Annotated in this window: 38 protein-coding genes and 1 riboswitch; of the genes, 15 read left to right on the forward strand and 23 right to left on the reverse strand. The window is 70.0% G+C overall.

The genetic code is table 11. The annotated features are described in order from the left end of the window. Positions 1-144: 144 nt before the first annotated feature. Entirely contained in the window at positions 145-1,002 is an 858-nt protein-coding gene (locus ABZS61_RS33270; protein ID WP_356429753.1) for a LysM peptidoglycan-binding domain-containing protein, read from the reverse strand. Between the two features lie 4 nt (positions 1,003-1,006). Next, positions 1,007-1,191, reverse strand: a riboswitch (cyclic di-AMP (ydaO/yuaA leader). Between the two features lie 355 nt (positions 1,192-1,546). Here ABZS61_RS33270 and ABZS61_RS33275 point away from each other — a divergent pair. Next, positions 1,547-1,783 (forward strand): hypothetical protein, encoded by a 237-nt coding sequence (locus ABZS61_RS33275; protein ID WP_356429756.1) that lies wholly within the window; start codon positions 1,547-1,549, stop codon positions 1,781-1,783. A 220-nt stretch (positions 1,784-2,003) separates the two neighbouring features. Here ABZS61_RS33275 and ABZS61_RS33280 read toward each other — a convergent pair whose 3' ends face one another. Next, positions 2,004-2,456: an NAD(P)H-dependent oxidoreductase gene (locus ABZS61_RS33280; RefSeq protein WP_356429759.1), complete on the reverse strand. Its 453-nt coding sequence runs from the start codon at positions 2,454-2,456 to the stop codon at positions 2,004-2,006. A gap of 184 nt (positions 2,457-2,640) precedes the next feature. Then, positions 2,641-3,372: a TetR/AcrR family transcriptional regulator gene (locus ABZS61_RS33285; protein ID WP_356429762.1), complete on the reverse strand. Its 732-nt coding sequence runs from the start codon at positions 3,370-3,372 to the stop codon at positions 2,641-2,643. Positions 3,373-3,556: 184 nt separating this feature from the next. Here ABZS61_RS33285 and ABZS61_RS33290 point away from each other — a divergent pair, with 184 nt between their 5' ends. Together ABZS61_RS33290 and ABZS61_RS33295 are read left to right on the forward strand one after the other, a co-directional pair. Beyond that, complete coding sequence (locus ABZS61_RS33290) at positions 3,557-5,029, forward strand: MFS transporter (RefSeq protein WP_356429765.1); 1,473 nt, start codon at positions 3,557-3,559, stop codon at positions 5,027-5,029. 99 nt (positions 5,030-5,128) lie between these two features. Next, on the forward strand, positions 5,129-5,878 hold the full coding sequence (locus ABZS61_RS33295) for an alpha/beta fold hydrolase (RefSeq protein ID WP_356429768.1): 750 nt from the start codon (positions 5,129-5,131) through the stop codon (positions 5,876-5,878). A 179-nt stretch (positions 5,879-6,057) separates the two neighbouring features. On the opposite strand, the gene ABZS61_RS33300 is transcribed toward ABZS61_RS33295, so the two are convergent. Beyond that, entirely contained in the window at positions 6,058-6,720 is a 663-nt protein-coding gene (locus ABZS61_RS33300; RefSeq protein WP_356429771.1) for a TetR/AcrR family transcriptional regulator, read from the reverse strand. A 294-nt stretch (positions 6,721-7,014) separates the two neighbouring features. On the opposite strand from ABZS61_RS33300, the gene ABZS61_RS33305 reads away from it, so the two are divergent. Next, entirely contained in the window at positions 7,015-8,907 is a 1,893-nt protein-coding gene (locus ABZS61_RS33305; RefSeq protein WP_356429774.1) for an RICIN domain-containing protein, read from the forward strand. 65 nt (positions 8,908-8,972) lie between these two features. Here ABZS61_RS33305 and ABZS61_RS33310 read toward each other — a convergent pair whose 3' ends face one another. After that, positions 8,973-10,448: a hypothetical protein gene (locus tag ABZS61_RS33310; RefSeq protein WP_356429777.1), complete on the reverse strand. Its 1,476-nt coding sequence runs from the start codon at positions 10,446-10,448 to the stop codon at positions 8,973-8,975. 286 nt (positions 10,449-10,734) lie between these two features. Here ABZS61_RS33310 and ABZS61_RS33315 point away from each other — a divergent pair, with 286 nt between their 5' ends. Further along, entirely contained in the window at positions 10,735-11,550 is an 816-nt protein-coding gene (locus ABZS61_RS33315) for an SAM-dependent methyltransferase (RefSeq protein ID WP_356429780.1), read from the forward strand. Between the two features lie 280 nt (positions 11,551-11,830). Here the strand turns inward: ABZS61_RS33315 and ABZS61_RS33320 are convergent, their stop codons facing one another. The 8 genes from ABZS61_RS33320 to ABZS61_RS33355 all read right to left on the reverse strand — a co-directional run bounded on the left by ABZS61_RS33320 (position 11,831) and on the right by ABZS61_RS33355 (position 23,757). Next, positions 11,831-13,312: an aminotransferase class V-fold PLP-dependent enzyme gene (locus ABZS61_RS33320; protein WP_356429783.1), complete on the reverse strand. Its 1,482-nt coding sequence runs from the start codon at positions 13,310-13,312 to the stop codon at positions 11,831-11,833. Then, on the reverse strand, positions 13,302-14,789 hold the full coding sequence (locus ABZS61_RS33325; RefSeq protein ID WP_356429786.1) for an MFS transporter: 1,488 nt from the start codon (positions 14,787-14,789) through the stop codon (positions 13,302-13,304). The genes ABZS61_RS33320 and ABZS61_RS33325 overlap by 11 nt, the downstream gene beginning before the upstream one ends. 129 nt (positions 14,790-14,918) lie before the next feature. Next, entirely contained in the window at positions 14,919-17,345 is a 2,427-nt protein-coding gene (locus ABZS61_RS33330; protein WP_356429789.1) for a SpoIIE family protein phosphatase, read from the reverse strand. Between the two features lie 620 nt (positions 17,346-17,965). Continuing rightward, positions 17,966-18,382, reverse strand: coding sequence for a nuclear transport factor 2 family protein (locus tag ABZS61_RS33335; RefSeq protein WP_356429792.1), 417 nt, complete (start codon positions 18,380-18,382; stop codon positions 17,966-17,968). A 262-nt stretch (positions 18,383-18,644) separates the two neighbouring features. Further along, on the reverse strand, positions 18,645-20,501 hold the full coding sequence (locus tag ABZS61_RS33340) for a hypothetical protein (RefSeq protein WP_356429795.1): 1,857 nt from the start codon (positions 20,499-20,501) through the stop codon (positions 18,645-18,647). Continuing rightward, positions 20,498-21,559: a MoxR family ATPase gene (locus ABZS61_RS33345; protein WP_356429797.1), complete on the reverse strand. Its 1,062-nt coding sequence runs from the start codon at positions 21,557-21,559 to the stop codon at positions 20,498-20,500. Before ABZS61_RS33345 ends, ABZS61_RS33340 begins: the two co-directional genes overlap by 4 nt. 272 nt (positions 21,560-21,831) lie before the next feature. Beyond that, complete coding sequence (locus ABZS61_RS33350) at positions 21,832-22,899, reverse strand: glycoside hydrolase family 43 protein (RefSeq protein ID WP_356429800.1); 1,068 nt, start codon at positions 22,897-22,899, stop codon at positions 21,832-21,834. 207 nt (positions 22,900-23,106) lie between these two features. Beyond that, complete coding sequence (locus tag ABZS61_RS33355) at positions 23,107-23,757, reverse strand: TetR/AcrR family transcriptional regulator (RefSeq protein ID WP_356429803.1); 651 nt, start codon at positions 23,755-23,757, stop codon at positions 23,107-23,109. A 103-nt stretch (positions 23,758-23,860) separates the two neighbouring features. Between ABZS61_RS33355 and ABZS61_RS33360 the strand changes: the two genes are divergently transcribed. After that, complete coding sequence (locus ABZS61_RS33360) at positions 23,861-24,922, forward strand: oxygenase MpaB family protein (RefSeq protein WP_356429806.1); 1,062 nt, start codon at positions 23,861-23,863, stop codon at positions 24,920-24,922. A gap of 91 nt (positions 24,923-25,013) precedes the next feature. On the opposite strand, the gene ABZS61_RS33365 is transcribed toward ABZS61_RS33360, so the two are convergent. The 5 genes from ABZS61_RS33365 to ABZS61_RS33385 all read right to left on the reverse strand — a co-directional run bounded on the left by ABZS61_RS33365 (position 25,014) and on the right by ABZS61_RS33385 (position 28,854). After that, positions 25,014-25,367, reverse strand: a complete 354-nt coding sequence (locus ABZS61_RS33365; protein WP_356429809.1) for an STAS domain-containing protein — start codon at positions 25,365-25,367, stop codon at positions 25,014-25,016. Further along, the gene (locus ABZS61_RS33370) at positions 25,364-26,632 is read right to left on the reverse strand and encodes a SpoIIE family protein phosphatase (protein ID WP_356429812.1); all 1,269 of its coding nucleotides are present in this window, start codon (positions 26,630-26,632) and stop codon (positions 25,364-25,366) included. Before ABZS61_RS33370 ends, ABZS61_RS33365 begins: the two co-directional genes overlap by 4 nt. Then, positions 26,632-27,435, reverse strand: coding sequence for an alpha/beta hydrolase (locus ABZS61_RS33375; protein ID WP_356429857.1), 804 nt, complete (start codon positions 27,433-27,435; stop codon positions 26,632-26,634). Before ABZS61_RS33375 ends, ABZS61_RS33370 begins: the two co-directional genes overlap by 1 nt. 369 nt (positions 27,436-27,804) lie before the next feature. Beyond that, the gene (locus tag ABZS61_RS33380; RefSeq protein WP_356429816.1) at positions 27,805-28,008 is read right to left on the reverse strand and encodes a cold-shock protein; all 204 of its coding nucleotides are present in this window, start codon (positions 28,006-28,008) and stop codon (positions 27,805-27,807) included. Positions 28,009-28,533: 525 nt separating this feature from the next. After that, a complete protein-coding gene (locus ABZS61_RS33385) occupies positions 28,534-28,854 on the reverse strand; it encodes a MerR family transcriptional regulator (protein ID WP_356429819.1) in 321 nt (106 codons plus the stop codon). A 1,050-nt stretch (positions 28,855-29,904) separates the two neighbouring features. On the opposite strand from ABZS61_RS33385, the gene ABZS61_RS33390 reads away from it, so the two are divergent. After that, positions 29,905-30,294 (forward strand): hypothetical protein, encoded by a 390-nt coding sequence (locus tag ABZS61_RS33390; RefSeq protein WP_356429822.1) that lies wholly within the window; start codon positions 29,905-29,907, stop codon positions 30,292-30,294. Positions 30,295-30,367: 73 nt separating this feature from the next. Here the strand turns inward: ABZS61_RS33390 and ABZS61_RS33395 are convergent, their stop codons facing one another. Further along, positions 30,368-31,366, reverse strand: coding sequence for a DMT family transporter (locus ABZS61_RS33395; protein ID WP_356429825.1), 999 nt, complete (start codon positions 31,364-31,366; stop codon positions 30,368-30,370). Further along, positions 31,363-32,181 (reverse strand): SDR family oxidoreductase, encoded by an 819-nt coding sequence (locus ABZS61_RS33400; protein ID WP_356429828.1) that lies wholly within the window; start codon positions 32,179-32,181, stop codon positions 31,363-31,365. The genes ABZS61_RS33395 and ABZS61_RS33400 overlap by 4 nt, the downstream gene beginning before the upstream one ends. Before the next feature lie 139 nt (positions 32,182-32,320). On the opposite strand from ABZS61_RS33400, the gene ABZS61_RS33405 reads away from it, so the two are divergent. After that, positions 32,321-32,893: a helix-turn-helix domain-containing protein gene (locus ABZS61_RS33405; RefSeq protein WP_356429831.1), complete on the forward strand. Its 573-nt coding sequence runs from the start codon at positions 32,321-32,323 to the stop codon at positions 32,891-32,893. Between the two features lie 262 nt (positions 32,894-33,155). Continuing rightward, complete coding sequence (locus tag ABZS61_RS33410; RefSeq protein ID WP_356429834.1) at positions 33,156-33,596, forward strand: hypothetical protein; 441 nt, start codon at positions 33,156-33,158, stop codon at positions 33,594-33,596. A 337-nt stretch (positions 33,597-33,933) separates the two neighbouring features. On the opposite strand, the gene ABZS61_RS33415 is transcribed toward ABZS61_RS33410, so the two are convergent. After that, on the reverse strand, positions 33,934-36,978 hold the full coding sequence (locus ABZS61_RS33415) for a BTAD domain-containing putative transcriptional regulator (protein WP_356429836.1): 3,045 nt from the start codon (positions 36,976-36,978) through the stop codon (positions 33,934-33,936). A 269-nt stretch (positions 36,979-37,247) separates the two neighbouring features. Between ABZS61_RS33415 and ABZS61_RS33420 the strand changes: the two genes are divergently transcribed. From ABZS61_RS33420 to ABZS61_RS33435, 4 genes are all read left to right on the forward strand, one after another. Continuing rightward, positions 37,248-37,796, forward strand: coding sequence for a hypothetical protein (locus ABZS61_RS33420; protein ID WP_356429839.1), 549 nt, complete (start codon positions 37,248-37,250; stop codon positions 37,794-37,796). Positions 37,797-37,979: 183 nt separating this feature from the next. Further along, positions 37,980-39,527 (forward strand): PQQ-binding-like beta-propeller repeat protein, encoded by a 1,548-nt coding sequence (locus tag ABZS61_RS33425; protein WP_356429842.1) that lies wholly within the window; start codon positions 37,980-37,982, stop codon positions 39,525-39,527. Between the two features lie 298 nt (positions 39,528-39,825). After that, entirely contained in the window at positions 39,826-43,563 is a 3,738-nt protein-coding gene (locus ABZS61_RS33430; protein WP_356429845.1) for a S8 family serine peptidase, read from the forward strand. 373 nt (positions 43,564-43,936) lie between these two features. Continuing rightward, positions 43,937-44,737 carry a hypothetical protein gene (locus ABZS61_RS33435; protein ID WP_356429848.1) on the forward strand — a complete coding sequence of 267 codons (801 nt, stop codon included), beginning with the start codon at positions 43,937-43,939 and terminating at the stop codon, positions 44,735-44,737. Between the two features lie 288 nt (positions 44,738-45,025). Here the strand turns inward: ABZS61_RS33435 and ABZS61_RS33440 are convergent, their stop codons facing one another. Both ABZS61_RS33440 and ABZS61_RS33445 read right to left on the reverse strand, forming a co-directional pair. Further along, positions 45,026-46,369 carry a TRAM domain-containing protein gene (locus ABZS61_RS33440; protein WP_356429850.1) on the reverse strand — a complete coding sequence of 448 codons (1,344 nt, stop codon included), beginning with the start codon at positions 46,367-46,369 and terminating at the stop codon, positions 45,026-45,028. Positions 46,370-46,469: 100 nt separating this feature from the next. After that, positions 46,470-48,518: an APC family permease gene (locus ABZS61_RS33445; protein ID WP_356429852.1), complete on the reverse strand. Its 2,049-nt coding sequence runs from the start codon at positions 48,516-48,518 to the stop codon at positions 46,470-46,472. 390 nt (positions 48,519-48,908) lie between these two features. On the opposite strand from ABZS61_RS33445, the gene ABZS61_RS33450 reads away from it, so the two are divergent. Beyond that, complete coding sequence (locus ABZS61_RS33450) at positions 48,909-49,577, forward strand: TrkA family potassium uptake protein (RefSeq protein ID WP_329206645.1); 669 nt, start codon at positions 48,909-48,911, stop codon at positions 49,575-49,577. Beyond that, positions 49,577-50,254 (forward strand): TrkA family potassium uptake protein, encoded by a 678-nt coding sequence (locus ABZS61_RS33455; RefSeq protein ID WP_329206646.1) that lies wholly within the window; start codon positions 49,577-49,579, stop codon positions 50,252-50,254. Before ABZS61_RS33450 ends, ABZS61_RS33455 begins: the two co-directional genes overlap by 1 nt. The last annotated feature ends 135 nt before the right edge of the window (positions 50,255-50,389 follow it).

The raw sequence follows: 50,389 nt of genomic DNA on the forward strand, positions 1-50,389 counted from the left end.
CGGGCGGCCAAGTCGGGCCGCAACCCCTCGGCCCAAATATTTAAATAATGGGGGGGGGGGGGGGGGCGCGGCCCCGGGGGGGGGGGGGGCCCCCCCCCCCCCCCACCACCCGTCGATCCTGCTCAGCTGTCACACAGCCGTATGTCAGTAGGCCCCGAAGACGTTGTCGATCGAGCCGTACCGGTCTGCGGCGTAGTTGCACGCGGCGGTGATGTTGGCGACCGGGTCGTAGCTGTCGGTCGACGTACCGGGCACGTGGTAGGCCTCGAAGGTCGGGTCGATGACCTGCAGGAGGCCCTTGGACGGGATGCCCGCCGCGGCGTTCGAGTCCCAGTTGTTGATGGCGAGCGGGTTGCCCGAGGACTCACGCATGACGTTGCGGTGGATGCCGTCGTAGCTGCCGGGGATGCCGTGCTCGGCCATGACCGCCAGCGACTCCTTGATCCAGCCGTCGAGGTCGTTCGTGTACGCGGCCGGCTGGGCCGCGGGAGCGGCGGCAGGCGCGCCCTGTGCGGCGAGCTTCGTGCTCGTGCGCTCCGAACGGTCGGCACGGTCGGCGCTCTTCTCGGCGCGGTCCGAGGCTCCGGAGGCCTTGGATTCGGCCTTACCCGCCTTCGCGGCCTTGTTCTCGGCCTTGGCGCCGATGGTCAGCTTCAGACCGGGGCGAATCAGATCGGGGTTGTCTCCGACAGCCGCGCGATTGTCCTTGTACAGCTCCTGCCAGCCACCGCTCACGGAATGTCCGCGGGCGATCTTGGCGAGGGAGTCACCCAAGATCACGGAATAGGTGACGGGCGCGGACTTCTTGGCCGCAATTCCCTTTACGGACGCGGCAGTCGACGTCGACGCCTTTTCGATGGCGACCGGCTGGGCCGGTGCTGCGAAGGCGCCTGTCGCACCGATCACGGGGAGGGCCAGAGCGGCTCCACCCGTGCTCACGGCGATGATGCCGCGGGTCAGCGAACTGGTCCTGGAACGACGGTGCTTACCCTTTGCGGGCATGGTGAATTCCTCTCCGTCGCCTACGAAGTGAGCTGTCGGGTTCGGGCTGGAGATGCCCGGTCGCACGCGAATGCGACTTCACCCCGAGCCGATCCGGTTACCGGATCGGCGCTTACCTGGGTCCCCCGCTCCTGCCGTACGTGAGTGGTCGGGTTACCGGACGGCGGCAGGATTCGGCGTTCCATCCGGAGTGAGGGTGACCGTAAGCGAGAAATACCGAAAGGAACAAGCCCTGAATTGGTGATCACAATTCATTGACAAGATCGATTGACGGAAATTCATGTAATCGACCCCACACCGCGAAGCCAACTTTGTTGGCGCACAAGGGAACCGGCCGACGGCTCACGACGTCGTCGGCGCGACAGGTGACGCTGGTCACGGAGTCCGATAAGGGCGATTTGCTCTGTGGTGAAAGATCACAGGCCGCACGATATGAGCCTTATGAATGACGGGATTAATCCCGAAAAACGACCAAATCAGGCATACAGCTCATTAGTGGTGCTCCTGGGCATACTGCGGCCGTCCGTGTGGAACCGATCCACGCATGACCGAAAGCGCGAGCCCTCGCCCCTCGAACCCGCCGATCACTGTCCTGGCCGTCCAGCCGGGAGATCCGCCGTTCCGCATCGTGGAGATCAACGGAGAGATCGTCGGCAGAGCCACGGCGATGACGGACGTGCTCTTCATCGCCACTGCGGCCGGCATCACCGTCCATGACCTCGACGACCCCGCCACGGTGCGCTGGGTGGGCGGCGACAAGCTCACCTGGCGGCCGCGCTGAGCAGCGGACCACCATCGCTCGCGCTCGGGACGCGGAGTTGCCCACGCGCGTGGAGCAGGCGCCCAGCGTCGATGGGGCCGGACCCCTGTCCCGTCCGCGCGCCATGGGCGCCGGCCTCTGCTGCGACGCACGGCGCGCAGACCCGATGACCGAGTCCGGGACTGCCGCCGCACGGAGTTCATCACCGAGCTGAGCGGCATCCGGGAGGAGCGCGCCGCCCTCAGCCCATCAGCCCGGCGGCAACGGTCGCTCCCAGTTCCCAGCACGCCTCGATGTCGGCTTTGCCCGGCTCACCCGTCACCGTCACGACGTCGGCCGTACGGCGCCAGCCCAGGCCCGTCGTGATCGACTCCATGGCCCGCAGGGCGCCGGTGACGTCGCTGCCGCCGTGCACGTAGTAGCCGAAGGGCCGGCCGCGCGTCGAATCCAGGCACGGGTAGTAGACCTGGTCGAAGAAGTGCTTGAGGGCGCCGGACATGTAGCCGAGGTTGGCCGGGGTGCCGAGCAGGTAGCCATCGGCGGCGAGCACGTCGGACGCGGTGGCGGAGAGCGCCGCGCGCCGTTCGACCCTGACCCCTTCGATCTCCTCCGTCGTCGCACCGGAGACGACGGCTTCGAGCAGCGCCTGGCAGTTCGGCGAGGGTGTGTGATGCACGATCAGCAGAGTGGCCACACCCAGGAACCCTGCCGCCCCGGCCCGCCGACCGCAAGCGAGGCACGCGCCGACGGTCCGCACCCCTGGGGGAGAGGGTTCCCGGAGAGTGCGATGGCGCGGCGGGCGCGCGGAGGGCGCTGTGCAGTTCGGCCGTGTCGCTGACCGGGCGGGTCCAGCGGAAGGCACCGGCAGGACCTGAGCGTCAGGCGGTCGCCGGTTTCCCCTCCGGCGACGCGAGCCCCAGCGTGCGGATCAGGTCGCGCATGTCCGTCTCGTACAGCTTCGCGGGATCCACGACCTGGTGGCGCAGGTGTCCGTAGACCTCCAGCGCGAGGAGCCCGTGCATCCGGCTCCACACGCGCAGGCAGAGCGCGACCGCCGCGGGCGGCAGGTCCGGGAAGGATTCGCGGGCCATGGCGACCAGGCTCGGCCGGAAGTCGGACCACTCGTAGTCGCAGCCTGCCCGGGTCGCTGCCGCCTGGGGCCATGCGGCGGCGACCAGGCCGAGAAGCACCGCGCAGAGCCGGTGCTCCGCTTCCTGGGCGGCACCGGCCTCCGGGGGCGTGTGGCCGGGCACCGGGTCCCCGTAGACGAGTCGGAACTCCTCGGGGTGGGCGATGGCCCACCTCCGGTAGGCGTGTGCGTGGGCGAGCACCTTCTCGGTGGCGTCGCCCGACGGCACCGCCGCGTGCGCCGCCTCGAGCACGTTCGCCAGTGAGTCGTAGACATCGGCCGTGAGGGCGGTGATGAGGTCGTCACGGCTGGCGAAGTAGCTGTAGACAGCACCTGCCGTCATGCCCATCTCGCGGGCGATGGCCCGCAATGCGATGGAGGCCGGACCGCCGGCCGCCATGTGCCTGAGCGCGATCGTCTTGATCTCGGACGTGGTCTCCGCCCTCAGTCGGGCTCGCCGGCTCTGCGTCGCTTCTCCCATGTGTCAGAGCCTAACAATGTTGAGCTACAGCACGCCGTGCAAATATTGAACGCCGTGTAGTAACGTCGAAGCGTTCAGAGAGCTTCATGAGCTCGGATCAGCGGGGGGCGAGCGCGGCCTTCCGAATGCCCCGGGCTGCCCACCCAGCCGTACCCGGTCACCCAAGTGGTTAGGAAGCCAAGTCGTGGTTGATACCGTCCCCCGGACCCAGCAGCGGACCGGGCCCGTGCTCGCCCTGCTGGCGTTCGCCCAGTTCATCGTCGCCGTCGACTACAACATCGTGTTCGTTGCGCTTCCGGAGATCGGCAGCGCACTCGGCTTCACCTCCCAGTCCCTGCAGTGGGTCGTCAGCGCCTACGCAGTTGCCTTCGGTGGATTACTGCTCTTCGGCGGCAGGGTGGTCGACCGCCTCGGCGCCCGCCGCATGTTCATCCTCGGTCTCGTGATCTTCGGTCTCTCCTGCCTCCTCGGAGGCTTCGCGGAGAGCCCCGAACTCCTGGTCACCGCGCGTGCGATCCAGGGCTTCGGCGCGGCACTGCTCACGCCGGCAACCCTCACCCTGATCAACACCCGCTTCGCCGAAGGCCCCGAGCGCAACAAGGCTCTCGCCGTCTGGGGCGCGTGCGGCAGTGGTGGTCTGGCTGCCGGCGCACTGCTCGGCGGCGTGCTCACCGAGGCATGGGGCTGGGAGTGGGTCCTGTTCGCCCTCGTCCCGCTCGCCCTCGTCGCGGCCGCAGCGGCACCTGGCACCCTCGCACCGGATGAGCGCACAACCGGCGACCGGGGCGGCTTCGACGCCTTGGGCGCCATCCTCGCGACCGTCGGCTCCTCACTGCTCGTGCTCGGCCTGGTCAGCGGACCGGAGGCCGGCTGGAGCTCCCTGCGCGGCGCGGGTTCGATCGTCGCCGGTGCCGTGATCCTCGCGGTCCTCATCCTGGTCGAGAACCGGACCCGGAGCCCGCTCGTCCCGATGCGGCTGTTCAGCAATCGCAGCCTGGTGACCGCGATCCTGATCATCCTGGTCTTCCAGAGCGCCCTCGGCGGCTCGTACTACATCTTCACCAACTACCTCCAGGTCGTGCTCCATTACGACGCGCTGGAAGCCGGGCTCGTCTTCGTACCGCTGACGATCATCTCGATGGGCGCCTCGCTGAAACTGGCCGGGACGCTGCTCGGCACGTGGGGCCCGCGGGCCACGCTTTTCATCGGCATGGCCGTCAACGGCGTCGGAATGGTCGTCCTGGCCGTCTCCATGTCCACGGGCGCGCCCTTCTGGTCCCTCGTCCCCGGCCTGATCATCTGGGGAGTCGGCGGCGGCGTCACCTTCCCGGCCATGTTCGTCTGCGCCGCGTCCGGAGTCGCCCCGCAGGAGGCGGGTATCGCCTCGGCACTGGCCTCCACATCCCAGCAGATCGGCGGCGCCGCAGGCCTCGCGCTGCTCATCGCGCTGGCGACCGCCGGCCTGTCCGGGGACGCCCCGGCGGTCGCGGACGTCGCCGACGGCCTGCGCACCGCGATGTGGGTCGGCGGTGCGGCCTCGATCATCGGCGGTCTCCTCGCCTTCACCCTGAGGAAGCCGGGAGCGCCCGCGCCCCAGCCCCTCGTCGAGGCGCCGAGCCCGGCGATCGACGAGGTCGGAGCGCGCAGCAGCGGCTGACGCCTCCCTCGGACGGTTCATGGCCGGCGCCTCCCCCGGCACCGGCCGTGAGCCCTTATCCTGTTCAGCCACCTCCTCCCGCCCCGACTTGGTGAACTCATGTCTCAGCAGCACACACATGACGACGACTCCTGGATACGGCGCTTCGCGGCCACCGCGCAGAGCACGGCACAACTCGTCTGCTTTCCGCACGCGGGAGGATCGGCGGGATACTTCCGTCTCCTGGCCCACGCCCTCGCACCCGGGATCGACACACTGGCCATCCAGTACCCAGGGCGTCAGGACCGGCACGGGGAGCCGCTCCTCAACAGCGTGAGCGAGCTGGCGGACGCCTCCTTCGCCGTCCTGCGCCACCGGCTCGAACCCCCCTTCGCCTTCTTCGGCCACAGTCTGGGTGCGGTCGTCGCCTTCGAGGTGGCCCGCCGGTTCGAGGAGCAGACACAGCACGGGCCGGTACGGCTCTTCGCCTCCTCCCGCCGGGCGCCGTCGGTCGCGCGCGAGGGGACGGTCCATCTCCGTGACGACGACGGCCTGGTCGCGGAGATCGTGCGGCTCGGCGGCACGGACCGGGCCGTTCTGGACGACCCCGAGATGCGACAGCTGATCCTGCCGGTCGTACGGGCCGACTACCGCGCGATCGAGACCTACACGGCATCGCCCGGAGCACGGCTCACGTGTCCCGTCTCCGTGTTCGCGGGCGCATCCGACCCGGTGGCCTCAGCCGCGGACGTGAGGGCCTGGGAGGCGCACACCACGAATGGTACCGACACGCAGGTGTTCGAGGGCGGCCACTTCTATCTCGACCAGCATGTCCCCGAGGTCGCCTCCGCGATCGTCGGTGCGCTGTGAGTTCACCGGGCTGTGCGCACCCGGACGGACGCGGACCGGCTGTTCAAAGCCGGTGACGCCGAACCGGGCCGGTTCTGCCGCGATGCGGAGGTTCGCACCCCGGAGGTCTCTGCGTGAAGCGGCAAGTGATGGCGCACCACATGATGCTCGCTGTTCCGGCCGGCCGGACAGAAGCCGGGCTACCGGTCTCCGGCGGCCGGGCCGAACGTGCCCGGTGCGAGAGCAGCCAGCAGGGAAGTGACCACGAGCTCGGTCGAGGCCGCCATGTCCACGGCCTCGGGTGCGAGAAGCCACTGCACCTGGAGGCCGTCCATGACGGCGATGATGGCGTTGGCCGCGTTCGCGGCTCTGTCCGCATCGTGTTCGGGAAGGTCGCACGCCTCGCTCAGGGCGTCGGCCACGAAGGTGCGCAGCCCCGTGTAGCGGTCGCGGAAGTAGGCCTGGGCCGGGTGGTCGTCGGTGACGGATTCGGCCGACAGCACGGCGTAGAGCCGGACGATCCCTTCCCGTTCGGCGTTGCGCAGCGCGGTGTCCACCAGATGGCGCAGGAACTCCAGGCCCTGGGGCCGGTCGGCGCCGAGCTGCTCGATGTCCGTCTGGTCGCGCAGTTCGAGGACGCTGGTGAGCAGGAGCGCCTTGGAACGGAAGTAGTGCAGCACGCCTGCCTGGGTCAGGCCGGCCCGGTCCGCGATCTCCGCGAGCGAGGCGTTGTTGTAGCCGCGCGCGGCGAAGGTGTCCGTCGCGATGTACAGGATGTCCCGCTGCCGCTGCCGGGCTTCCGGGCTTCGCGGAACACGGGGCTTCGCAGGACGCGCCGGTCCGCCCACTGACTGGTTGCTCACCGGCACACCCTAAGCCCGTCCGGTGACCCCACGGCGATCTTCACGTCTTGAGGAAAGTCCGGGCAGAGCACTTACTAACCACTTAGTGGGTGTGCTTCTATGTCGCCGTCTCCCCCACGAAATGCCGACGACACGGCGGGAAGGACGTTCATGCCCTTCTTACGCACAGCGGTCGCACCTTCCGACCGGGAGCCATTGCGGCGAGACCCGTCCGCTCACCCCCACCCCGGCGTGCCGGGGTGCGACAGCCGGCCGCACCACCCCGTCAGGTACCGACCGAAGGAGAGCCGCACCATGCCATCTCGCAGTCCCCTCAGTCCGCGGACACGTGCCGCAGGCGCCGCCCTCGTCCTGGCCGTGACCGCAATGGGCCTCACCGGCACCGGCACGGCGCAGGCCGCCGATCCGACAGCCCAGGTGTGGGTCACCACGGCCGACGGCAGCAAGAAGCTGTCCGCCGAAGGCAGCGTCCCGTTCACCGGCACCCCCCAGTCCGTCGACATACGGATCGACGGCAACAACAGGAACCAGAAGTTCACCGGTGCGGGCGCCTCGGTCACCGGTGCCTCGGCCCGCCTCGTCCAGAGCCTTCCGCAGGACAAGCGCACCGCACTGATGACGTCACTGTTCTCCGCCGGCGGGGACGGCATCGGGCTCAACTACCTGCGCCAGCCGCTCGGCAGTACCGACTTCAACGCCACCGGCGACTTCTACACCTACGAGGACACCCGCGGCGCCTTCTCCATCGACCGGGACAAGGCGGAGATCATCCCGGTCCTGAAGCAGGCCACCGCGGTCAATTCCGCCATCCGCTTCATGGGATCACCCTGGTCCCCGCCCGCGTGGATGAAGACCGGCAACTCCCTCAACGGCGGCAGCCTCAAGACCGAGCACTACCAGGCGTACGCCGACTACCTGGTCGCCTCGATCAGGGCCTACGGCCAGCAGGGCATCACCCTGACCGACCTGACCGTGCAGAACGAGCCCGAGTTCGCCACGAGTTACCCGTCCATGAGCATGACGTCCTCGGAGCAGGCCGACTTCTTCAAGGTGCTCGACCGCACCCTCACCTCGGCGGGCCTGCCCACCAACCTGCTGGCCTACGACCACAACTGGGACCACCCCAACTACCCGGTCGAAGTCTTCAACGGCACCCAGGGAATCAGCCGCGTGATCGGCGCCGCATTCCACTGCTACGGCGGCACGCCCTCGGCGCAGCAACAGGTGGTCGACGCGGGCAAGCGCGTCTTCTTCACCGAGTGCTCCGGGACCGAGAGCGCCGACCCGGGCACGACTTTCCGCGACACCCTCCAGTGGCACGCCGAGAACCTCGTCGTACAGAACATGCGCAACGGCGGCGAGACGGTCATCAACTGGAACCTCGCCCTCGACCAGAACGGCGGCCCCCACCAGGGCCACTGCACCAACCGGTGCAACGGCATCGTCGACATCGCGAACGGTAACGTCACCCGCAACGCCGAGTACTACGTCCTCGGCCACGTCACCAAGTTCATCAAGCCCGGCGCCACCCGCATCGGCTCCACCAGCCAGGGCGCCGGAGGCGTCCAGAACGTCGCCTTCCAGAACCCCGACGGCACCCGCGCCGCCTACGTCGTCAACACCGCAGCCGGCGCCCAGCGCTTCTCCGTGACCGACAACGGCAAGTCCCTCGCCTACACCCTCCCCGCGGGGGCGGTCGCCACCTTCCTCTGGAGCGGCGACGGCGGGACCACCGAGCCGCCCGTCGGCTCCATCGACCCGAGCACCTGGTACCAGGTCAGGGGCCACAGCGGCGCCTGCCTCGACGCCGCCGACTGGGGCACCGCCAACGGCACCGGGCTCCAGCAGTGGGCCTGCGGCAACGGCACCAACCAGAGCTGGCAGTTCCGGCCCACCACCGACGGGAACTACCAGGTCGTCAACCAGCACAACGCCAAGGTCTGGGACGTCGACGGCGGCGCCGGCGCGACCGCGGACGGCACCAGGGTCCATCTCTGGAGCTACGAAGGGGGCACCAACCAGCAGTGGCGGCCCGAGGCCGTCGGCTCGGTCGGCGCGTATCGCTTCACCGCACGCCACAGCGGCAAGTGCCTGACCGTGAACGGCTCTTCCGCCGCCAACGGTGCCGCGCTGTCACAGCAGCCGTGCAACGGGTCCGCGGCCCAGGCGTTCACCCTGAGCCACTGACACGGCGGCCGGGATCGCGCAGGGCCCGGTCCGGCGGGACCGGGCCCTGACGTTTCACCGCTGCCTCAGCCCGCTGTGATCCGCAGGATGCCGGTGACGGTTCCCTGCAGGTAGGCGCCGTCCGGTGCGACGGTGCCGGCCATCTGCAAGGTGTCGTACAGGGCGCCGACACCTATCAGCTTGCTGCGCAGGACTCGTCCCGTGGCCGGGTCGATCTGTGCATAGCGGTACGGGTCGAGCAGGCTGGTCCCCTTGGTTCCGGGAATGACCGGGTCCCGCAGCACCGTATGCAGTTTCCCGTCCGCGGTGGAGAGTTTCGGTACGGCGGCGGAGCGCAGCGTGTTGTCCCAGACAAGGTCGCAGCCGCTGCCGTCGGCCCGGACGTCCACCCTGCTCAGTCCGCCTGCGAAGGGTGCCGATGCGGGCACGCTGTCACCCGCGCCCTCGGGCACGGCGGGGTAGGGATAGCCGTACGTGCCGGCGACGAAGACGCTGCGGTCCGCGCCGACGGGTGAGTTCTCGCTACCGGGGCCGCTCGACGCGAGCAGCACCGGGACCGAGCAGACGGTCTCGCCGGTCGACGTGCGGTAGACCTCCAGCCTGACCGACGTGTCGGCGTTGTCGACGATGGTCACGTAGTCCGTACCGTCGGTGGGTCCGAAGAAGGTGGGCGTGGAACCGCTGCCCCGGCTCAGCAGGCCGGGCTTACGGGCCTGGCCCCGGTCGTACGCCTGCCGCCAGGAAATCCGTGGGGTGCCGTCGGTGGACGCCGTGAGCAGGTAGGTGGCGTGGGTGGTGGTCACGGCGGTGCCCTGGGGCGCGGTCGAGATGCTGTTGGCGACCCGCTCACCGGCAGGGAGCGCCACGGACCTCACCGTCCCGGTCCGGTCGTCCGCGGTACCCACGACGCCGCCACCGGTGGCGAACCAGACGCGCCCCTGCCAGTCCGGCGAGAGCCCGGTGACGGCATCGTCCGCGGGCACGGCCGAGCCGAGCGGGAGGCTGCTGTCGACGGTCAGCCGCCAGGAGCCGGCCGCGTCCCGGTGGTGTCCGATGCGCAGCAGGGAGCGGCTGCCGTCGACGACGACGAGCCGGTCCTCGTGGTCGATGTAGGCGTAGACGCCGCCGAGCAGCGAGCCCTTGGTCAGCTGGAGCGAGGTGAGGGAGACGCCGGTGTGCGGATCGAGGAGATGGACGGTGGGCACCTGGCCCAGAATCGGCGTGCACAGCGCCACTGGGTGGTCGTCGGCGCCGACAAGGACGGTGGGGCAGGCGGAAAGCAGTCCGTTCAGCTTGCCGGAGAGGCTTCCGGGCCCCGGGCCTGCGAGTGGAGTGGTGTCGGAGGAGCCGGTGTCACCGTGCATGGTGGCGGTTCCGCGCGGACCCGCGTACGGGTTGGCCGGCAGTACGGACCTGGTGTCGGCAGCCGGAGCCGCGGTGCCGGCAACGGCCGGTGTGCCGGAAGCGAGGATCGCCGCGGCAAGCAGTGCTGCGGGCGCCGAGAGACGCCGTACGCCGGAACGCCCGGTGGTCGAGGGCATGGTGGTGACTCCATTCCATCCTGCTGGTTGTCGTGTCGGCGTGCCGTGTCCGCCGTACCCCCGGCTCCCGCTCCGGCGCCGGAGTCTCTGCGAGGTCCTGCCGATCATCGCGCGCGGTCCGGCCCCCGGACCATGCACGGGGCATGAAGAACGTGTTGCGGCCTTCGGGGGCGACGGGGCGCAGCCGTTGGCCTCTCGGCCTGCGAACGTGTCCTGTTCGGCGTTCAAGTTCCCTATTCTTGGGGCGAACTGATCATCCAAAGCTTCATGCCCCCTGGAGTTCGCAATGTCCCGACCGGAGAACCACGACACCGCACTGCACATCGACACCAGCAAGCCGCACCCCGCGCGGATGTACGACTGGTTCCTCGGCGGCAAGGACAACTACCCGGTGGACGAAGCGATGGGCCGGCAGATGCTCGCCGTGGAGCCCGGCGTCCCGGTGATGGCGAAGGTGAACCGGGCCTTCATGCACCGTGCCACGCGCTGGCTGTCGGACCAGGGCATCCTGCAGTTCCTCGACATCGGCACGGGGATACCCACCGAGCCCAACCTCCACCAGGTGGCCCAGGAGGCCGCGCCCGCCACGCGGGTCGTCTACTGCGACAACGACCCGATCGTGCTCGCCCATGCCGAGGCCCTGCTGAGCGGCACTCCGGAGGGCAGCATCGACTACGTGCAGGCCGACGCACGTGATGTGGACGCCATCCTCGAACACGCGGGCAAGACACTGGACTTCAGCAAGCCGGTCGCGCTCTCGCTGATCTCGCTGCTGCATTTCGTCTCTGATGAGGGCGGGGCCTACGAGCTGGTGAGCCGGCTGACCGACGTGCTGGCGCCGGGCAGCTACCTGGTGATCTCGCACCTCACCGCGGACTTCCATCCGGAGGAGGCACGCAAGGTCGACGAGATGTACAAGGCCAACACGCTCACGCTGGCACCGCGCAACCGCGCCCAGTTCGCCGCGTTCTTCGAGGGGCTCGAGATCGTCGAGCCCGGCATCGTGGCCGCCGAGGCGTGGCACCCCGAGCTCGGCGACCCGATCCCCGGCCAGGAGGACATCGTCAGCGCGGGTTACGTGGCGCTGGGTCGCAAGTCGTAGCTCTCCCCTCCGCGGCGGCGGCCGACCGGGCCGGGGCGGTGCCCGGCGGTGCCGCGACGGCGGCTGCCCGGCCCCGGCGGGGTACGGGCTGGAGACCCGAGTCGGAGATTCGCCGGCAACTGCCACCGAATCTCCGACTCGGGTCTCCAGGACTTCCGCCCGTTCTGGGACGCCTTCCCGGACGCGCAGGTCGCGGTCGAGATGCCGCCGCCGTGGGCGAGGTCGGCTCAGCCGCCGTTCGGGACGGAGCGGATCCGGCGGTCCCCTCGGCCCCGGACACTCAATGAGCCTGGAACACCGAGCCGATGAACTCCGTGAGGAGCCGCTCCTTGAGCGGCCCCGGAAGCGCGTCGAGCAGCACCAGAACAGGGGCCATCCTGCCCGGGAGCCCCGAACCGCCGTCGAGCCCCGCGAAGGCCAGGACGGCAGCGATCTCGTCCGGACCGAGCGTCTCCGGGTCCAGTCCGGCTGCGAGCTCCGCGAGCCCGGGGTCCACGGCGACCGGCGGCAGCGCCCGGGCGGCCCGGAGCGCGGCCGCGAGGTCATCGAGCAGCGCGTCGACCTGCCCGACGGTGGCCGGCGTCAGGGTGAGGTGGAGGTTGGGCGGCAGGCCGTCGAAGGAGAGCTGGGGCTGCAGGTACCAGCCGCGGTCGCGCATCTCGTCGGCGAGGTGGAGCAGCAGGCTCAGATCGGGGTCACCGTCCACCGGCCCGCTGTGGACGGTGAACGCGACGAGTCCGGCGGCCGGTTCCCCCAGCACTCGTACGCCGTCGGTGCCGCGCAGACCCGCCAGCAGCCGGTCCGAAGCCTCGGCGACGCGGCCGGCCAGCGCGGTGTAGCCGTCCTCGCCGACATGCTGGAGGACCGCCCACGCCTGGGCCAGCAGACCGCCTGACTTCGTGCCCTGGACCGTCGGGTTGACGACCGGGTAGCCCGGCCAGCCCGCATGAGCGAAGTACTGGTACCGGCGCAGTTCGGCATCCCGGTAGAGGACGACGGAGGCACCCTTGTCGGCGTACGCGTACTTGTGCAGGTCGACGGAGAGCGAGGTGACCCCGGGAACCGACAGGTCGAACGGCTGCACCTCGCGTCCGGCGCGCCGCAGATAGGGCAGGAGCCAGCCGCCGATGCAGGCGTCGACGTGGCACAGCACTCCGCGCCGGGAGGCGGCCTCGGCGATCTCGGCCACCGGGTCGATCACTCCGTGTGCGTACGAGGGTGTCGAGGCGACCACGAGCGCGGTGCGGTCGGTGATCGCCGCGGCTACGGCATCGGCGTCGGCACGGAAGGTGACGGGGTCGACGGGGACGACGACCGTCTCCAGGCCCAGGTAGTGGGCGGCCTTGTGGAAGGCGGCGTGAGCTGTGGCCGGGAGGACCAGTTGCGGCGCCGTGATGCCTCGTACCGAACGCGCCTGGTCCCGGGCCGTCTTGACGGCGAGCATGATGCTCTCCGTCCCGCCGCTGGTGAACGTGCCCTGGGCGCCGGGTGCGCCCAGCAGCGCCGCGACGGCCCCCACCAGGTCGTTCTCCAGTCGTGCCACGCTCGGGAAGACGGTCGGGTCGAGCCCGTTGACGGTCGCGTACGCCGTGTACGCGGCGGCGGCCAGTTCGTCGAGGCCGCCCAGGCCCGCGTCGTAGACGTAGGCGAAGGTGCGCCCGCCGCGGGTGGGCGCGTCGGCTTCCCGCAGGACGTGCAGCTCGGCGAGCACCTCGGCCGCGGAACGGCCTGCGGGAAGGGCACGGGTGGGTTCAGTCGACACGGTCGGTCTCTTCCTGCTGAGGTACGGACTGCGGGGGTACGGGCCGCGGGGGTACAGGCCGCAGGGGTGTCGCGGACTGCGGGGGTACGGGCCGCGGGGGTACAGGCCGCAGGGGTGTCGCGGACTGCGGGGGTACGGATTCGGTGCGGTCCTCGCGATAGCGGTGCAGCAGCCACAGGCTTGCTCCGGCGAGTACGGCGGGCAGCACGCTCATGCCCATGGTGATGCCGGTCATGGCGGCCTCGGGCTGGGCCACCCGGTGTTCGGCGTCCGAGGAGCGGAACCCCGTCACCGCCAGGACGAGCGCGAACACCCCCGCGCCCAGCGCGAAGGCCAGGGTCTCTGCGGCCGTCCACAGTCCGGTGAAGGTCGCGGCCCGCCGCTTGCCGGTACGGGCGACATCGGCGGCGAGGGTGTCCGCGAGCATGGTCAGCGGCAGCAGCTGGAGCCCGGCGTAGGCGACACCGATGACCACGACCGCCGCGTAGCCGACAGCCGGTCCTGCCGCCGGAGTGAAGGCGAGCAGCACGGCTCCGGCGAGGAAGAGCAGGGACGCGCACCACTGGGCCCCCTTCACTCCGCGCAGGCGGGCCAGCCGGTTCCACAGCGGCATGACGAGGACGAGCGGTCCGATCAGACAGGCGAACAGCGGGGTGACCGCGGTGGGTGACCCGAGGGTGTACGTGGCGAAGTACTGGACTCCCGCGAGCATCACGCCGACGGCGAGCGCCTGCAGGGTCCACATACCGGCCAGGAACAGGAACGGCCGGTGGGAGCGGGCGGCGGCCAACTGGGCCCGGAGCGAGGGTTCGGCCTCGCTCCGGGCCACGGCGGGGGCCCACCGGGTGGTGAACCAGGCGCCGAACATGCCCAGGGCGAGCAGGACGGCGACGGCGATCCCCATCGTCCGGTAGCTCGAAGGACTGTCGCCGTCGGCGTGGGCGATCGCCGGTGCGAGCGCCCCGGACAGCAGGATCGCGACGCCGAGGAAACCCACCCGCCAGCCCAGGATCCGGCCACGTTCGTCCGGGTCCTCGGTCATCTCGGCGGGCATCGTCACGTACGGCACCTGGAAGACGGCGTACGCGGTGGCCGCCAGGAGGAACAGCACCGCCACGTATCCGGCCGCGGCCGCTCCCCGCAGCGGGGGCGCGGCGAAGATCAGCGCGAAGAGCGGTGGGAGGGTGCAGGCGCCGATGAGCAGGAACGGACGGCGTGGTCCGCCGCGCAGCCTGCTGCGGTCGGACACCGCGCCGACCAGCGGGTTGATCAGGACGTCCCAGGCCTTCGGCAGGAAGACCGCCGCCCCTGCGACCGCCGCGGGTACGGCGAGGACGTTGGTGAGGTAGTAGAGCAGGATCAGGCCCGGCACGGTGGCGAAGGTGCCGGTGCACAGGGAGCCGAGCCCGTATCCGATACGGACCCGGCGTGGCAGGCGCGGACCCGGTTCACTGTCCGCACGGATGTCTGCTGGCATGCCGCAGATCATGAACGAACGTTCGAGCAGGCGGCAAGGGGTACGGATGACGGCATCATGAACTCCGGCGTCCCGTGCTCCCTGCCCGGGACACACGAGCCCGTCGTTCCGGAGACACGCGGTCCCCCGTCAGGCCGGCGGCAGGCCCTCGATGAGCTGTTCGGTCCAGATCGTCTTGCCGGAGGCGATGTAGCGGCCGCCCCAGCGGTGGGTGAGCTGTGCGACGAGGAACAGCCCACGGCCGCCCTCGTCGGTCAGCCGGGCCCTGCGCAGATGCGGCTGTGTCTGGCTGTGATCGGACACCTCGCAGATCAGCCGCTGGTCCCTGATGAGACGCAGCAGCACCGGACCGCCCGCGTAGCGCATGGCGTTGGTGACGAGTTCACTGACGATCAGCTCGGTGGTGAACACCAGCTCGTCGAGTCCCCATCCGATCAGCTGCGCTGCCGCGTCCCGCCGGGCATCGGCCACTCGCTGGACATCGGCCGGGTACTGCCAGGCGGCGATCGACCCCTCCGGCGAGGCCCGCACCCGGGCCACCAGCAGAGCGGCGTCGTCGTCGGGCGGCTGCGTGAGGAACGGGGCGAGGATGCCCTGTCCCACGTCCTGCACCGGTACGGGTCCCTGCGCGCCCGGACTCGCCAGGTGCGAGAGGCTCCCGGCGACCAGATCGAGTGCGCTCCCCTCGGCCAGCGATCCCGCCGCGAAGGCGAACACGTCGCCCGGTGCCGACTCCAGCTCCACGGGCTCGTAGGGACCACCGCCCGACCCCAGAGCCGCACCGGCGTTGAGCTTGACGGTATCGGCGGCGCTGCCGTCGGCACGGGCGAGCAGCGGCGGCGGGTGCCCGGCGCTCGCCATCGAGCAGTGGCCGCTCACCGGGTCGTACACCGCGTAGAGGCAGGTGGCACCCCGTACCGTGCCGTTCGTCGAGCCCGGCTTCTGGTGCTCGGCGAGCCGCACGACCAGGTCGTCGAGATGGTTCAGCAGCTCGTCGGGGGTGGGGTCCAGGTCGGCGAGTGTGCGTACGGCGGTCTGCAGCCGGCCCATCGCTACGGCGGCGTTCAGTCCATGGCCCGGCACGGTGCCGACGACGAAGGCCACCTGGGTGGAGGACAGGGTGATGACGTCGAACCAGCTTCCGCCGGTACCGGCGGCCGTCCGGCCGGGCAGATAGCTCCCAGCCGTCTCCGCGCCGGCCACGGCCAGCACCGGCTGGGGCAGAAGGCTGCGCTGAAGCGCCTCGGCCGTACGGCGCTCCCGGGTGTAGCGGCGGGCGTTGTCGACGGCCAGGCCCGCACGGGAACCGATGTCCTCGACCAGTGAGACGTCCTGCTCGTCGAAGGGGGCACGGTCGGCCGTCCGCCACAGGACGACCGCACCCAGCACCCTGCCCCGGGCGTGCAGCGGCACCACCATGAACGAAGCGGCGTCCTGAGGCAGCAGAAGCCGTCTGCGCGGCTCGTCGTCCCCGATCCTGGCCCTGAGCTCGGAGAGGTCGCGGACGAAGCGTGCCGCACCCGTGCGCAGCAAGGCGCTCTCGGTGTCCTGGACGCGGATCACCGAGTCGAGGGCATACAGCTCGGCCGGCCAGCGGCCGTCCCGCGCGGCCACGGCGACCCGGAGCAGGGGCGCACCCGTCGCGAAATCGCCGGGCTCCTCTCCCACCAGCACCGTCTCCGTCAGGTCCACCGCCGCCAGGTCGGCGAATTCGGGGACCATCAGATCCATCAGCGTCTCCGCGTTGCGCCGGACGTCGAGCGAGCGGCCCAGCCGGGAGGAGGCGGCCGAGACCAGGGCGGAGCGAAGCCGTGAGCTCTCCCGCTCCGTCACGTCGCTGAAGGTGACCGCGACACCGTGCAGCACTCCGTCCCTGCCGCGAAGGGGCAGGGCGGAGAGGGAGACGGTCCGCTCGCGCTCGGGGCTCCGGGCGAGCCTGGCGCGGCTCAAGCAGTCGATCAGGGGTTCGCCGGTCTCGACGACACGGCGGAGCCGGTCCTCGATGAGGGCGCCGTCCTCGGCGACGAGCAGGGTGCCCAGACGCTGCCCCAGGGGGCTCGGCACCCGGTCTCCGGAAGGTGGCGGGCCGGTCTCGGCGGGGAGACCGTTGACCCTGGTCACGCGCAGATCGGCATCGTGGATGACGATGCCCACCCCGCTCTGGGCGAACATCGACCGCAGCAGCGCGTCGTCCTCGTCGCGCCGGTTCGCGACGGTCACCGGCATCAGCCTCAGCAGAAAGTGCGGCTCGGCCGAGGCTCGGACGGGCAGCAGGTCGAGCCGCACGGTCAGCGGCGGCGCCGACCGGCGCAGCAGGTCGGCCCGCACGGTGGTGAGCGAGCCGTCCGGCACCCGTTCCCGCAGCTCCTGCCAGTCGAGCACATCGGTGAACAGGCCGGCGACGTCCCTGCCCCTCAGTTCCTCCGCGGGCGTCCCGATCAGTCCTTCCGCATCGGCCGTGCAGCCCAGCACCACGCCCGAGATGTCGAGCACGAGCACAGCGGTGTCCTCAGGTGGCTCGGGGACGGCACCGGAGGTCCGGTCGCTTCCGCTCACTCGATGATCACTCCTGTGGTCGGCCCGGCGCGCCCGCTGCCGGCCGGGCACCTGACTGGCCTGTGCGGCCGACGCACGCCCATGCCGGCTCCCACCCCCATTGAACTTCAGGGGCTGCCCGGCCGCCTTTCGGCAGTGGGGGCGACCGGACCGTCGGTACCCGGGCGCGATGCTCGAGGAGCTGGTTGGGGCCCTAGTCGATTTCGCCGAAGCCGGGACCGGCGAGCGGCGCCGCGAGCGGGCCGACCGGCCGTGTCGGCCCCACGGCGAACCCCGCGGCACGGACAGCCATCGGCAGGACCCGCTCGGGAGACGACGGTTTCCGGTCCGTCCGTACAGACGGTCGAAGGTCAGGACGTCGGCCACACCACCGACGAAGAGGGGACCGAGCACCAGCACGGCCCCGGACGGGGAGAGCCCGGACTCCGCACTCGAGGCCGGGACAACCGCCCGTACGGCGCCAGGAGCGCGCCGATCAGAACGAGGCCGACACCGGAAGCCACCACGGCGGCGCCGCTGAAGGCGGTCTCGCCGGCCACGTCGGGGTCCGAGGGGCGTGGTGCGGTGCGGTCTCCTCCCGCACACACGGGCTCCGGAGGAGGCCCGCCGACGCGGCGCCGTCAGGGGGCACACGCTTCCGCGATCGACAGGCTGTTCTCGTACAGGTGGTGCCGGGTGACCCGGCCGCCCTCGACGGTGAGGTGCAGCGCGAAGGGGCCCGCGAAGGACTTGCCCGTCGCGCGGACGGTCCCCGAGATGTGACCCATGAGGACGGCGTCGGCGCCGTCGACGAGGAAGGTGTCGACGGACGCGCGGGCGTCCTCGGGCACGGTGTACTCCGCCAGCTCCACGGCCTGGGCGGCGCATTCCGCAGCGGTGGAGCGGGGCCGGATCCAGGGGGCTGCGGGGTTCTCGGCGAGCAGCCAGTCGACGTCGTCGGCGAAGAGGGCGGTGAGCCCCTCCGTGTCGCCGGCGAGTCGGAGGGCGAGGAACTTCTGAACGGTGGCGCGGGTCGCGTCCGCGGTGGTGAGCGTCATGGGGACAGTCTGTCGAGGCGGTGACGAAGCGTCGATGACGTCGGAGGTAAGGGCGCGGGCCCGCACGCCTGCCGATGGACCGGTCCTCCCTCAGCAACTCCCTCGCGTCTCGGTGTGAGGACTTTCGGCACCGACCGTGCCACTACGGAGGCGGTCGCAAGGTGGACACCGCCGCCCCGCGGGCGACCGTCAACCAGCTCATGCCAATGCGTGCACGACCACCACCTGACACACCGTCACCCGCGCTGGTGACAATGGACTCTCAGCTCAACCGGAACACCGGGCCGCGCGGAGTGAACGGCAGGGAGGCACCCTGCGGGATCAGGAAGGCGTGCTCGCGCCGGATCCGCAGCGTGTCGCACCAGCCGTCCGTGATGACGAGCACCGGGGCCGACGGCGGGAAGTCGTCGGACCTCAGCAACAGGTCGATGCCCGGTTGCAGTTCGGTGCCGCCGCGGCCGCGCACCCGGACCCGCCCCGCGATCTCGGCGGGTGGCAGGTAGCCGGCGTCGTACGGGGCCGCGTCGCAGAACACCACACGCGCCGCGGGGACGTCGTGTGCCTCCGCGTACGAGGCGATGGCGCCGAGCGCCTTGCCGAGCAGGGCGCTGTTCATCGAACCGGAGGTGTCGAGAACGACTCCGAAGGTGCAGCGGGCCGTCTCCTGGGGAGGGAAGTACCGGCCGGCGCGCGGGATGTCCGGCGTCGACGCCTGCCGCCGCGCCGGGCGGGCGTAGGACCGTACGGCTTCCGGTCGGGGGACGTACTCGTCGAACCAGCGGGCGAGCCGTGCGTCCCACGGTACGGGCGGGTGGGCCAGTGCCCGGATCTCCTGGATCAGCCCGGCCGGCAACAGGCCGCGCTCACCGTACTGGTGCAGATCGAAGCCCTGCACCAGACCTCGCCGGTAGAAGTCGTCCAGGTCGGTGTACGGACGGGCCTCGGCGTGCGGCAGCGCCTCGCCGAGGATGTCGCCGACACCCTTGCCGCGGAGGGTCGCGAGCCGCCGCTGTCGGCGCAGGCCGACCGTGATGCGGTCGTACACCTCCTCGGCGGACAGGTCCCGCAGGTCCGGGTCGTACAGCAGCCCCTCGGGCATGTCGCCGACGCGCATCTGGACGAGCCAGTCGTTGACGACGTAGTCGGCCGCGACGTTGAAGAGGAACGGGTCGCGGCCACCGCGGCGTTCGCCGTGGCGCAGTGCGGCGTGCAGCATCTCGTGGGCGAGGATGAAGCGCCATTCCTCATCGGTGAACGTACACAGCGGGTTGATGTAGATCTCACCCGCGGCAGAGTTCACCGCGGCGACCGAGATGCCCTGCGCACGGGCCAGTTCGGCGTCGGCCACGACAGTGAGACCCGCGGCGAGTCCGCCGAGCAGCGGGTAGGAGAAGACGAACCAGTTCATGGCCCGGCTCCAGGGGCGCTGCGGTGCGCGCTCTCCGGTGACCCGGTCGACGCGTCCCCCCGCCACGTCCATGGCGGTGGAGACGCTCCGGGTGAGGGCGTGGGCGAAGGCGGTCTCCCAGTCCGGGACGGAGGCGCCGTTCCATGCCTGCCACGTCGTGAGGACCTGGTCCGGGTGGCCGCCCGCGGTACCGCAGAGTTCGTGGGCGGCCGGGATGCCGTCGCGGCGCCAGCGTGCGGCGAGTTCCGCCTCGTCGCCGCCGGGGCAGGACTCCGGCAGGTGCCCTGGGGGACGGCCCACCGGGAAAGTGAGCAGAAAACGGTTGACGACCGTGCAGCGGGCCGCGAGGTCGAACCGGTCGGGCTGCTCGCGCGGGTCGTCCGTGGCCGCCGGCACGTGCCCGAAGCCCAGGTGCAGCAGACAGTGGGCGAGGGTCCAGGCCCATTCGGCCGGATCCGCCCGCTTGGTGGGGTGGACGTGGATGGTGCCGTTGGAGGTGACGGCGGCCAGTCCCCCGGCCGGGGTCAGGGCGCAGTTGGCCTGCCTGCATACGGAAGCGTCGACGGCGGCGAAGGCCGGGTTCCGCTTGACCGTCGCGAGCCCGGCCGCGAATGCCTCGGCGGCCGGGTCGGACGTGCCGCCCTTGGCGTTCTTCCCGCCCCTGCCGTTCTTCCCGCCCCTGCCGTTCGCCCCGCGTGCCGTGGCCTTCATCGCCGGGCCTCGACCAGCCTGGGCATGTCGCGCGCCGCGTCGATGAGGAACCAGGCGGGCAGCACCGGCAGGCCGTCGGCATCGTCCGCGATGACGGTCTGCGCGACCTCGACCGAGATCTCGGCCAGCTGCACGAGCAGCGACTTGGCCCGGTAGGAGGTCTGCCGCATGGACGCCGAGACGTGCTCCTTCTGCCGCGGCAGCTCCTTCACCAGCCGACCGCGGAACGCCTCGGCCAGGTAGTAGAGGAGATCACGGTCCTCGAGCCGGGCCGGCCAGGACGCGTCGCCCTTGAGGATCGCCTCGATGCCGAAGGTGTGGCGCACGATCTTCGCGTAGCCGCAGAAGGAGACGGCGTGCGCGGGGGTCAGCGTGCCGTGCACGATCACCTTCAGCGTCTGCTCGTCGATGCCCGGCCCGAAGGAGTGCAGGGCGTCGGAGAGCATGTGCCAGGAGCGGGGCGTGGAGAACGGCTCCTCGGTCTTGGGCGGCTGCGACCACAGGTGGTCGGGGCGGTCGATGAGGTAGTCCGTCACCCAGGGGTGGATGCCGTTCTCCCCCGCCCACACCAGCCAGTCCGCTCCCGATGCCCGCAGATGGACGTGGGTGAGCCGGTTGACCAGAGCGGACGCGATGGGCCTCGCCAGCGCGTTGTCCGTGGCGCGGTTGCCGGCCCCGATGACGATCGAGCCGGCGGGCAGCTCGTACGAGCCGATCCGCCGGTCCAGGATCAGCGAGTAGAAGGCCTTCTGGACATCGGGGGTGGCGGCGTTGAGCTCGTCGAGGAAGAGGCAGTACGGCTCGTCGCGCGCGATGATCTCCGGCGGGCAGAACACGGAACGCCCGTCACGGATCTGCGGCACACCGATCAGGTCCTCGGGCGCGAGCTGCGTCCCGAGGAGACTGACGCACTCCAGTCCCAGCGACTCGGCGAACCTCCGCACGAGCGACGACTTCCCGATCCCTGGGGCTCCCCAGAGGAACACGGGCCGCACGGTGGCGAGTCCGAGCAGCAGTTCGGGGATCTGGGCGGGAGTGACGGTGACGGCGGCCTGCACGCGGGAAGGTTCCTTCGGGGCTGGGGAGTTCGAGCCCGCTCAGTATGGGAGGCGCCACGGAGCTCCGCAGCCGAATATCGGGCCGGCCGGTGCGGGGCCGGCCCTACGAGGAGAAGCCCGAGCATGTCCTCGCATCCCGGGCTGCACCCTTGGCGGTCCCGGCCGTCCCCGCCTGTACAGCACTGTGCGGGGGTCCCGTCGACGGCCGACGGGATCCCCGCATCTCCTCCGGCCGGCCCGATTCGACGGGAACCTCGACCGCGCCTGCCGCCCTACTCGAAGAACTTGAGGCTCCACCCGGTGTCTGCCGTCGGGCCGGGGACGTTGGCGCGGCTGTACGTGGTGTTGCCCCACCAGGCGAACGTGCCGGTGTACCAGTACCGGTTCTCCCACGCGTACGGCGTTCCCTTCGGGACCGCGTGGAACATCAGGGGGAACCTCGGGCCGGCGGGCGGGCTGGTGTTGATGTCGCCGTTGAGCAGGACGAAGCTGTGGTGGCCGGGGCCGTTGACGTACAGCGTCGGGTCCCAGCCGGACATCATCGTCGCGCGGTTGGAGCCGAACAGGCAGCCGTTCGACTTGTACCAGTCCCAGACGTACGTCGGGTCGCCGCCGGCCCGCAGCCGGAGGTCGGCCAGACAGTACTGGTCGCTCCAACTGCCGTTGGCGGAGTACACGATGTGCAACTGCCCGTTCGGGTCCTTGATGGCCTCCGGGCTCTCGTTGATGAACGGGTTGCCGACCACTCGTTCCCAGCTCTCCCGGGGCTGCGAGATGACGTACCGCGCTCCGGTCGGCGTGGTGGGGCTGCTCATCCGCGCGATGTAGAGGTTCTGCTCGACGTTGGTGTCGCCTGCCCAGCCCGACCACACGAACCAGCGCTGCCCACCGAAGGTGAACAGGGTCCCGTCGATGGCCCATTTGCCGTCCGGGAGGGCCAGTTGGCTCTCGCCGGTGTATCCGCTGTCGGGGGCGGCCGAGCTGATGACGTACATCCGGTGGGCGGATCCGCGGCCGGCCGAGAAGTAGACGTAGTAGCGGCCGCCGTCCGTGACGATCTCCGGAGCCCATACCTCACCGCGGCCTGCCGTGTCCGACCACACCTGCCGTGCGGGCGCCGAGGCCAGCGCGGCCGTCGACGACGCCTGCCGCACGGCGATGCCCCCACCGGTGGACTGCACCGACACGTAGGTGCTGCCGACCCGGATCACACTCGGGTCGGCGGCCCTGATGGTCTGTTCGGCCTGGGCGGGCTGGGCGGACGACAGGGACATGACGGCAGCGAGGACGCCGGAGAGCGCGACGGCGGCGGCGCCGGAGAGAAGTCGAGAGAGCTTCATGGTCCCGTTCCAAGGTTGGCCTCCGCTGCGACGCCGAGTCGGCGGGGGGATTTACATCGATGGAAGAGCGCTCTCACAGCATCCTGACTAGTCCGGGACATGTCAATGCGTTGCGCGGTGGCGGGCGCACTGCTTTCGCTTCGCCCGATGCCTCCCGGACCAGCCCCCCGCATCAGCCCCTTCGAACCGCAGGCTCCTGGCCGCCGGTCAGCCGGGCGGCCACAGCGCGCCGAGGGCTGATCGGATCTGCCCGGCCAGGTGTTCCGGGGCGAACCTGCCCGGCTCGGTGAGCTCGATGCGGCAGAAGTGTTCCGCGCAGGCGACGAGCGCGTGGGCCAGGATCTCGGGGTCGAGGGCAGGGGTGTCGTCGCGTGCGGCCCCGAGCCGGGTGATCCAGTCGGCTGCCCGGCGCCGCACCCGCTCCCTGTCCGCCTCAATGCGTTCGTGGACCACGGAGGGCATGGCCGGCGGGGTCAGCAGGATGAGCCGCCAGGTGTCGGGATCCTCGGAAAGCATCTCCACCCCGCGGCACACCGACTCCGCGACGAACCCGGCCGGATCACGCATGCCGTCCCCCTGGGGAAAGACGGCGAGCAGGCGGCTGAAGGCGCGTGCCTGCTGCCGGTCGAGCAGGGCACCGAGCAGTGTGCTCAGATCACCGAAAGCGCTGTAGACCACGGCCCGCGCCACGTCGGCCCGCTTCGCCACGGCGTCGATGGACACCCGGTCGTGCCCCGCGTCCACGATTACCGCGAGCGCCGCGTCGAGCAGCTGCTCACGACGCTCCTCGATCGGCACCCGAGGGGCGTAGGGACGACGCTTGCGCGGCCTGGCCTTCGGACTGCTCGGGGTCGACACCTTGGCATCTTACGACATTCATGTCTTAATTTACGACGGCGGTGTCGTAATCACGGTCGGGCAGCCGTCAGGCGTACGCAGCACGGACACGAGGAGGCGCAGCATGCCGACACGACAACGTACGGTCGAGCCGCACGAGGACTATGGTTTCTTCGGCCCCGGTTCGGTGGTGTGGAAGGTCTGGGGCTATCCCACGGCGCCGACCGTCGCTCTGCAGCGCGCTGTCGTGGTGGAGGAACTCGACCCGCCCTTGGTGGCGGCCGTGCACGGGACCCAGGACATCTACCGACGGCCCCGCACCCGCTACGACCGGACCCTGCGCTACTTCTCCATGGTGGCTTTCGCAGGCTCACGGGACGTGTGCAAAGCAGCGGACATCCTGGTCAAGGTCCACTCCAAGGCGATAGGGAAACTGCCCTACGGCGGCGGCACCTACGACGCCAACGACCCCGACTCCCAGCTGTGGATCCAGCTCACGGGCTGGCACTCCATCCTGTACGCCTACGAGAAGTACGGGCCGGGCAAGCTCTCCGCGCACGAGGAGAAGGAGTACTGGGAATCCTGTGCCGTGGCCGCGGAGTTCCAGACCTGTCCGCCCGGTGACGTCCCGCGCGACCGTGACGGCGTCCGCGCGTACTTCGAGCGGATGCGCCCGACGATGTCCGCCAGCCCCATCGCCAAGCAGGCCATGCATCACCTGCTGAGGACAGAACTCGTCCTCCTGCCGGGGATGCCCTGGTGGGAGAAGCCCGGCGCCCTCGTCGCGGCCCGGGCGATCCGGGCCGCGACCATCGCCACTCTGCCTCGCTGGATGCGCCGGATGGCCGGCATCCGGCAGTCGCGCCTGACCGACGCCCTGATCGTGCCCGTCATGAAGGCCGGCTTCGCCCTCCTGCACCTCAGCCCACGCGCCGAACTGACGATCCTGGAGAAGCTCTCGCCCTCCACCGTCCCGGTCGTCGCACCGGTCAAGCTCGGCATCCCCCCGCACACCGACGAGGTACTCACCCCCGCCGAAGCGCGCACCCGCCACGGCTACGCCAAGCCCGCCGAGGCGCATCTCGACCTGCGTGCCCGCCAGGCCGCACGCGTCTTCGGCGAAGGCGAGGAGCCCAGCGACGAAGGGCTCATCGAGTCCCAGGACATCCTCGGCCGCCTCGCCTGATCCGGCCCCGGGAACACCGTGCCGGCGCCCGGCACCGTCACCGATGCCGTTCCTGCGTCGCGGTGGACTCTCAGGGTCGCGGTCCTGCTGATCAGCGGCCTGAGGAGCGGGGATCGGTGGCTGTCGACGTGTCGGGGTGGAGGGTGAAGACGCGGTCCAGCCCGACGATGCGCAGGATCCGCGCGGTGTTGGCCGGGACGGCGGCCAAGGCGATGTCGCCGTTCTGTTCCATGGCCAGGTTGCGTGCCGCCAGCAACGCGGTGATGCCACTGGAGTCGACGAACTCCAGGCCGGCCAGATCCAGGACCAGCACGTGCCCACCGGCCAGGGTGAGGCGGTCCACGGCCTGACGGAGTTCGTGTGCCGTCGCATGGTCGAGGTCACCGGCGATCTCCAGTACGGGACCGGTGACCGCGTCTTGGACAGTGATCTTCAGCGGGCTCATCTCAGGTCTTCACTCACGGGGTGGGAAGGAAGCGGGGCGGGCACGCCGAGGGCGAGCAGAGCCGTGTCGTCGTCGAGTCCGTCGCCGAAGCCGGCGAGGAGACCGGTCAGAGCGGTGATGAGGGCCTGGGACCCCCTGGCGGACTGTTCGGCGACGAAAGCGCGCAGGGCGTCATCGCCGTAGAGCTCACGCTCGGGCCCGGTGCGGGCTTCCGTCAGGCCGTCGGTGTAGAGCAGCAGGGTGTCGCCGGGCGACAGCCGGGTCCGGGCGGCGGTGAACTGCGCCTGGGGCAGGACGCCGATGAGCATGCCACCGGGCGTGGGCAGGTAGTGCGCGGTGCCGTCGGCGCGTTGGATCAGTGCGGAGGGGTGGCCGCCGGATGCCAGGTGCACGCTGACGTGGTCGCCGCCCGGGTGCAGAACGCCGAAGATCGCGGTGCAGTAGCGGGTGTCGCCGCTGGTGTACCGCTCGTGCAGCACGGTGTTCAGGGTGGTCAGAACGGTGACGGGGTCCGGGTCGTGCAGGGCGGCCGCCCGGAGCGTGTAGCGGGTCAGTGAGGTGACCGCGGCAGCCTGAGGGCCCTTGCCGCACACGTCGCCGAGGAAGAACGCCCACCGGTCGGCGTCGAGGGGAAACAGGTCGTAGAAGTCTCCGCCGAGAAGTTCCGGAGAGGCGGTGTGATAGTACGAACCCGCTTCCAGGCCAGGAACCCTGGGCAGTTCGGCAGGCAGCAGGCTCTGCTGGAGGACGGCGAGGGCTTCCCGGAGCCGCTCGCGGTCGGCCTCGGCCTGTCGGCGCGCTTCTTCTGCCGCCTGACGTCCCCGCAGCAGCTCGGTCTCGTAGGCGCGGCGGTCGCGGGCGTCGAAGATCGTGGTGCGGACGAGCATCGGCCCGCCGTCGTCGCCGGTCTTCACCTTCGAGGTGACGAGCACCGGCATCCGCTGCCCGTCGGAGGTCTTGATGTCCAGGGCGATGCCGCTCACCTCGCCCTTCATCTGCAACAGCGGGGCGAAGTGCGTCTCGTGGTAGAGCTTGCCGCCCACGGTGAGCAGATCGGCGAAGCGCATCCGGCCCACCACCTGTCGCCGAGAAAGACCCAGCCACTCCAGAAGAGTGGTGTTGATCTTCGCGATGGTGCCGTCCATCAGCGTGGACAGGTAGCCGCAGGGCGCCTGCTCGTACAGCTCCTCCGCGCTGTCCTCCAGCAGGGCGGTGAAGGCCACATCGGTGGCTTCCCTGTCCGGAGATCGATCGCTGCGGGACATCAGTGGGTCACGCCTATGAAGTCGGTGATCGCCACCGCGGTGGCCTGCGGCGCGCTCAACTGCGGGCAGTGCCCCGTCGCCTCGATCGTGACCAGGTGGCTGCCCGGGATCGCGCCGTTGACGTAGGCACCGACCTCGCGGGGGGCGATCACGTCCTGCTCGCATTCCAGTACCAGCGTCGGCACCGCGACCGTCCTGAGGTCTTCGCGGCTGTCGGACAGGAACGTCGTACGGGCGAAGACGCGGGCCATGTCCGGGTCGGTCGCGCAGAACGAGGCATTCAGCTCCTGGCCGAGTTCGGGCCGGTCCGGGTTCCCCATGATCACCGGAGCCATCGCCGCCGACCAGCCGAGATAGTTCGACTCGAGCGACTCCAGCAGCTCACCGATATCGTCCGCGCTGAACCCGCCCCGGTACCCGTCCTCGTCGATGTAGCGGGGCGACGGTGCCACCATCACCAGCCGGGAGAACCGCTGGGGGGCCCTGGCCGCTGCGAGAACCCCGACCATGGCGCTGACCGAGTGCCCCACGAAGATCACATCCCGCAGGTCCAACTCCTCGCAGACATCCAGCACATCCGAGGCGTATCCCTCCAGCGAGCTGTAGCGCTGCTCACTCCATGCCGAAAGATCCGAGCGGCCGGAACCCACGTAGTCGAAGAGCACCAACCGGAATTCATCTGCCAGCAGGGGGACCATCAGGCGCCACATGTTCTGGTCGCAGCCGAACCCGTGCGCCAGCAGGAGCACCGGCCCGTCCGCACGGCCCGTGACGGTGACGTTGTTCCTGCGACGGATATCCATGCCCACCGGCTTCCCGCCACTCGGGGCGAGCGCACCGGGAGCGGAGCCGCTGGTCCGGCTGCGGGAGGAGGGGTCGTCCATAGGGGCGGGGTTCATTCAGAACCTTCCTCGACAGGGCACGTAACAAAGAATTCCCACCGCGCAGGAGCAGTGCGGGGGTCACGATAACGAGCCGAATGGAATACGAAAGGAAATCTGGCCCGCAGTGAATCGACGCGCATGCAGGCAGTTAAAGGGGACGTCACGCGGACGTGAAATCCGGCACTTCAGCAGGTGCAGCTTCGAGGGAGGCCCCGCCCCGAGAGATGCAAGCCTCCCGCCGCACAGCGCTCGTCCGCGCCCTCATCCTCGTCCTCGTCCTGGCTCTCGTCAGACAGGAACGATGTTCTCGGCAGTCGGGCCCTTCTGGCTCGGCGCGATGTCGAAGGTGACCTTCTGGCCTTCGAGCAGTTCACGGAAGCCCTGGGCGGCGATGTTCGAGAAGTGGGCGAACACGTCGGCACCGCCGTCATCCTGCTCGATGAAGCCGAAACCCTTTGCCGCGTTGAACCACTTCACGGTGCCGGACGCCATGTCATATCTCCTTCGGGGGGCGGTACGCAGGGACCCGCAACGCACGGATACCGGGTCGCCGCGATGATGCCCCTCCCGGGATGACCGGAAATACAAAAACGCTTCCAACGGCTGAATTACCGTTGGAGGCGCTTGAAGTTCGGGAACCATGACTGCAACTGAGATCGACAGTAGCATGTCATTGTGACCACTGTGCGTCAGGTAATTCCATTCCGATCGTTGCGGTAAAAACACTCCCTGCCCGGCGCTTTAAACCCTCACCTCGCGGTCGTAACTATTAATCCACCCGGAGCACAACGTTTCGGGAAACGGTCGCCGTCCATGAACACGCCGGCGCCGCCGCCCTGCTCGATGCGGTCGAAGTTCTGGTCCCTGCCGCGCAGCCCCGCGAAACGCGCATAGCCAAGACGTGGTCGAAGCAGGGAACCTCCGAACCGACAGCGGACCCGGAGGACAGCCGACCCGCCGTCACACCCCGACGCATGTGCGCGGGAACCGCCGGAACCGCAGCGCACCGCCTCAGGACTAGGACGGCCCGGCAGCCCGGTGGTGCTCGGCGTTGATGCGCTGGGCTTCTTCGAGCTGGTCTTCGAGGATGACGATGCGGCAGGCGGCCTCGATGGGCGTGCCCTGGTCGACCAGTTCCCTGGCTCGGGCGGCAATGCGCAGCTGGTAGCGCGAGTAGCGACGGTGGCCGCCCGCAGAGCGGAGCGGGGTGATCAGACGGGCCTCTCCGATGGCACGGAGGAAACCCTGGGTGGTGCCGAGCATCTCGGCGGCCCGGCCCATGGTGTAGGCGGGGTAGTCGTCGTCATCAAGACGACCGAACGAGTCGTTTACTGTCATTTGCACCTCTCTGCGGAACGCGTGGAGGGGTCCTGGTGCCGTACTGGCACCAGGACCCCGAAGGAACTTCTACACCATCTGCCGACCCTGTTACTGCGTCGGCCCTCTGTTTCCGCATACCCGACCTGAACGCTGTCGGGAGAGCGGGGATCGCGGTTGCTTGACCGGAGACCACCTCACTATCGATGTCCTGCGGTACCCGGGTCCAAGACTTCCTCCCGGGCGATCCTGATGGCGCTCGACTCCTCCGTTCTTCCCTCGAATCAATCACTTACCGAGCGGAACTGCGTACTGCTTCACGGCGGCCCCTGATCACTTCGGGCCACCCGGTCCGGTCGTCAGTCCCGTCACCGTCCTGCGAAAACGATGGCTCCGGAACTCCACTACCGCACCGTGCTGCGATCTGCGTCACCACTGCCCGGCAGTTCATCCCTGCCGGGCTCGCTCGATCTCGGCTACAAGAGAAACCATAGCCACACCACCATTCAATGTCTACTACGGCCGCCATAGGTTTTCGCGCGCTCGTCGGAGAGACAGTCGGCCTCGGCCACACCGTCACACCGGCCGCGGCAGCTCGCACACCGCGTCCACCCGCCCCACTACGTCGATGATCGGCCGGACACGCTCCAGCACCGGAAGGTACCCAGCGGTGAACGCGCCGCAGGCGGCACGAGCACCGGACGGACAGGACCGCGTACTGACGATGCGAGACGAGGGAGGCCGAACTGACCGGCCAGGTACGCCCGGGCGCGACGGCCAGAAGCCTCCCGCGAGCCCCGAGCCGCCGATCACGGACAGCCTCGGGCCTCCCCCGGCCACCGCAGCACCCCCGCCTGACGCCCCATCGGGACTGGGGCCGAGCGGTCGTTCATGGCATGACCGCTCCCTCGACCCCCCACGCGGGCGACTGGCTTGCCTTGTCTCCGTGTTCAGCGCTGCCTGCCCGAAACCGGGTACGCAGCCCGGCAGTCACGGGCGGGTCCCGGCGTCGCGTCAATGGTGGTACTTTCTGCCGCCGATCGACTTACCACGACTCCTCAGGGGACCCCGATGACCACTCCAACGCCCGGCCAGAACCCGTACAGACACCCCGGCGCACCGGTCCCCGCCCGCCGCTGGAGCGTCAAGCGCGTCCTCAGGGGAGTCGTCGGCGTCGCCGTGGTCGGTGTCGTCGCATACGGCGGCTACACGACCTGGTTCGGGGGCGCCGCGACCGCCGACGCGGGTGATTGCCTGCACGCCGGCAACGCGGCCGCCACCGCGGTGATATCCGTCGGCGATCCCGAGTTCGAGATCGTGGACTGCGGGACACCCGAAGCCCAGTTCAAGGTCACCGGCCGCACCTCCGGCACGGACGGAACCTGCGACGAGCAGTACCAGCGCTACACCCAGGGCGGAGCAGGCCGGGACTTCACCCTCTGCCTCGAACCCGTCAAGTAAGCCCTCGTACGACGGAGTGAGGGGTCCGGCGCGCCGGGACCCGGCCGGGCCGGCCGCCGAGGCGTCGGGCTCTTCAGCGCGTCCGGCCGGAACGAAGCATGCCGTTGGTCATTCGCCCCTTGGAGAATCGGCACGGAAGTGTGCGCGGGAGCGGGTGGGCGGAATCCAGCTCGCGAACACTCACTCGGCTGTGGTGTGGTGCCGGTCTGTCGCGGCGAGGCTGCCGCAGACCGGCGGCGACGCCCGCGGCGACGAGCAGTGCACCGGTGACGTCAGCGGGACCCGCCTGACCGATGCCGAGTACGAAGGTGGTGAGCAGTGCGCCCACTGGCACGAGACCGGCGAAGAGGCCCGCACGGTCGGCACCGAGGCGGCGCAGTGCGTCGTACCAGAGGAAGAAGGCGACCGCGGTGACGAGCGCACCCAGGTAGACGAAGGCGGCGCCTTCGCCGGGGGTGGGCAGTCGCAGGGAGGCGGTGCCGTCCAGGGCGAGGCCCGCGGCAAGCAGCATGGGGACGGACAGGGCCGCCGGATAGGCGGCGACTCTCAGGGGGCCCAGTTTGGTCAGGAGCGGGATGGCCAGCAGGGAGAAGGCCACCTCGCCGGCGAGTGCGCCCAGGGACAGGAGCAGACCCGTCAGGCTGCCCGAGCCGAGGCCGGCGGCGACGGCTGCGCCGAGCGCCACCACGATCGCGGCTCCGACGGTGCGGGGAGCTGGGCGTCGGTGTTCCATCAAGGGTCCGACGAGGGCGAGCACGAGGGGAACGGCTCCGACCACGGTGCCGATCATGGCGGGGCCGGCATGCCGTGTGGCCTCGACGAGGAAGAGGTTGAACCCGGCCAGCCCGGTGGCGGCCAGCGCGATCAGGAGCAGAACGTCACGTAAGTTCAGGCGGACACGAGGCAGGCGCTGGTGGCCCACGACGGCGAACAGAATCGCCGCGGCAAGCGCGTAGCGCAGGGCTTGTCCGGAGAAGACCGGGTAGTCGGCGATCGTCGCGGAGACCGCGGTCGAGGTGCCGACGAGCAGCATGGCCGAGGACGCGCCGACGGCAGCGGCGGGGAGTTTCATGCGGCGCGCTCCGGCACGGTCGAGGCATCGGCCGAGGTGGCCAGGACCTTGCGGGTGATGCGCTCGGCGACAGCGGCGACCAGGGTTCGGGGGCGCCGTGGTGTGAGGTGGGCGGCCAGGGCGTTGCCGAGGCCGGGGGCGACGTAGCCGCGGTCACGCTCCAGCGCGCGCAGCGCAGCACGTACGACGGGTTCCGGGGTGGTCATGGTGCCGGTGACGGCCGCCCGGCGGGTGCCGATGGTGTCGAAGAAGGCGGTCTCCACAGGGCCGGGGCACAACGTGAGCACGCGGATGCCGCGCCGGCGGTACTCCTGGCGCAGGGCGAGACCGAAGTTCAGCACGAAGGCCTTGGCCGCGCCGTAGACGGCGAAGTAGGGGGAAGGCTGGAAGGCGGCGTTGGAGGCCACGTTGACGACCGAGCCGCGGCCGCGCTCCAGCATGCCGGGCACCAGCGCATGGGTGAGGTCGACGAGTGCCACGACATTGACCATCAGCTGATCGTGGTCGCGGGCCCCGGATATCTCTTCGAAGCGACCGCAGGTACCGAAGCCGGCGTTGTTGACCAGCAGGTCGACGTTCAGACCGCGGGCGGCCAGCCGGTCGGCGATGCTGCGGGCCGCATCCGGCTCGGCGAGGTCCTGAACCAGCACATCGGCGCGGACTCCGTGCTCGGCGGTGAGGCGCTCCGCGAGGGCGGCCAGCCGATCGCCGGAGCGTGCGACCAGGACCACGTCATGTCCCCCGGCGGCGAGCTGCGCGGCGAACTCCGCGCCGAGGCCGGACGACGCTCCAGTGACAAGGGCAGTGCTGTGCACGAGTTCCTCCTCCAGACGACTGCAACTGGGAGTGAAGGTAGCAGCAACTCGGCAATCTGCAACAGCCTTGTCGCATCTATAGAATAAGTCACCTCATAGGTGTGCCGCATTCCTGCACAAGTGGTCTGATGGAGACGTGATGAACAAGTCGACGGAACGAACGTTGCGAGCGGACGCGGAGCGCAGCGTGCGCGCGATCCTCGAGGCAGCTGAGCAGGTGCTCGCAGAGGAGCCCGGCGCATCCATGGAACAGATCGCCGCAGCCGCGGGAGTGGCCCGCACGACGATCCACCGGCGGTTCGCCAGTCGCCAGGCGCTGATCGAGGCGCTGGCCACATCCGCGGCCCGCCGGCTCGCCCAGGCGGTGGACGACGGCAGGCCGGACACCGCACCGCCCTTGGTGGCGATGCACCGGATAACGGCCAACGTGCTCCAGGTCAAAGGCGCTTGGGCGTTCGCCCTCGAGTTGTCGGCAGACCCGGAGAGCGAGGCCGCCCTCCTGCATCAGGACATCGCCCGCCGCTGCACCACCGTGCTGGAACGCGCCCAAGCGGACAAGCTCATCGACGCGACAGCCGACCTCGACTGGGTGCGCCGCGTCTACTACGCACTCCTCGGGGAATCCCTGCGCGGCAACGACGACGCCGACCCGGACACCCTTGCCGCCCGCATCGTCGACACCCTGCTGCACGGCGCCGGCCCGCGCACCTGAGTCGACTGGCGCAGCATCAGCTGACAAGCGGTTCATCCTCGGGCGTGGCTTCACCGGGGTGGCCGCACGCAAGGCCGCGCTCGGCCGGTCCCGGCCGACGCCGCGCGCTCCACCGCGATTCAGATCGCCCAGGCACGCCATTCACGCAGGTCAAAGCATCAGAGATACTGGTTCTCAGACGTCGCAGCATCGTTGGCCGGTGTTCGGACTCTGCCGGGGCCCTGGTGCGCGGGGTGGCGGCCGGGCACGCTACTTTGCTCGGATGAGTCTCCTTGATGATGTGGCCGAGCGCGACGGCTGGCGGTGCTGGGTGTGTGACGAAGCGGTCGACCCCGACGAGTCGGTGAACGACCCGCGAGGGCCCAGCGTCGACAGCCGGACCGCCGACCGGAAGGCCAAGGTCGCCGAGCGGCTCGCGCACCGCGGGTGCAATACCCGCAAGGGTGCGGTCAAGGTGGTCATCGCCTGGCCGGACCGCCTGTACGTGGTCGAACCCGCGCCGCTGATCACCGTTGCCGGGAGGCTGGAGCGCAAGGGGGGCCGCGAGATGGTGGGCCGTTGCCCGACCCGGCGGGACGCCCAGGAGGCGGCGGACTGGCTGGTGGACCGGTTCTCCCGACTCGTACCGGGGCTGCCGGTGACCGCCGACATCGAGCCGGGCGGCGGCCAGTTCCTCATCACCCTGACCGCCGGCCGCCGCTGACCGGGATCAGCAGCGCACACGCGCGTCGAGCTGAACCGTCGGCCCACCCGCCGACCTGACCCGGCACGACGACAGCGCGCGGCATGGAGCACGTCCCGCCCTCGCCGCCACTCCTTCACGCCGACGCCACGCCCTGTAGACGAGGGAGTCGGCGCCGGTTGGGAGCCCACTGCCAGGAGCGTTGCGGTTCTGCGCTACCTGCACTCGGCGCGCTACCTGCCTGCCTGGCACCATCGCCTGATACTCCGTCAGGGCGCACTTCGAGTCGGGTTCGGGCGCCCCCGACGCTGCGGAACGCGAGAAGCGCTCGGCAGGTGACTACCCGTCACCGTTCGGATCAGATGTTCTCTTCAGGCGGGCAGCGAACGTCGAGGCTTCTCAGCCCGTCGCGTGCCATGCCGTTCTGCCGGGGGTGGTCACCGGCTCCGGGCAGGGAGAGAGCGGTCCGGAATTCATGCCGCGCCTCGTCGTGGCGGCCCGCCGCCGCGTAGGTGCTGCCCAGACGGTTGCGGACCTCCATCTCCAGCCACGTACTGGCGCTCGGCGTGAGCGTGGACAGGGCTTCGCGGTGGATGTCGACGGCGGAGTGCAGGCTGCCCTGGACGTGTTCCGCGGTGGCGAGACGGGACAGACTCGCCGCGTGCAGTGGCAGGTCCTCGGCCTCGCGGGCCAGCTCGACCGCCCGCCGCAACAAGTCGGTGGCCTCCGTGTGCCGACCGAGGGCCAGGTGGGCATCGGCGGCGAAGCACAGGGCATTGCTGATCGTTCTGGGTCGGCCGTTCTTTTCGGCGATGCCGAGGGCGACGGCGTAGTGCTCGAGCGCCTGTTCGTGCCGCCCTTGCTGGGAGCGGATCGCGCCGAGATTGCAGAGCGCGATCCCGGTCAGCCAGTCGTCACCGAGCCTGGCCGCCAGCTCCACCGCCTCACTCAGGTGGGCAACCGCGTCCTCGATGCCGCCCAGCATCCACTCAGCGGCCCCCATCCCGGCGAGGGTCCGAGCCTGGTTCCGCAGATCGTCGTGTCCGCAGCCGTGACGCCCCGCTTCGGTGAACCAGGTGTGCGCCTGCCGGAACCGCCCCTGGTAGATGTCGACCATTCCCACGCAGTTGCGCAGCGAGGAGGACATCCGCCGGTCGGCGGCCATGTCCGCGCACGGCAGCGCAACCTCGAGGGCGGCACGGCACTCGTGGAACCGGCCCTGATGGACCAGGTGGTCGACCAGGGCTTCGGCAATCCGGCAGGCGTGGTCGAACTGCCCGGCGGCGGCCGCGTAGGCCACCACGTCGACCAGTTCTCCGCCCGCCGCCTTCAGCCAGGCCGAGGCTTCCCGCCGGCTCGGGAACGGGGAACCACCCGTGCCCTCGGGGCCGGTTGAGAAGCCTTCGGGGCCCCAGTCGCTGGCGATGCGGCCTGCGGCCGTATAGAGGTGCAGGACTGCGGCACGGTCTGCGTCGGCTTCCTCGGGCATTTCGGCGGCGAGTCGCCGCGCGTGTGCCCGTACGAGATCGTGCAGCCTGTAGCGGCCGGGATGCGGCTGCTGCAGCAGGCTCGCGTCGACCAGGTCTTCCAGGAGGTCCTCGGCATCCTCACGGGAAGCACCCAGCATCGCGGCGAGGGTGAGCACGTCGAAGCGAGCGGTCGGAGCCAGGCCCAACGCACGGAATCCGCGCCGCTGTTCGGGCGTGAGCTGGTCGTACGACATCCGGAAGGCGGCCTCCACGCTGCGGTCCTCGGCGCGCAGCTCGCCGAGGCTGCGCGCGTCGTCGGACATCCGTCCGGCCAGGAAGGCCAGGGTCCACGACGGGCGGTTCTGCAGCCGAGCGCTCGCGATGCGCAGCGCCAGGGGCAGACCGCCGCAACGCCGGGCGAGCTCGAGTGCTGCCTGGGGCTCGTGGTCCGCCCGGGACTCCCCGATGAGTTCCCGCAGCAGACCGACCGCATCGCCCGTGCCCAGTGGCTCAACAGTGAGCCGGACATCGGCGTCGAGGCCGAGCAGGCGTTGGCGGCCTGCGACCAGGACCCTGCTCCCCGGTCCGGCGGGGAGGAGCGGACGCACCTGCTCGGCGCTGCGGGCATCGTCGACGACCAGCAGCAGCCGTCGTGCACTCGTGGCCGCACGCCAGGCCGTGACCAGGTCCGCCACGTCATCCAGGTCGTCCGGGATCTCATCACCGCTGTCGCGGACCGCGCGCAGCAGCCGACGCAGGGCCCGCTGCGGGCCGACGCTCTCGTGGGCGGCGCCGTGCGTATGCAGGTCCACGAACAGGCAACCGTCGGGGTAGGCGTCGCCGAGCGCCCACGCGGCGCGCACCACCAGGGCGGTCTTGCCGACGCCCGCCGTGCCGTCGACCGCCACCACGGACACACTCTCTGCGGACACGGGGGCGGTGAGCAGGGCGAGTTCCCGTTCGCGGCCGACCAGACAGGCGGTGTCACCGGGGAGGTCGTTTCGACGGGGGCGGGTGCCGCTCGGGTGATCGGATGCGTCGGGGAGGCGTTGCTCGGGCAGGGATTCCTCGGGCTGCGTGCCCTGGGGAGTCAGGGTGTCGGCCGCGGGCGACCTCGCCGAACGGCTGGGCAGCAGCTGGGGATCTCGGCGCAGAACTGCCTGGTGCACGCGGCGCAGTTCCTCTCCGGGCTCCATGCCCAGTTCGTCGAGAAGGCGGCGCCGCATCTCCTGGTAGACGGCCAGCGCCTCGGCCTGCCGGCCACTGCCGTACAGCGCACGCATCCGCAGGGCGGCGAGCGGCTCATCGTGCGGCCGGGCCAGCGGCCCCGCCATGAGCGCGTCCAGGGCCTCCGGGTAGCGCCCGAGCAGTACCAGGCACTCCGCCCGGTCCTGGTGCAGCGTGCGCCGCTGCCGGGCGAGGCGTTGTCTCTCCGTATCGGCGAGCGGCCCCGGCAGACCGGGCAGCGGCTCACCGCGGAGGAGGTCCAGGGCCCGACTGCCGTGGTCGAGCGCCGCTTCGAAGTCACCGGCGGCTTTGGCGCCCTGGGTGCGGGCGCCCAGTTCGGCGAGCTCGGCGAGGTCGGTCCGAGCGCCCCCGGGCACGAAGCGGTAGCCGCCGCGCCCACCGTGGATCACCGACTGGGCCGACCCGGTGCCCGCCCCGTTCAGCGTCTTGCGCAGCGCATAGACGTAGCTCGACAGGACCCGGTGGCCCGTCCCCGGCGGCTCGGTTCCCCATACGTCGTCGAGGAGTTGCCGGTACGTCACGAACTCAGGCGCCCGCAGGATCAGGGCGGCGAGAACCGCCTGCCGTCGTACCGGGCCGAGTGCGAGCGGCGATTCGCCGCGACGAGCACTGACCGGCCCGAGCAGGTCGATCCGCAACTGCCCTTTCGAATCGGCCGGACTCGCGCCCGAATCCACTGCGTCCACGCCCACTTCGAAGTCCCCACGTCCGCGTACGCCCCGTGCCCGGGCAGCTTTCGAGTCCCCGCATCAGCAGGATTTCACCGGCAATTCAGCGCGTCGCGAAAGAGTTTGCCAGGTTGCTTCGGTGCCGGCGCCCCGGACGGGGTGAGCTGCCCCTTGAGTCACCGAACGGTCGGGCATCGGCGGGAAAGTGCAGGCAACAGACCTTGGCGCGGGCGAGGTTGCGGACGGCAAACACCCGGCCGACACGACATCACGAGAGAAAGAACACCATGTCGCACATCAATCGCACCCCCGGCACACAGCCCACCCGCCGCGGTGGACGATGGGAACGCTACCGGGTCGCCCACCCGTTCTCCGCCCAGGACCAGGCGAGCCTGTGGGGCTTGATCGTCGGCGTCGTGGCACTGGCCGTCCTGCTCGGCTGGGCACTCGACATGAAGGGCGGAGTGGTCATCGTCGCGGCGGTCCCCTTCATCATCACCTGGTTCGAGAAGCGACGCACCGCGTTCCAGTTCGACGCAGCCGGCGCCCGGTTCGGCCACGTACTGCTGCCGTGGACGGACGTCACCCAGTTCGTCGTGGCCACTCCGCCGAACGGGCCGCACGCGCTGATCGGCGCACGCCTGCGTCCCGGCGCGACCTTGCCGGCGGGCGCCGACGGCCCGTCGCAGAACCCGGCCATGCCCGCACCGATCCATGTCGCCGTTCCGCGTACCAAGTTCGATCTGGCGAAGATGGTCCGCAAGGCACGCAAGTACGCCCCGCCGCACATCGAGATCGTGGTCGCCGATCCGTCCGGTGAACGCGCAGCCGTCTGAGGGCCGCCCCGCACGTTGATCATGAACATGAACTGCGCGACATGAGGAGAGAAAGATCGTGACGTTCCGAGTGCGGCTGCGCTGCCTGACCGTGCCGATGAACGCGGCGGCAGCAGGATGCCGCGGCGAGGAGTCACCCACGGCCTCGGTCGGGTGCGGACCGGCGAAGAGGAGCGAAGACTGATGCCTCGCCCGCCACAGCCCTGGGACATGCCGCCCCCGGAACAGCGGCCGGTGCCGGGCAACCCGTACGCCACGGACGGCTACGGCCCTCCGGTGCCGCCGAACCGCCGCAGGCGCTTCGGCACGATGCCGGCGATCGCCACGGTTGTCGTTCTTCTGCTCCTGGTGACAGGTGGAGTGGTGTATGCCGTCACCGACGGCCGGTGGGGCGGCTCCGCGGCGCCCGTGGCGGAGAAGACACCTCGCCCCTCCGGGACGCCGACCACGCCCCGTACACCCGCGGTCCGTACGCCCGAGCCCAAGCGGATCCCGACGTCGAAGGAGATCAACGCCGCGCGCGAGTCGGGGGACGCCACGGCGTGGATCGTCGACGACCGGACCGACCTGCCCGGTCGCAACGTTCTTCTCAACGACCTGTGGATCGTCGGCGACGCTGTCGTCCAGGCCGCGTACAGAAAGGTCACCGCCTACCGGCTCTCGGACGGTGCCGAGCTGTGGAGCGTGCCGTTGCCCGCCCCCGTCTGCGAGACACCGGTCAATCCGACCCCTGACGGCAAGGTCGTCCTGGTGTACAAGAACAGCCAGGCCCGGAGCGGGAACCGGTGCAACCAGCTCCAGATGATCGACCTCCGGACCGGGAAGGCCGGGTGGCGCAAGGAGCTCACCGAGACCGGCTCCGGGGACGACACGATCGTCGTGCACACCGCCATCAGCGGGGGCACCCTCGCGGTCGTGCAGAGCATGAGTGCCGCCGCGTACCGGGTCGGCGACGGCGTCAAGCTCTACGACATCCCCATGGAAGACACCGGGCAGTGCTACCCCGACGACGTGGCGGGCGGCTCCCGGCTCCTGGTGAGCTCCGACTGCGCGATCAGTACCGACCGCAGCAAGAGCTACAGCCAACTCCGCGAGATCGACCCCCGCACCGGCAGGGTCCTCTGGCGCTTCCGGACCCAGCCGGGCTGGAACGCCGGCAAGGTGCTGTCCGTCGCCCCCGTCGTCCTCACCACGCTCCACGCCGAGGAACGCACCGACAACTGGCGGATCGTCGCCCTGGGACCCGGCGGAAAGCTCCGCACCACCATCGACGCGAGGCAGAAGGGCTTCACGTACTGCGCCGACATGGGTGACTCGGGCGAAGGCATCCAGAACTGCGAGGGCACCGCCGTCGGGAAGGACACCGTCCATCTGGGGGGTACAGACCAGGTCGGCGCCTACGACCTCGCCACCGGAAAATTCCTCTGGGGAGTCAAGTCCGATGACAGCACCCTCCACCCCCTGCTCGCGGAGGGCGGCACGCACGCGCTCGTCTACGAGGCTGCCTCGCTGAGCCGGCCGGGCGGGATCATCCGGTTCGGCCCAGGTGGCGTGGACACGGACAAGCAGGTACTGCAGCATCCCGCATCGGCCCGGGCCACGGAGCACGGAATGCTCGCCGGGAACCTGGCCTACGTGAACGGCCGGATCGTCATCACGCCTTCGTTCGTGAACGGCGACGACGCGCGGCCCGCAGCCCGCATGCTGTCCTTCGCCCCCGAGAAGCCGTGAGCCCACGAGGCCCCCGCGGGCCCGTGAGCCCATGCGGCCCGCGAGAGCTTCAGCCCCGCCGGCCCAGGAGCACCGCGGGCCCACGAGCCACGGACTCAGACTCCGCTCCCTGGCTAGGTACTCCACCTTCCGTAGGGAGAGGCGCAGGGCGAGTCCGTGCCCGGCGACCGTGCTGACGGATCCCCGTCATGTCCGTCACCCGCCAACACCTGGCGCTGTCAAGCAGGTTGCTGCCATGGAAAGGTCTTCGCGGCGCCCGGAACCACCCATTCACCGGGTGCGCGGAGGAGAGACATCCATGACCAGAGCATCCGCGAGGCGGCGATCCCGCCTGCTGGCAGCCGGGCTGTCGCTCATGCTGCTGCCGGCCGGGCAGGCCGTCGCAGCCGGGGCAACAGGGACGACGACGGGCACCTACCGTGCCGCGTCACCCGCGCACGCACCCACCACCGCACCAACCGTCACCCTGATCACCGGTGACCGTGTGACCGTGACCGACCTCGGCGCGGGCCGGAAGTCGGTCGCCGTGGAGCGCCCCGCCGACGCGACCGGGGCGGTGCGCACCGAGATATCCGGCGGCCGGATCACGGTCGTACCCGACGAGGCCCGGCCCTACCTGCAGGCGGGCGTCCTCGACGCCGAACTCTTCGACGTCACCGCTCTGATCGAGCAGGGGCTCGGCGACTCGTCCTCCGCCGGCCTGCCGCTCATCGTGACGTACACGAAGAACGCCCGGAGCGCGGCACCCCGAGGAGCCCGCCAGGTCCGTGGCCTGCCGAGCGTGGGCGGTGCGGCCCTGGAGGCGTCGAGGTCCGGGGAGTTCTGGCGCACGGTCGCGTCACATGCCACCTCCCGCTCTCCGAAATCGACTTCGGCACCGGTCCGACTGGCGGGCGGGGTCGAGAAGATCTGGCTGGACGCCCGTGTCGACACCGCGATGGAGGGCAGTAATGCCCAGATCGGCACTCCTGCGGCCTGGGAGGCCGGGCTGACCGGCAAGGGTGTCAAGGTCGCCGTCCTCGACACGGGCGTGGACCTGACCCATCCTGATCTCAAGGACCGGGTGAGCGAGACCAAGAGCTTCATCGACGGCCAGGAGGTCGCCGACCGGAACGGCCACGGCACGCATGTCTCGTCCACGGTGGGTGGCAGTGGTGCGGCCTCCGACGGCAAGGAGAAGGGGGTCGCACCCGACACGACGCTCGCCGTCGGCAAGGTCCTCAGCGACCAGGGCTCCGGCACGGAGTCGCAGATCATCGCCGGCATGGAGTGGGCGGCCAAGGACGTCCAGGCCAAGATCGTCTCCATGAGTCTCGGATCGTCGCAGGGCAGCGACGGCACCGACCCAATGGCCCAGGCGGTGAACACCCTCTCCAGGGACACCGGCGCCCTGTTCGTCATCGCGGCAGGCAACTCCGGCGCTCCCGGCAGCATCGGGTCCCCCGGCGCCGCCGACTCCGCGCTGACGATCGGCGCGGTCGACTCCGCCGACCGGCTCGCGTCCTTCTCCAGTCAGGGCCCGCGCCGGGGCGACAACGCCCTGAAGCCCGACCTGTCCGCGCCGGGCGTGGGCATCCTCGCCGCCCGCTCGCAGCTCGTGAGCGGCAGCGGCCCGTACACCTCGCTGAGCGGGACGTCCATGGCGACCCCGCACGTGGCGGGCGTGGCGGCCCTACTCGCCGAGAAGCACCCGGACTGGAGCGGACAGCAGCTCAAGGACGGGCTGATGAGCACGTCCAAGCAGATCAGCGGCACGTCGTACCAGGTGGGTGCGGGCCGCGTCGACGTCCGGTCCGCCATCACCGCGCAGATCACCGCGACCGGCAGCGCCGACCTCGGCTTCATCGGCTGGCCGTACGAGTCGAACGAGCCGGTCACGAGGACGCTGACCTACACCAACGCCTCCGACCGGCCGGTCACCCTGGCGCTGACCGCCGAGGGCGCCCCCTCCGGCGTGGTCGTCCTCGCCGACTCCACTCTCACCGTGCCCGCGCGCGGCACCGCACAGACCACGGTCACCCGTGACGGCGCTGCCGCACCCGTCGGCACGACCTCCGGCCGGATCGTCGCCAAGGCCGGCGAAACGGAGGTGGCACACACGTCCTTCGGCATGACCAAGGAAAACGAGCGCTACACCCTCATCATCAACGTGAAGGACCGCGACGGTGCACCGTCCGCCGCCTACGTGGCCGTGAAGCCGATGGTCAAGGGCTCGTCGGTCATCCAGGCCCCGGTAGATGACTCCGGCACGCTCGAGCTGCGCCTGGAGCCCGGAAGTTACAACCTGTCCAGCTTCCTCGACGTGCGTGGCAACAAGGGCAAGGACTCGCTCGGCCTCGGTCTTCTCGCCGAGCCCGAGGTCACTCTGGACCGTAACCGCGAAGTCACGCTCGACGGACGGGCGTTGCGGGAGATCAGGGCCGAGGTCGACCAGCGGACCGAGACCCGACAGCGGATCATGAAGTTCAGCCGGACCACGAACGGCGAGTCCTTCTCCCCGTCCGTACAGGTCCCGGCGAACTACGACAGCATCTTCGCCGCGCCGACCCGCAAGCCCGCCACGGGCACCTTCGAGTACCGGACCGTGTGGCGGCTCGGCAAGCCGCAACTCGATGTCGAAGCAGGCGGCACGCGGCTCGGCGAGGCAGTCGTCCAGCGCGGATCGGACCTCTTCACCGGGCGCGAGCGGGTGTCCTTGGTGGACACGGGCACCGGGAGTGCCACCGACTATGCGGGCAAGCACGTGAAGGGCAAGGCGGTCGTCGTACGCCGCACCGACGCGATCGCCCCCGCCGACCTGGCCCAGAACGCGCAGGACGCGGGCGCCAAGGCCCTGTTCGTGACCGACGACGCTCCCGGGCGGCTGCTCGGCAACTTCGCCTCGGCCGACGGGGCGACCCGCCCGCTGTACATCGCTACGGTGAACGCCGCAGACGGGGCGCGGCTGACCGAGGCCGCTCGACGCAACCGGGGCGTGGATCTCACCGGCACCGAGAACACGCCGTATGTGTACGACCTCACCGAGGGCTACTCGGGGGCGACCCCCACCGACCTGACGTACCGGCCGGGCAAGAGCGAGCTGGCGGTCGTCAACAACAAGTTCCACGCGCCGAAGGAGGCCGACGGCAGCGAGTTCCGTTACTCGATCACCGACAACTTCCCCGTCGGCATGGGCATCCCGGAGAGGATCAAGCTCCCCGCGAAGCGCACCGACTACATCAGCGCCCGCCCCGACCGGGCGTGGCACCAGTCCGTGACCAACGGCCCGAACGCCATCGAGGAGCGTGAGGGCGTCGTGCACCACCGCGGCGGTACGCGCTCCTCGGTGGACTGGTTCAAGCCGGTCTGGCACCCGTGGCTCGGCACAGGCGTCAGCTGGGGCCAGGAGCGCTCGGGCAACTACCTGCAGTTCAACACGCCGGGTTGGGGCGACTCGGGACCGGACCACTCCGGCTTCGGAAATGTGTGGCACGAGACCTCGATGACCCAGGTCACCGAGGTGTACGTGGACGGGGTGCGGGTCGACCGGAAGCTGGGCTCGGGTGCGTACGCCCGGGACGCCAGGGTCAAGCCGACCGAGCAGGACTTCAGGGTCGTCACCGACACCACCCTGGACCCGGAGGTCTGGCATCTCTCCACGAAGGGCCACTCCGAGTGGACCTTCAAGTCGTCCGCCACACCGGTCGACCGGTGGACGTATCTGCCGATGCTCAATCTCGGGTTCGACGTCGACACCGACATTCACGGTGATGTGCGGGCCGGGAAGCGTCTGGATCTCGGGATCTTCTCCGAGTACGTCAAGGGTGCCCCGGACACCGGGAAGATCACCGACTCCACACTGGAGGTCTCCTTCGACGACGGCGCGACGTGGAGGTCCGTCGAACTCGACGGTGTACGCGGCAGGTCCGCCTCCAGGACCGGCTCGGTACGGGTACCGAACGACGCGCAGTACATCTCCGTGCGGGCCTCGGCCGCCGACGACCGTGGCGGCTCGGTCAAGCAGGAGATCATCCGCGCATTGGGCGTACGGAAGTAGCTGACGCCTGCTCTGCGGCCCGGCCGGTCGAACCGGCATCGACGAGCGCGGTACCCGGCGATCTTCGCCAGGTACCGCGCTCCGCGCTGGGGCCTCCGGAGGCCCCACGCCTGCCCGTCAGCAGCGCCTGCGTCTCCCGCGCGCGGCCGCGGGTGACGACCTGGACCAGGCCGGCGTGCCGGCCGGCCTGCGGGATGAGGGCTGCCAGGCAAGGGGCGCGGCAGGCACCCGTGTGGCGGAAGGTTGATCCCTCGATCGGGGGCGGGTGATCGTTTTTGCTCACAGAATGTGACGGCGGCCAGGACATGATCACGGCGCCCTGTCGTGCCCACGACCGGGACAAGTGCTCGCGTGTCACTGGAGGTGACCCCTCGTGGTCCTCATCATCGTTGTCGCCGCTATCGCCCTACTTGCCGGCCTGGCGGCCAACCGATGGCTGCGGCCCAGGCTGCTCAGCGAGGACGACGACACGGGCATGGCGGTCAAGGACCTCGTGGGACCTCTCCTCACCCTGACGGTCCTGCTTCTCGCCTTCGTCCTGGTCACCGCCAACTCTTCATACGGCAAAGCCGAGGTCGCCTCACGGGGGGAGGCCCGAGCTCTGGACCAGCTGGTGGAAACCGCCGAATACGCGCCCGCTGCGCAGCGGGCGCGAATCCAAGCCGACGCCGTCTGCTACGCCCGCTCCGTACGGGTCCGGGAATGGCCGGCCATGTCCGACGGGAAGGGTTCGCCGGCGCCCAGTGTCTGGTCGACGGACTTCCGTCGGACGTTTCGCACGCTGGCGGACAAACCGGTTTTCGGAATGCTGGTCGGCGCCGACAGCAAGCGGTCCGACGAGCGCGAGGAACGTCTCACCCAGGCGAGTGCGAGCATCCCCAGCGCCATCTTCTGGTTTCTGCTCGCGACGCTCGTCATCACAGTGGTCGCCCTTGGTATTTGCCTGCCCCGGAAGAACAACCGGGGTCAGCTGATCACTTTGACGGTGATCACCGCACTCCTGACGACGATGCTGATCATCATCCGGGACGTGGACCGGCCTTTCGGCGGCATCATCGACGTGGCACCGACGGCGATCACCGAAGTGGAACGCCAGGCCGGCCGCGACTTCCTCGCCCATCACCCGTCCGCGCAACTGCCCTGCGATGACAAGGGCGACCGCCGCGCTGCCTGACCCGCGGCTGCACAGAGGGCGGGACTGTCACCGCGGGCGGCTGCCGGGCTGCCTTCACGCGCTGCTGCGGTACCTGTCGCTGACGGCCTGGCGACGAGCCCGATCAGGCCGACCCCGGTGCCCGTACCCGGCCGCGTTGGAGGTCGAGCCTTCCGCCGCGAGCGTCAAGAATTTCCGACCCTCATGAATTCGCAGGTCAGATGACCCACAAGGGGTGATCCGCCCGCTCGACCCGCTACACGGAGGCAAACAGGTCAAGCGACCCACCCGGACCACGAAACCCGCGGATCAGTCGTCCTTCTTCACCGGCTCCAGGATCGCCACGCACTCCACATGATGCGTCATCGGGAAGAGGTCGAACGCCCGCAGCGTGCGGACCTTGTAGCCGCCGTCCTTGAAGTACGCCAGGTCCCGGGCCAGCGCCGCCGGGTCGCAGGCCACGTAGGCGATCTTGCGTGCGCCCAGCCCCGACAGGTGCTTGACGACCTGCTTGCCGGCACCGGCGCGCGGCGGGTCGAGGACGATGATGTCGCACTCGGTGATGCCGGTGCGCGGGAGCACCTGGTCGACCTTGCCGTGTTCGATGCGGACGCGGTCGAGGTCCTGGAGGTTGTGGCGGGCGTCCTCGACGGCGCGCTTGCCGGACTCGATGCCGAGCACCGCGCCCTTCTCACCGATGCGCTGGCCGATCGCGCCCGCGAAGAGACCGACACCGCAGTAGAGGTCCAGGGCGGTGTCGTTCTTGCGGGGCAGCAGACCCTGCATGACCGCGCGCACGAGGGTGTTGGCCGCCTGCGGGTGGACCTGCCAGAAGCCGCCGGAGCCGACGCGGTAGGTACGGTCGTCCGCGCGCTCGCGGACGAAGGCGCGGCCGTGGACGCGGTGGACGCCACCGTCCTTCTCGTCGACGCGGAGCACGGAGACCGGCTTGTCGAGCTCGACCAGGGGCAGTCGGCCGCCCTCGCGCGGGGTCAGGATGACCTGACGGTCGTGGGAGCCGGTGGCGGAGATGGCCTCCACCGTCGCCATCTGCGGCCAGTCCTGCTTCTCGATGCCCAGCTCGGAAACGCCGGGGGCGGCGATCATGCAGTGGTCGATCGGCTGGACCTCGTGCGAGCGGTGCTTGCGCAGTCCGACCAGGCCGTCCGCGTCGACGGCGTACTGGACGCGGGTGCGCCACGCGGGCACCTCGCCCGGCGGCAGCTTGTCGCCCTCGGCCGGCATGACGGTGCCGTCCCAGCCGGCTTCCTCGGGGGTGAGGCCCGCGAGCCGCTGCAGCTGCTCGGCAATCACTTCGCCCTTGAGGCGGCGCTGGGCACCGGGCTTGGCGTGCTGCCAGTCGCAGCCGCCGCACTTGCCGGGGCCCGCGTAGGGGCAGGGGGCCTCGACCCGGTCCTTGGACGCCTCGATGATCTGTACGGCGTCGGCGCGCAGGAAGCGTGAGTCGCTCTCGCCGTCGGTGACCCGGGCCACGATCTTCTCACCGGGAAGGGTGTGGCGTACGAAGAGGACCTGGCCCTCGGCGGTGCGCGCGATGCAGTGGCCGCCGTGTGCCACGGGGCCGACCTCGACCTCGTACTCCCGCCCGATCAGCGACTCCCCGGCCTGCGACGACGTGGATTCGTTCTGCATGAGGGGGTGGCTCCAGAGATCAAGGGGAAAGCGGCCGGACAACAACCCACGAGTCTACGTGGATGTCGCCCGGCCGCTTACCACGAACGGTTGCACCGAGTCAGCCCTTGTGACCGGTTTCCTTGTTCCGCCGCTCCACAGGGCCTCGGCGGACCGATCCCGGTGCGGTCCAGTCCGCGCGCTTCCTGGCCCGCAGTTTCGCGGCCTCGGAGGACTCCAGCTGGTAGGGCACGGAAGTCACCATCACACCCGGTGTGAACAGCAGCCGGCCCTTCAGACGCAGGGCGCTCTGGTTGTGCAGCAGGTGCTCGTACCAGTGACCGACCACGTACTCGGGGATGTACACGCTGACCACATCGCGGGGCCTGTCCTTGCGCAGGCCCTTCACGTACTCGATGACCGGACGGGTCACCTCGCGGTAGGGCGAGTCGAGGATCTTCAGCGGGATGCTGATGCCGCGCCGCTCCCAGTCCTCCTTGAGCGCCTTGGTCTCGGCCGGGTCGACGCTGATGGAGAGCGCCTCCAGGTGGTCGGACCGGACCAGTTTGGCGTAGGCGAGGGCACGGAGGGTGGGGCGGTGGAGCTTGGAGACGAGGACGATCGAGTGGACGCGGGAGGGCCGCATGGTGTCGTCGGACGGGGTGTCGGGGGCGGCGATCTCCTCGGCGACGCGGTCGTAGTGCCGTCGGATCGCGGTCATCGTCCCGAAGAAGATCACCATGCCGAGCAGCGCGACCCAGGCGCCGTGGGTGAACTTGGTGGCCAGGACGACGACGAGGACCAGCCCGGTGAAGAAGGCTCCGAAGGTGTTGATCGCACGGGAGCGGATCATGTGGCGGCGCTTGGCCGGGTCCCGCTCGCTCCTGAGGTGGCGGTTCCAGTGCCGCACCATGCCGGTCTGGCTGAGCGTGAAGGAGACGAAGACGCCGACGATGTAGAGCTGGATCAGCTTGGTCGAGTCGGCCCCGTAGATCCCGACGAGCAGGATCGCGGCACCGGCCAGCAGCACGATGCCGTTGGAGAAGGCCAGCCGGTCGCCGCGGGTGTGCAGCTGACGGGGCAGGTAGCGGTCCTGGGCGAGGATCGAGCCGAGCAGCGGGAAGCCGTTGTACGCGGTGTTGGCGGCCAGGAAGAGGACGAGGGCGGTGGCCGCGGCGAGGACCACGAAGAAGAACGTTCCGTCGCCGAAGACCGCTGCGGCGACCTGGGAGATCACCGGGTCCTGGACGAAGCCGGCGCCGACCGCGACACCGTTGTGGATCAGGTCCTTGGCCGGGTTCTCGGCCATCTTCACGTCGGTGGCCATCGCGAGGCCGATGATGCCGCAGAACATGGTGACGGCCAGCAGGCCCATCGCAGCGAGGGTGGTCGCGGCGTTCTTGCTCTTCGGCTTGCGGAACGCGGGCACACCGTTGCTGATCGCCTCGACACCGGTGAGCGCGGCACAGCCGGAGGAGAAGGCCCTCAGCAGCAGGAAGACGAGGGCGAAGCCGGCCAGCCCCTGGTGCTCGGGTTTGATCTCGTAGTCCGAGGTCGGGGCGTGCATGGTGTCGCCGAGGACCAGCCCACGGAACGCGCCCCAGAGGATCATGGCGAAGACCCCCGCCACGAAGAGGTACGTCGGGATGGCGAAGAGCTTTCCGGACTCCTTCACGCCCCGCAGGTTCATCAGGGTCAGCAGCACGATGGCCCCGATGGCGCAGAGCGTCTTGTGCTCGACCACGAAGGGGATCGCCGAGCCGAGGTTCTCCACCCCGGAGGAGATCGACACGGCGACGGTGAGGACGTAGTCGACGAGGAGGGCGCTGGCGACGGTGAGGCCGGCCTTGGGGCCGAGGTTGGTGTTGGCGACCTCGTAGTCACCGCCACCGCTCGGGTAGGCGCGCACGTTCTGCCGGTAGGAGGCGACCACCGTGAACATGAGGACCACGACGGCGGCCGCGATCCACGGGCTGAAGTGGTAGGCCGACACGCCCGCGATGGACAGTACGAGGAGGACTTCTCCCGGTGCGTACGCCACAGAGGACAGCGGGTCGGATGCGAAGACGGGGAGCGCGATGCGCTTGGGGAGGAGTGTCTCTCCCAGCTTGTCGCTGCGCAGCGCCCGGCCGATCAGGATCCGTTTGGGCACGTCGGTCAGTTTGGACACGCTGAGGATCGTAAGCGCTGTGATGACGGGCCGCCGAAGCACCACCCCCTCGGTGCCCGTAAATCCTTCATAATTACCCGCCCTCACCGGAAAAGTCCATGGAATCCTTAACGGAATCCTTGCGGTGCGAGCGGCGGAGCAGGGGCCCGGCGGGGCTCTCCGTCCAGGCTCCGCGGGCCCCGCGGTGCAGCTCCCGCGGGGTTCCCTTTGCCGTTCCGGCCGCGGCGTACGCACACTCGGATGAGGCGGTGGATGCGGCGCCGCATAAGCTCATCCCGGGCAACACCGAAGGTGGTTGCCCCATTGTTTGCCCCGCAAGCTGAGAGAGAAGTGTGAGCAGGGTGTTTTCGCAGGTCATCCGGACGACCAGGACGGCGAGGTAGGCGCAAGGTGCACATCGTCATCATGGGCTGCGGCCGAGTCGGAGCCGCACTCGCACAGACCCTGGAGCAGCAGGGGCACACGGTCGCCGTGATCGACCAGGACCCCACGGCGTTCCGCCGGCTGGGTTCAGGGTTCGGCGGCCGGCGGGTGAGCGGGGTCGGTTTCGACCAGGACACCCTCCGCGAGGCCGGGATCGAGGAGGCCGGGGCGTTCGCAGCGGTGAGCAGCGGCGACAACTCCAACATCATCGCGGCCCGGGTGGCCCGCGAGATGTTCGGCATCGAGAACGTCGCGGCGCGCATCTACGACCCGAAGCGTGCCGAGGTCTACCAGCGTCTCGGCATCCCCACCGTCGCCACGGTCCGCTGGACGGCGGACCAGATGCTGCGACGGTTGCTGCCGTCGGGGGCCGAGCCGCTGTGGCGTGACCCGAGCGGCGGGGTCCAGCTCGCCGAGGTGCACACGACGCCCTCCTGGATCGGGCACAAGATCAGCACGCTGCAGGAGGAGACGGGCGTTCGCGTCGCCTTCATCACCCGGCTGGGCGAGGCCATACTGCCCTCGTCGCAGACGGTGCTGCAGGAGGGCGATCTGGTCCACGTGATGATGCGTACGGACGAGATCGCGAAGGTCGAGGAGGCCTTTGCCGAAGGTCCTGAGGAGGGCGGTCACTGATGCGCGTGTCGATTGCCGGGGCGGGTGCGGTGGGGCGTTCCATCGCGGCCGAGCTCCTGGAGAACGGGCACGAGGTGCTGCTGATCGACAAGGCTCCGACCGCCATCTCGGTGGAACGGGTCCCGATGGCCGAGTGGCTGCTCGCGGACGCCTGCGAGATCACGTCGCTGGACGAGGCGGCGCTGCAGCGGTGCAACGTGGTGATCGCCGCGACCGGCGACGACAAGGTCAATCTGGTCGTCTCGCTGCTCGCCAAGACCGAGTACGGCGTTCCGCGGGTCGTCGCCCGGGTCAACAACCCGAAGAACGAGTGGCTGTTCAACGAGTCCTGGGGGGTCGATGTCGCGGTATCCACGCCGCGTCTGATGTCCGCCCTGGTCGAGGAGGCGGTGAGCGTCGGTGATCTGGTCCGGCTGCTGCGCTTCAGCCACGGCGACGCCAACCTCGTCGAGCTGACGCTGCCCCCTGAGTCCGCGCTGGCCGGCACCCCGATCAGCGATGTGGCCTGGCCCGAGGACACCTCGCTGGTCACCATCATCCGCGGTACGCGCGTCCTGACGCCGAGCCCCGAGGAGACCCTGGAGGCCGGTGACGAGCTGCTGTTCGTGGCCGCCCAGGCCCGCGAGGAGCAGTTGGAGGACCTGCTCTCGGTCCGCCGCGAGCCCTCGGACAGCTGAGGTAGTGAGGCACGCACATGAGAGGGGCCCGGAACCGTGTCACGGTTCCGGGCCCCCGCAAGTTGCGGGGCGGTCCGGCCCGGGGCGAAGAAGTGGGTTGGGGGCGGGGCGGGGCCGGGGGGGTGGGGGGCCCTT

Origin of the sequence: Streptomyces sp. NPDC005566, from assembly GCF_040605575.1 — a bacterium.
Lineage (GTDB): Bacteria > Actinomycetota > Actinomycetes > Streptomycetales > Streptomycetaceae > Streptomyces.

What these genes read in the sequence shown, in the direction of transcription:
- ABZS61_RS33270 (WP_356429753.1), bottom strand. Translation starts at nt 1,002, where the DNA reads ATGCCCGCAAAGGGTAAGCACCGTCGTTCCAGGACCAGTTCGCTGACC.
- ABZS61_RS33275 (WP_356429756.1), top strand. Translation starts at nt 1,547, where the DNA reads ATGACCGAAAGCGCGAGCCCTCGCCCCTCGAACCCGCCGATCACTGTC.
- ABZS61_RS33285 (WP_356429762.1), bottom strand. Translation starts at nt 3,372, where the DNA reads ATGGGAGAAGCGACGCAGAGCCGGCGAGCCCGACTGAGGGCGGAGACC.
- ABZS61_RS33295 (WP_356429768.1), top strand. Translation starts at nt 5,129, where the DNA reads ATGTCTCAGCAGCACACACATGACGACGACTCCTGGATACGGCGCTTC.
- ABZS61_RS33305 (WP_356429774.1), top strand. Translation starts at nt 7,015, where the DNA reads ATGCCATCTCGCAGTCCCCTCAGTCCGCGGACACGTGCCGCAGGCGCC.
- ABZS61_RS33310 (WP_356429777.1), bottom strand. Translation starts at nt 10,448, where the DNA reads ATGCCCTCGACCACCGGGCGTTCCGGCGTACGGCGTCTCTCGGCGCCC.
- ABZS61_RS33315 (WP_356429780.1), top strand. Translation starts at nt 10,735, where the DNA reads ATGTCCCGACCGGAGAACCACGACACCGCACTGCACATCGACACCAGC.
- ABZS61_RS33325 (WP_356429786.1), bottom strand. Translation starts at nt 14,789, where the DNA reads ATGCCAGCAGACATCCGTGCGGACAGTGAACCGGGTCCGCGCCTGCCA.
- ABZS61_RS33335 (WP_356429792.1), bottom strand. Translation starts at nt 18,382, where the DNA reads ATGACGCTCACCACCGCGGACGCGACCCGCGCCACCGTTCAGAAGTTC.
- ABZS61_RS33340 (WP_356429795.1), bottom strand. Translation starts at nt 20,501, where the DNA reads ATGAAGGCCACGGCACGCGGGGCGAACGGCAGGGGCGGGAAGAACGGC.
- ABZS61_RS33350 (WP_356429800.1), bottom strand. Translation starts at nt 22,899, where the DNA reads ATGAAGCTCTCTCGACTTCTCTCCGGCGCCGCCGCCGTCGCGCTCTCC.
- ABZS61_RS33360 (WP_356429806.1), top strand. Translation starts at nt 23,861, where the DNA reads ATGCCGACACGACAACGTACGGTCGAGCCGCACGAGGACTATGGTTTC.
- ABZS61_RS33365 (WP_356429809.1), bottom strand. Translation starts at nt 25,367, where the DNA reads ATGAGCCCGCTGAAGATCACTGTCCAAGACGCGGTCACCGGTCCCGTA.
- ABZS61_RS33370 (WP_356429812.1), bottom strand. Translation starts at nt 26,632, where the DNA reads ATGTCCCGCAGCGATCGATCTCCGGACAGGGAAGCCACCGATGTGGCC.
- ABZS61_RS33375 (WP_356429857.1), bottom strand. Translation starts at nt 27,435, where the DNA reads ATGGATATCCGTCGCAGGAACAACGTCACCGTCACGGGCCGTGCGGAC.
- ABZS61_RS33380 (WP_356429816.1), bottom strand. Translation starts at nt 28,008, where the DNA reads ATGGCGTCCGGCACCGTGAAGTGGTTCAACGCGGCAAAGGGTTTCGGC.
- ABZS61_RS33385 (WP_356429819.1), bottom strand. Translation starts at nt 28,854, where the DNA reads ATGACAGTAAACGACTCGTTCGGTCGTCTTGATGACGACGACTACCCC.
- ABZS61_RS33390 (WP_356429822.1), top strand. Translation starts at nt 29,905, where the DNA reads ATGACCACTCCAACGCCCGGCCAGAACCCGTACAGACACCCCGGCGCA.
- ABZS61_RS33395 (WP_356429825.1), bottom strand. Translation starts at nt 31,366, where the DNA reads ATGAAACTCCCCGCCGCTGCCGTCGGCGCGTCCTCGGCCATGCTGCTC.
- ABZS61_RS33405 (WP_356429831.1), top strand. Translation starts at nt 32,321, where the DNA reads ATGAACAAGTCGACGGAACGAACGTTGCGAGCGGACGCGGAGCGCAGC.
- ABZS61_RS33410 (WP_356429834.1), top strand. Translation starts at nt 33,156, where the DNA reads ATGAGTCTCCTTGATGATGTGGCCGAGCGCGACGGCTGGCGGTGCTGG.
- ABZS61_RS33420 (WP_356429839.1), top strand. Translation starts at nt 37,248, where the DNA reads ATGTCGCACATCAATCGCACCCCCGGCACACAGCCCACCCGCCGCGGT.
- ABZS61_RS33425 (WP_356429842.1), top strand. Translation starts at nt 37,980, where the DNA reads ATGCCTCGCCCGCCACAGCCCTGGGACATGCCGCCCCCGGAACAGCGG.
- ABZS61_RS33430 (WP_356429845.1), top strand. Translation starts at nt 39,826, where the DNA reads ATGACCAGAGCATCCGCGAGGCGGCGATCCCGCCTGCTGGCAGCCGGG.
- ABZS61_RS33440 (WP_356429850.1), bottom strand. Translation starts at nt 46,369, where the DNA reads ATGCAGAACGAATCCACGTCGTCGCAGGCCGGGGAGTCGCTGATCGGG.
- ABZS61_RS33455 (WP_329206646.1), top strand. Translation starts at nt 49,577, where the DNA reads ATGCGCGTGTCGATTGCCGGGGCGGGTGCGGTGGGGCGTTCCATCGCG.